This window comes from Bradyrhizobium sp. CCGUVB1N3 (assembly GCF_024199925.1).
GTDB lineage: Bacteria > Pseudomonadota > Alphaproteobacteria > Rhizobiales > Xanthobacteraceae > Bradyrhizobium.
Genome location: NZ_JANADR010000001.1, coordinates 2,098,228 through 2,150,366 on the forward strand (window position 1 = coordinate 2,098,228; position 52,139 = coordinate 2,150,366).

Annotated in this window: 67 protein-coding genes and 1 pseudogene (2 of these 68 only partly in view); 11 read left to right on the top strand and 57 right to left on the bottom strand. The window is 64.0% G+C overall.

The window, feature by feature from the left end:
• Positions 1–358, bottom strand: a pseudogene (locus NLM33_RS09970) (thiolase domain-containing protein) (it extends 799 nt beyond the left edge of the window).
• A gap of 236 nt (positions 359–594) precedes the next feature.
• On the opposite strand from NLM33_RS09970, the gene NLM33_RS09975 reads away from it, so the two are divergent.
• A complete protein-coding gene (locus tag NLM33_RS09975; protein ID WP_254095894.1) occupies positions 595–1,314 on the top strand; it encodes a lysozyme inhibitor LprI family protein in 720 nt (239 codons plus the stop codon).
• Positions 1,315–1,451: 137 nt separating this feature from the next.
• Here the strand turns inward: NLM33_RS09975 and NLM33_RS09980 are convergent, their stop codons facing one another.
• On the bottom strand, positions 1,452–4,943 hold the full coding sequence (locus tag NLM33_RS09980; RefSeq protein ID WP_254095895.1) for an indolepyruvate ferredoxin oxidoreductase family protein: 3,492 nt from the start codon (positions 4,941–4,943) through the stop codon (positions 1,452–1,454).
• A 265-nt stretch (positions 4,944–5,208) separates the two neighbouring features.
• On the opposite strand from NLM33_RS09980, the gene NLM33_RS09985 reads away from it, so the two are divergent.
• A complete protein-coding gene (locus NLM33_RS09985; RefSeq protein ID WP_254095896.1) occupies positions 5,209–6,426 on the top strand; it encodes a cytochrome c in 1,218 nt (405 codons plus the stop codon).
• A 162-nt stretch (positions 6,427–6,588) separates the two neighbouring features.
• On the opposite strand, the gene NLM33_RS09990 is transcribed toward NLM33_RS09985, so the two are convergent.
• Positions 6,589–7,230 (bottom strand): trimeric intracellular cation channel family protein, encoded by a 642-nt coding sequence (locus NLM33_RS09990; protein ID WP_254095897.1) that lies wholly within the window; start codon positions 7,228–7,230, stop codon positions 6,589–6,591.
• Between the two features lie 185 nt (positions 7,231–7,415).
• On the opposite strand from NLM33_RS09990, the gene NLM33_RS09995 reads away from it, so the two are divergent.
• Positions 7,416–7,814, top strand: coding sequence for a hypothetical protein (locus NLM33_RS09995; protein ID WP_027525994.1), 399 nt, complete (start codon positions 7,416–7,418; stop codon positions 7,812–7,814).
• Positions 7,815–7,870: 56 nt separating this feature from the next.
• Here NLM33_RS09995 and NLM33_RS10000 read toward each other — a convergent pair whose 3' ends face one another.
• From NLM33_RS10000 to NLM33_RS10010, 3 genes are all read right to left on the bottom strand, one after another.
• Complete coding sequence (locus tag NLM33_RS10000) at positions 7,871–8,680, bottom strand: oxaloacetate decarboxylase (protein ID WP_254095898.1); 810 nt, start codon at positions 8,678–8,680, stop codon at positions 7,871–7,873.
• A 74-nt stretch (positions 8,681–8,754) separates the two neighbouring features.
• Positions 8,755–9,105 carry an antibiotic biosynthesis monooxygenase gene (locus NLM33_RS10005; RefSeq protein ID WP_254095899.1) on the bottom strand — a complete coding sequence of 117 codons (351 nt, stop codon included), beginning with the start codon at positions 9,103–9,105 and terminating at the stop codon, positions 8,755–8,757.
• A gap of 27 nt (positions 9,106–9,132) precedes the next feature.
• On the bottom strand, positions 9,133–9,441 hold the full coding sequence (locus NLM33_RS10010; RefSeq protein WP_254095900.1) for an NIPSNAP family protein: 309 nt from the start codon (positions 9,439–9,441) through the stop codon (positions 9,133–9,135).
• Between the two features lie 272 nt (positions 9,442–9,713).
• On the opposite strand from NLM33_RS10010, the gene NLM33_RS10015 reads away from it, so the two are divergent.
• Positions 9,714–10,412, top strand: coding sequence for a winged helix-turn-helix domain-containing protein (locus tag NLM33_RS10015; protein WP_254095901.1), 699 nt, complete (start codon positions 9,714–9,716; stop codon positions 10,410–10,412).
• Positions 10,413–10,676: 264 nt separating this feature from the next.
• On the top strand, positions 10,677–10,919 hold the full coding sequence (locus NLM33_RS10020; RefSeq protein WP_027525999.1) for a GCG_CRPN prefix-to-repeats domain-containing protein: 243 nt from the start codon (positions 10,677–10,679) through the stop codon (positions 10,917–10,919).
• A 139-nt stretch (positions 10,920–11,058) separates the two neighbouring features.
• Here the strand turns inward: NLM33_RS10020 and NLM33_RS10025 are convergent, their stop codons facing one another.
• Complete coding sequence (locus NLM33_RS10025; protein ID WP_254095902.1) at positions 11,059–11,391, bottom strand: twin-arginine translocation signal domain-containing protein; 333 nt, start codon at positions 11,389–11,391, stop codon at positions 11,059–11,061.
• A gap of 238 nt (positions 11,392–11,629) precedes the next feature.
• Between NLM33_RS10025 and NLM33_RS10030 the strand changes: the two genes are divergently transcribed.
• Complete coding sequence (locus NLM33_RS10030; protein WP_254095903.1) at positions 11,630–12,091, top strand: glyoxalase/bleomycin resistance/extradiol dioxygenase family protein; 462 nt, start codon at positions 11,630–11,632, stop codon at positions 12,089–12,091.
• Between the two features lie 211 nt (positions 12,092–12,302).
• Here the strand turns inward: NLM33_RS10030 and NLM33_RS10035 are convergent, their stop codons facing one another.
• From NLM33_RS10035 to NLM33_RS10065, 7 genes are all read right to left on the bottom strand, one after another.
• Positions 12,303–12,518 (bottom strand): dodecin family protein, encoded by a 216-nt coding sequence (locus tag NLM33_RS10035; protein ID WP_254095904.1) that lies wholly within the window; start codon positions 12,516–12,518, stop codon positions 12,303–12,305.
• 168 nt (positions 12,519–12,686) lie between these two features.
• Positions 12,687–13,013, bottom strand: a complete 327-nt coding sequence (locus NLM33_RS10040) for a GcrA family cell cycle regulator (protein WP_254095905.1) — start codon at positions 13,011–13,013, stop codon at positions 12,687–12,689.
• Positions 13,014–13,046: 33 nt separating this feature from the next.
• A complete protein-coding gene (locus tag NLM33_RS10045) occupies positions 13,047–13,235 on the bottom strand; it encodes a hypothetical protein (RefSeq protein ID WP_254095906.1) in 189 nt (62 codons plus the stop codon).
• A gap of 115 nt (positions 13,236–13,350) precedes the next feature.
• The gene (locus NLM33_RS10050) at positions 13,351–13,836 is read right to left on the bottom strand and encodes an adenosine-specific kinase (protein ID WP_254095907.1); all 486 of its coding nucleotides are present in this window, start codon (positions 13,834–13,836) and stop codon (positions 13,351–13,353) included.
• Between the two features lie 107 nt (positions 13,837–13,943).
• Entirely contained in the window at positions 13,944–14,390 is a 447-nt protein-coding gene (locus NLM33_RS10055; RefSeq protein ID WP_254095908.1) for a DUF2214 family protein, read from the bottom strand.
• A 154-nt stretch (positions 14,391–14,544) separates the two neighbouring features.
• Entirely contained in the window at positions 14,545–14,889 is a 345-nt protein-coding gene (locus NLM33_RS10060) for a hypothetical protein (protein ID WP_254095909.1), read from the bottom strand.
• A 125-nt stretch (positions 14,890–15,014) separates the two neighbouring features.
• The gene (locus NLM33_RS10065) at positions 15,015–16,547 is read right to left on the bottom strand and encodes an acyl-CoA carboxylase subunit beta (RefSeq protein ID WP_254095910.1); all 1,533 of its coding nucleotides are present in this window, start codon (positions 16,545–16,547) and stop codon (positions 15,015–15,017) included.
• Positions 16,548–16,693: 146 nt separating this feature from the next.
• Here NLM33_RS10065 and NLM33_RS10070 point away from each other — a divergent pair, with 146 nt between their 5' ends.
• From NLM33_RS10070 to NLM33_RS10080, 3 genes are all read left to right on the top strand, one after another.
• Entirely contained in the window at positions 16,694–17,098 is a 405-nt protein-coding gene (locus NLM33_RS10070; RefSeq protein WP_254095911.1) for a DUF4260 domain-containing protein, read from the top strand.
• A gap of 196 nt (positions 17,099–17,294) precedes the next feature.
• The gene (locus NLM33_RS10075) at positions 17,295–17,885 is read left to right on the top strand and encodes a hypothetical protein (RefSeq protein WP_254095912.1); all 591 of its coding nucleotides are present in this window, start codon (positions 17,295–17,297) and stop codon (positions 17,883–17,885) included.
• 344 nt (positions 17,886–18,229) lie between these two features.
• A complete protein-coding gene (locus NLM33_RS10080; protein ID WP_254095913.1) occupies positions 18,230–19,201 on the top strand; it encodes an IS110 family transposase in 972 nt (323 codons plus the stop codon).
• 222 nt (positions 19,202–19,423) lie between these two features.
• Here the strand turns inward: NLM33_RS10080 and NLM33_RS10085 are convergent, their stop codons facing one another.
• The 5 genes from NLM33_RS10085 to NLM33_RS10105 form a co-directional block, all read right to left on the bottom strand.
• The gene (locus NLM33_RS10085; RefSeq protein WP_254095914.1) at positions 19,424–20,080 is read right to left on the bottom strand and encodes a carboxymuconolactone decarboxylase family protein; all 657 of its coding nucleotides are present in this window, start codon (positions 20,078–20,080) and stop codon (positions 19,424–19,426) included.
• Positions 20,081–20,159: 79 nt separating this feature from the next.
• Positions 20,160–20,972 (bottom strand): class D beta-lactamase, encoded by an 813-nt coding sequence (blaOXA, locus tag NLM33_RS10090; RefSeq protein ID WP_254095915.1) that lies wholly within the window; start codon positions 20,970–20,972, stop codon positions 20,160–20,162.
• A 77-nt stretch (positions 20,973–21,049) separates the two neighbouring features.
• Positions 21,050–21,313 (bottom strand): EscU/YscU/HrcU family type III secretion system export apparatus switch protein, encoded by a 264-nt coding sequence (locus NLM33_RS10095; RefSeq protein ID WP_254095916.1) that lies wholly within the window; start codon positions 21,311–21,313, stop codon positions 21,050–21,052.
• A complete protein-coding gene (locus tag NLM33_RS10100; protein ID WP_254095917.1) occupies positions 21,310–22,947 on the bottom strand; it encodes a flagellar hook-length control protein FliK in 1,638 nt (545 codons plus the stop codon). The genes NLM33_RS10095 and NLM33_RS10100 overlap by 4 nt, the downstream gene beginning before the upstream one ends.
• A gap of 55 nt (positions 22,948–23,002) precedes the next feature.
• Positions 23,003–23,797: an ATP12 family chaperone protein gene (locus tag NLM33_RS10105; protein ID WP_254095918.1), complete on the bottom strand. Its 795-nt coding sequence runs from the start codon at positions 23,795–23,797 to the stop codon at positions 23,003–23,005.
• 74 nt (positions 23,798–23,871) lie between these two features.
• Here NLM33_RS10105 and NLM33_RS10110 point away from each other — a divergent pair, with 74 nt between their 5' ends.
• Entirely contained in the window at positions 23,872–24,318 is a 447-nt protein-coding gene (locus NLM33_RS10110) for a hypothetical protein (protein WP_254095919.1), read from the top strand.
• A 172-nt stretch (positions 24,319–24,490) separates the two neighbouring features.
• On the opposite strand, the gene NLM33_RS10115 is transcribed toward NLM33_RS10110, so the two are convergent.
• The 6 genes from NLM33_RS10115 to NLM33_RS10140 all read right to left on the bottom strand — a co-directional run bounded on the left by NLM33_RS10115 (position 24,491) and on the right by NLM33_RS10140 (position 29,452).
• Positions 24,491–24,802, bottom strand: a complete 312-nt coding sequence (locus NLM33_RS10115) for a hypothetical protein (protein WP_254095920.1) — start codon at positions 24,800–24,802, stop codon at positions 24,491–24,493.
• Positions 24,803–24,833: 31 nt separating this feature from the next.
• On the bottom strand, positions 24,834–26,033 hold the full coding sequence (locus NLM33_RS10120) for an RluA family pseudouridine synthase (protein ID WP_254095921.1): 1,200 nt from the start codon (positions 26,031–26,033) through the stop codon (positions 24,834–24,836).
• Positions 26,030–26,347: a HigA family addiction module antitoxin gene (locus tag NLM33_RS10125; RefSeq protein WP_254105720.1), complete on the bottom strand. Its 318-nt coding sequence runs from the start codon at positions 26,345–26,347 to the stop codon at positions 26,030–26,032. Before NLM33_RS10125 ends, NLM33_RS10120 begins: the two co-directional genes overlap by 4 nt.
• Before the next feature lie 11 nt (positions 26,348–26,358).
• Entirely contained in the window at positions 26,359–26,643 is a 285-nt protein-coding gene (locus NLM33_RS10130) for a type II toxin-antitoxin system RelE/ParE family toxin (RefSeq protein ID WP_254095922.1), read from the bottom strand.
• A gap of 71 nt (positions 26,644–26,714) precedes the next feature.
• Positions 26,715–28,049, bottom strand: a complete 1,335-nt coding sequence (locus NLM33_RS10135) for a replication-associated recombination protein A (protein WP_254095923.1) — start codon at positions 28,047–28,049, stop codon at positions 26,715–26,717.
• Complete coding sequence (locus NLM33_RS10140; RefSeq protein WP_254095924.1) at positions 28,046–29,452, bottom strand: DegQ family serine endoprotease; 1,407 nt, start codon at positions 29,450–29,452, stop codon at positions 28,046–28,048. Before NLM33_RS10140 ends, NLM33_RS10135 begins: the two co-directional genes overlap by 4 nt.
• Before the next feature lie 318 nt (positions 29,453–29,770).
• Here NLM33_RS10140 and NLM33_RS10145 point away from each other — a divergent pair, with 318 nt between their 5' ends.
• A complete protein-coding gene (locus NLM33_RS10145; RefSeq protein WP_254095925.1) occupies positions 29,771–31,384 on the top strand; it encodes an OprO/OprP family phosphate-selective porin in 1,614 nt (537 codons plus the stop codon).
• A 414-nt stretch (positions 31,385–31,798) separates the two neighbouring features.
• On the opposite strand, the gene NLM33_RS10150 is transcribed toward NLM33_RS10145, so the two are convergent.
• The 32 genes from NLM33_RS10150 to fusA all read right to left on the bottom strand — a co-directional run.
• On the bottom strand, positions 31,799–32,305 hold the full coding sequence (locus tag NLM33_RS10150; protein ID WP_254095926.1) for a hypothetical protein: 507 nt from the start codon (positions 32,303–32,305) through the stop codon (positions 31,799–31,801).
• A gap of 62 nt (positions 32,306–32,367) precedes the next feature.
• Positions 32,368–32,664 carry a DUF1330 domain-containing protein gene (locus NLM33_RS10155; protein ID WP_254095927.1) on the bottom strand — a complete coding sequence of 99 codons (297 nt, stop codon included), beginning with the start codon at positions 32,662–32,664 and terminating at the stop codon, positions 32,368–32,370.
• A gap of 258 nt (positions 32,665–32,922) precedes the next feature.
• A complete protein-coding gene (rplQ, locus tag NLM33_RS10160; protein ID WP_254095928.1) occupies positions 32,923–33,339 on the bottom strand; it encodes a 50S ribosomal protein L17 in 417 nt (138 codons plus the stop codon).
• Between the two features lie 162 nt (positions 33,340–33,501).
• A complete protein-coding gene (locus tag NLM33_RS10165) occupies positions 33,502–34,533 on the bottom strand; it encodes a DNA-directed RNA polymerase subunit alpha (RefSeq protein ID WP_254095929.1) in 1,032 nt (343 codons plus the stop codon).
• Between the two features lie 114 nt (positions 34,534–34,647).
• Positions 34,648–35,037 (bottom strand): 30S ribosomal protein S11, encoded by a 390-nt coding sequence (gene rpsK / locus NLM33_RS10170; RefSeq protein ID WP_007603045.1) that lies wholly within the window; start codon positions 35,035–35,037, stop codon positions 34,648–34,650.
• 123 nt (positions 35,038–35,160) lie between these two features.
• The gene (rpsM, locus tag NLM33_RS10175) at positions 35,161–35,529 is read right to left on the bottom strand and encodes a 30S ribosomal protein S13 (RefSeq protein WP_254095930.1); all 369 of its coding nucleotides are present in this window, start codon (positions 35,527–35,529) and stop codon (positions 35,161–35,163) included.
• A gap of 187 nt (positions 35,530–35,716) precedes the next feature.
• On the bottom strand, positions 35,717–36,565 hold the full coding sequence (locus tag NLM33_RS10180) for an adenylate kinase (RefSeq protein WP_254095931.1): 849 nt from the start codon (positions 36,563–36,565) through the stop codon (positions 35,717–35,719).
• The gene (locus tag NLM33_RS10185) at positions 36,562–37,767 is read right to left on the bottom strand and encodes a preprotein translocase subunit SecY (RefSeq protein ID WP_256570523.1); all 1,206 of its coding nucleotides are present in this window, start codon (positions 37,765–37,767) and stop codon (positions 36,562–36,564) included. Before NLM33_RS10185 ends, NLM33_RS10180 begins: the two co-directional genes overlap by 4 nt.
• A complete protein-coding gene (secY, locus tag NLM33_RS10190; RefSeq protein ID WP_027520945.1) occupies positions 37,764–39,095 on the bottom strand; it encodes a preprotein translocase subunit SecY in 1,332 nt (443 codons plus the stop codon). Before secY ends, NLM33_RS10185 begins: the two co-directional genes overlap by 4 nt.
• A gap of 149 nt (positions 39,096–39,244) precedes the next feature.
• The gene (rplO, locus tag NLM33_RS10195) at positions 39,245–39,730 is read right to left on the bottom strand and encodes a 50S ribosomal protein L15 (protein ID WP_254095933.1); all 486 of its coding nucleotides are present in this window, start codon (positions 39,728–39,730) and stop codon (positions 39,245–39,247) included.
• A gap of 75 nt (positions 39,731–39,805) precedes the next feature.
• Positions 39,806–40,000, bottom strand: coding sequence for a 50S ribosomal protein L30 (rpmD, locus tag NLM33_RS10200; RefSeq protein ID WP_027520947.1), 195 nt, complete (start codon positions 39,998–40,000; stop codon positions 39,806–39,808).
• Between the two features lie 24 nt (positions 40,001–40,024).
• Positions 40,025–40,600, bottom strand: a complete 576-nt coding sequence (gene rpsE / locus NLM33_RS10205; RefSeq protein WP_027520948.1) for a 30S ribosomal protein S5 — start codon at positions 40,598–40,600, stop codon at positions 40,025–40,027.
• Positions 40,601–40,647: 47 nt separating this feature from the next.
• On the bottom strand, positions 40,648–41,010 hold the full coding sequence (gene rplR / locus NLM33_RS10210) for a 50S ribosomal protein L18 (RefSeq protein ID WP_007603036.1): 363 nt from the start codon (positions 41,008–41,010) through the stop codon (positions 40,648–40,650).
• A gap of 11 nt (positions 41,011–41,021) precedes the next feature.
• Positions 41,022–41,555: a 50S ribosomal protein L6 gene (gene rplF, locus NLM33_RS10215; RefSeq protein WP_254095934.1), complete on the bottom strand. Its 534-nt coding sequence runs from the start codon at positions 41,553–41,555 to the stop codon at positions 41,022–41,024.
• A gap of 16 nt (positions 41,556–41,571) precedes the next feature.
• Positions 41,572–41,970, bottom strand: a complete 399-nt coding sequence (gene rpsH / locus NLM33_RS10220) for a 30S ribosomal protein S8 (protein WP_254095935.1) — start codon at positions 41,968–41,970, stop codon at positions 41,572–41,574.
• Between the two features lie 14 nt (positions 41,971–41,984).
• Positions 41,985–42,290 (bottom strand): 30S ribosomal protein S14, encoded by a 306-nt coding sequence (gene rpsN, locus NLM33_RS10225; protein ID WP_246916892.1) that lies wholly within the window; start codon positions 42,288–42,290, stop codon positions 41,985–41,987.
• Positions 42,291–42,336: 46 nt separating this feature from the next.
• The gene (gene rplE, locus NLM33_RS10230) at positions 42,337–42,894 is read right to left on the bottom strand and encodes a 50S ribosomal protein L5 (RefSeq protein ID WP_128958540.1); all 558 of its coding nucleotides are present in this window, start codon (positions 42,892–42,894) and stop codon (positions 42,337–42,339) included.
• Positions 42,887–43,201, bottom strand: coding sequence for a 50S ribosomal protein L24 (gene rplX, locus NLM33_RS10235; protein WP_254095936.1), 315 nt, complete (start codon positions 43,199–43,201; stop codon positions 42,887–42,889). The genes rplE and rplX overlap by 8 nt, the downstream gene beginning before the upstream one ends.
• Positions 43,201–43,569 carry a 50S ribosomal protein L14 gene (rplN, locus tag NLM33_RS10240; RefSeq protein ID WP_027520955.1) on the bottom strand — a complete coding sequence of 123 codons (369 nt, stop codon included), beginning with the start codon at positions 43,567–43,569 and terminating at the stop codon, positions 43,201–43,203. Before rplN ends, rplX begins: the two co-directional genes overlap by 1 nt.
• An 86-nt stretch (positions 43,570–43,655) precedes the next feature.
• On the bottom strand, positions 43,656–43,904 hold the full coding sequence (rpsQ, locus tag NLM33_RS10245) for a 30S ribosomal protein S17 (RefSeq protein ID WP_145660379.1): 249 nt from the start codon (positions 43,902–43,904) through the stop codon (positions 43,656–43,658).
• A 13-nt stretch (positions 43,905–43,917) separates the two neighbouring features.
• Complete coding sequence (rpmC, locus tag NLM33_RS10250) at positions 43,918–44,124, bottom strand: 50S ribosomal protein L29 (protein ID WP_106952852.1); 207 nt, start codon at positions 44,122–44,124, stop codon at positions 43,918–43,920.
• A 5-nt stretch (positions 44,125–44,129) separates the two neighbouring features.
• Positions 44,130–44,543, bottom strand: a complete 414-nt coding sequence (gene rplP, locus NLM33_RS10255; RefSeq protein WP_008136349.1) for a 50S ribosomal protein L16 — start codon at positions 44,541–44,543, stop codon at positions 44,130–44,132.
• 30 nt (positions 44,544–44,573) lie between these two features.
• Complete coding sequence (gene rpsC, locus NLM33_RS10260) at positions 44,574–45,290, bottom strand: 30S ribosomal protein S3 (RefSeq protein WP_254095937.1); 717 nt, start codon at positions 45,288–45,290, stop codon at positions 44,574–44,576.
• A gap of 17 nt (positions 45,291–45,307) precedes the next feature.
• The gene (rplV, locus tag NLM33_RS10265) at positions 45,308–45,694 is read right to left on the bottom strand and encodes a 50S ribosomal protein L22 (protein WP_008549264.1); all 387 of its coding nucleotides are present in this window, start codon (positions 45,692–45,694) and stop codon (positions 45,308–45,310) included.
• A 10-nt stretch (positions 45,695–45,704) separates the two neighbouring features.
• Positions 45,705–45,983 carry a 30S ribosomal protein S19 gene (gene rpsS, locus NLM33_RS10270; protein WP_008136357.1) on the bottom strand — a complete coding sequence of 93 codons (279 nt, stop codon included), beginning with the start codon at positions 45,981–45,983 and terminating at the stop codon, positions 45,705–45,707.
• A 12-nt stretch (positions 45,984–45,995) separates the two neighbouring features.
• Positions 45,996–46,829, bottom strand: coding sequence for a 50S ribosomal protein L2 (gene rplB, locus NLM33_RS10275; RefSeq protein WP_027520961.1), 834 nt, complete (start codon positions 46,827–46,829; stop codon positions 45,996–45,998).
• A 12-nt stretch (positions 46,830–46,841) separates the two neighbouring features.
• A complete protein-coding gene (locus NLM33_RS10280; protein ID WP_254095938.1) occupies positions 46,842–47,144 on the bottom strand; it encodes a 50S ribosomal protein L23 in 303 nt (100 codons plus the stop codon).
• The gene (gene rplD / locus NLM33_RS10285; protein WP_254095939.1) at positions 47,141–47,761 is read right to left on the bottom strand and encodes a 50S ribosomal protein L4; all 621 of its coding nucleotides are present in this window, start codon (positions 47,759–47,761) and stop codon (positions 47,141–47,143) included. Before rplD ends, NLM33_RS10280 begins: the two co-directional genes overlap by 4 nt.
• 1 nt (position 47,762) lies before the next feature.
• A complete protein-coding gene (rplC, locus tag NLM33_RS10290) occupies positions 47,763–48,479 on the bottom strand; it encodes a 50S ribosomal protein L3 (protein ID WP_254095940.1) in 717 nt (238 codons plus the stop codon).
• A 52-nt stretch (positions 48,480–48,531) separates the two neighbouring features.
• Positions 48,532–48,840, bottom strand: a complete 309-nt coding sequence (rpsJ, locus tag NLM33_RS10295) for a 30S ribosomal protein S10 (RefSeq protein ID WP_002712302.1) — start codon at positions 48,838–48,840, stop codon at positions 48,532–48,534.
• A gap of 84 nt (positions 48,841–48,924) precedes the next feature.
• Positions 48,925–50,115, bottom strand: coding sequence for an elongation factor Tu (gene tuf / locus NLM33_RS10300; protein ID WP_254095941.1), 1,191 nt, complete (start codon positions 50,113–50,115; stop codon positions 48,925–48,927).
• Between the two features lie 40 nt (positions 50,116–50,155).
• A protein-coding gene (gene fusA / locus NLM33_RS10305) for an elongation factor G (protein ID WP_254095942.1) crosses the window boundary here: on the bottom strand, positions 50,156–52,139 show its 3' portion. The gene runs 89 nt beyond the window's last position; 1,984 of the gene's 2,073 nt are visible here — the last part of the coding sequence; its start codon lies beyond the right edge, outside the window — the gene reads right to left on this strand; it ends in the stop codon at positions 50,156–50,158.

The following is a 52,139-nucleotide window of genomic DNA, read 5'->3' on the forward strand; positions in this document are numbered from 1 at the left end:
GCATCACCCCCGTGCGTGGCTTGCCCGCGAGCGTGATCAGCGCGATCGAGCATTTTCCCGCGGCGATCGCTTCTGCCGCATGGCCGAGATGGATGATGTAGGAACAGCCGCCAGTCTCGGTGGAATCGACGTGGCGCAGCTTCTTGGTGTTCAGGCCGAGATAATCGACCATCGGCCAGGCGCCGCCCGGCGCATCGCCCGCGCAGAAATAGCCGTCGACGTCGTCCTTGCTGAGCCCGGCATCCTCGATTGCGCCCTTGGCGACCTCGGCGTGGAGCTGCGCGGTTGATTTGTCCGGCGCATGCCGGGTCGGGTGCTCAAAAATCCCGGCAATGTAGGCCTTGCCCTTGATGGTCAAAACTCTGGTCTCCGCTGGCGTTTCTTCTTGCTCCGTTTTTCTGACGCGCTGCGGCGGCCTTGGCAAGCGCGGAAATATTCCGCCGCGCGAGAGGGTAGCGGGTTGGCGCAAGCGCACACTCTCGTGTCCCGGACGCGCTGCAACGCGCCAGCGTTGCTGCGTAGAGCCGGGACCCACGCCGCTGCGCAGATCATTGCAATATGGGCCCCGGCTCTGCAGCGCACCGCTTCTGGACGATGCTTCGCATCGCCAGGGAAGCGCTGCGCTGCGTCCGGGGCACGAGAGTTTCGATCGGGCAAAACCGTAAAGGTGATTTGCCCGACGACACAAGCGATTTCTCTTTTATCGAACTCAAACCCATTTTGTCGAAATCAACCCCATGCAAAGTAGCGGTGGTGTGTGTTGCCCGTTGGGCGGCACAACGAATAGTACCCTTCCCGGTTGAACCAGCTCGCGCGCGGCGGCCACAAATGGCACCGGCCGGGCGCCATCACCGCGCGAGGGAGACTGCACTGACCAAGACTTCGATCGGCGTGTCCTGCGTCGGCCTGATCCTGCTGTTGGCCTCACCTGGCCAGGCGATCGCCGAGGACGTTCGCGTGAAGGCCTGCTTCGATCGCGGGTCGAACGCCGAGCAGCGCGAGTGTCTGCACGATCTCTATCGCGCAGCGCAAGCCGAACTCGAAAAGACCTATCGTCAAAGAATCGACCAAGCGACCGCTCTTGAAGCAGACGCGCGAGCAAGAGGCACGTGGCCTCCTCCCCTTCAAGGCCCGAGCTGGGCGGAACGGATTGCCTCGAGCCAGAAGGCTTGGGACGGCTACCGCGAGGCCGAGTGCTGGGGCGTGATCGGGCAGCCCGGCGGCTCGGGACGACTGGGCTGGGCGTATGGATGTCTTGCCGAGAAGACGTTCGAACGGATCGACGAGCTGAAGGTGCCGTTCGATCAGCGGTAGCGAAAAGCAGGATTCCGTAGGGTGGGCGAAGGCGGAAGCGTGCCCACCTCTTCTGCCGAGGTGTTGGAGAGATGCTGGGCACGGCGCTTTGCGCCTTTGCCCACCCTACGGCAGATGCGTTTTGGGGTGCGACCGCCCTACTCCGCCGCGATCTGCCTTGGTGCCGGTGGCGGGCTCGCAAGATCAGCGGCGAGCTGGGCGTAGCGGGCTTTGGCGGCCTGCACTGCCTTGTCCTTCACGGGGCCGTAGCCGCGGATGCGGTCGGGGAGCGACAACAGCTCCACTGCGGTGTCGTGCGTGACGGGCGACAACAGGCCGAGCACGGTGGCGACGTCCTTCTCGTAGCCGCGGATCAGGTCGCGCTCGAGCTTGCGGTCGGCCGAGTAGCCAAAAATGTCCAGCGGGGTACCGCGCAGGAAGCGGAATTTGGCCAGCCAGCGGAACACGCCGAGCATCCACGGGCCGAAGGCGCGCTTCTTCGGGCGGCCCTGTGCATCGACGCCTTTCGCCAGAATGGGCGGGGCAAGATTGAAGCTGAACTTGAAGTCGCCTTCGAACTGGTCGCGAAGCTGCTGCTCGAACTGGCCGTCAGTGAAGAGCCGCGCGACCTCGTATTCGTCCTTGTAGGCGAGCAGCTTGGCGTAGTTGATCGCCACCGCGCGCGGCAGCGCATCACTATGGCCGCCCTTCACCGCGGCGTCGCGGACCTGGTCGACCAGCTTGCGATAGCGCTTTGCGAGGCGGCCGTTCTGGTAGGCGGTAAGATGCTTGGCGCGATGCTCGATGATCTCGTCCAGCGTCATCGCCTCCAGACTCTTCGGCGCGACCACCTCGTCCTGCCCCTTCAGCATGTCGGCGAGCCGCTTCGGGTCCGCGACCGCAAGCCGGCCGAGGCGGAAGGCTTCCTTGTTCATCTTGATCGCGACGCCGTTGACCTCGATCGCCTGCTCGATCGCCTCGGCGCCGACCGGCAGCAGCCCCTTCTGATAGGCGTAGCCCATCATCATCATGTTGGTGGCGATGGCATCGCCAAGAAGCTGTTCCGCGGGCTTGGTGAAGTCGAAGAAAGTGGAGTCCTTGTGCAGCGCCGTCTCCAGCACCGCGTTCAGCTTGCGGGTCTGGAAGTTGAAGTCGCGGTTGAGGATGAAGTCGGCGGTGGGAATGACGTGGCTGTTGATGATGCCGCGGGTGCGGCTGGAGTCACAGAGCGAGATCGTGTCCTTGGCGACCGCGACGACCTCGTCGGCTGCGAGCACGAGATCGGCCGTGCCGGTGACGATGCGCGAGCACGTCACCTCGGCCGGATGATCCGACAGGCGGACGTGGCTCAGCACCGCCCCGCCCTTTTGCGCGAGGCCGGACATGTCGAGGATCATCGAGGCCTTGCCCTCGATATGGGCGGCCATGCCGAGCAGCGCGCCGATGGTCAGGACACCAGTGCCGCCAACGCCGCCGACGGCGATGTTGTAGGGCTTGTCCAGGGCCGGGCGCGAGGTGGGCTCCGGCAGCTCACCGATATCAGCAAGCTCCGCCGGTGCGCGATGGCGCGGCGCGCCGCCGTCGATGGTGACGAAGGACGGGCAGAAGCCTTTGAGGCAGGAATAGTCCTTGTTGCAGGAGGACTGGTTGATGGTGCGCTTGCGGCCGAACTCGGTTTCCAGCGGCTCGACCGAGATGCAGTTCGACTGCACCGAGCAGTCGCCGCAGCCCTCGCAGACCGCCGGGTTGATCATCACGCGGCGTGGCGGATCCTCCATCAGGCCACGCTTGCGGCGGCGGCGCTTTTCGGCGGCGCAGGTCTGGACGAAGACGATCGCGGATGTGCCCTTGTATTCCCGGCACATCTTCATGACGTTCTCGAGCTCGTCGCGATGATACTTCTTCACGCCGGGCGCGATGGTGTTGGCCGGATAGGCGTCGGGATTTTCGGAGACCAGGTAGATCTCGCTGATGCCCTCGGCGTGAAGCTGGGCCATGATCTTCTGCGGCGAGAGATCGCCGTCATGGCGCTGGCCACCGGTCATGGCGACGGCGTCGTTGTAGAGAATCTTGTAGGTGATGTTGGCCTTGGAGGCGATCGCCTGGCGGATGGCGAGAATTCCCGAGTGGAAATAGGTGCCGTCGCCGAGGTTCGCAAAAATGTGGTTCTCGTTGGTGAAGGGCGCGATGCCGACCCACGGCACGCCCTCGCCGCCCATATGCGTGAACGTCTCGGTCGAGCGGTCCATCCACAGCGCCATGAAATGGCAGCCGATGCCGGCAAGCGCGCGGCTGCCTTCGGGGACCTTCGTGGATGTGTTGTGGGGACAGCCGGAGCAGAAATAAGGGGTTCGGGAAACGGGCGCGGTGGCCTGCATCTGGGTCGCCTGGCGGCCGTTGAACCAGTCGGCCTTGGCGCGGAGCATTTCCGCAATCTCAGGGTTGAGATTAAGTCGAAGGAGCCGTTCGGTGATCGAGCTTGCAAGCGAGGCGACACTGAGCTCGGCGGCGAAGGTGAGGAAGCGCTTGTCGTGGTCGTCCATCTTGCCGACGATGCGTGGGCGGACGTCGTCGCGCCAATTGAACAGCTCCTGCTTGACCTGGTTCTCGACGATCTCGCGGCGTTCCTCGACGATGAAGATTTCCTCGAGACCGACGGCAAACTGCCTTACGCCCTCCGGCTCCAGCGGCCAGGGCATGCCGATCTTGTAGAGGCGAAGGCCGATCTTGGCGGCGACCTCCTCGGTGACCCCTAACTCGCGCAGCGCCTGGCGCACGTCCTCGTAGCTCTTGCCCGACGCCATGATGCCGTAGCGGGCGTTCGGGCTATCCATCGTGACGCGGTTGACCTTGTTGGCGCGCGCAAAGGCGATCGCCGCATAGCCCTTGTAGTCCTGGAGGCGCCGGTCCTGCTCGAAGCGATCGTCGGGCCAGCGCAGATTGAGGCCTCCGGGCGGCAGCTCGAAGTCTGAGGGAATGATGAAGGGCTTCATCTCGTCGGTGAGATCGATCTCGGCGGTGGTCTCCACCGTCTCGGTGATCACCTTCATGCCGACCCAGCAGCCCGAGTAGCGCGACATCGCGATACCCAGGAGGCCCATCTCGATCATCTCGTGGATGCTGGAGGGATAGAGATACGGCATCAGCGCCGAGATGAAGGCATGGTCGGACTGATGCGGAACGGTCGACGACTTTGCGCCGTGGTCGTCGCCGGCAAGGCACAGCACGCCGCCGTTCTTGGCGGAGCCAGCGGCATTGCCGTGGCGGAAGACGTCGCCGCAGCGGTCGACGCCGGGGCCCTTGCCGTACCAGATGCCGACCACGCCATCGTACTTGGCGCCGGGCGAGAGATTGAGCTGCTGTGAGCCCCAGATCGCGGTGGCGGCGAGATCCTCGTTCACGCCGGGCTGGAACTTGATGTTGTACTGCTCGAGATGCTTGCGGGCGGCGAAGAGCTGCTGGTCATAGCCGCCAAGCGGCGAGCCGCGATAGCCGGAGATGAAGCCGGCGGTGTTCAGCCCTGCGGCGCGGTCGCTCCGGATCTGGGCCATGGGCAGGCGGACCAGCGCCTGGATTCCCGTGGTGAAGACGTGTCCGGTGGACTGGGTGTATTTCTGATCGAGACTGATCGGACCCTGGTTGATGCCCATTTTTGTCCTCTTCGCCCTCTTAAGTCGTTGGCGTGCCCGTTGTTTTTAGCTAGGGCGCCCCGGGTGCCCGCGCCACTCTATGTCGGAATTTTAAGCCTCCGCATCACAAATCTGGACCAAAGCGGGCTACTCTCGAAAATCGCAATTTCGTGGCGGCAAGTCCGCCCGCCTTTTCAATTTGTGTCAGCATACCCTGGGCGTCGCGAAACGACGTAACGCGTCTATAATGCGTCCCATGGCGGTTGGTCGCAGGGGGAGGCCGGGAATGCGGACGATTCTGGCGTCTCTGGTATCAGGGCTTACGTTGTGCAGTGCAGTCGCAGCGACCGCCAGCGAGCCGTCGCCGGAGGCGATCGCCCACGGCAAGGCGCTGGTGGAAGCCGGCGACTGTGCGAGCTGCCACACCGCCGATCCCGCAAAACCGTTCGCGGGCGGCAAGCGCATCGATACACCCTTTGGCGGGATCTATGCGCCGAACCTGACGCCGGATCGCGACACCGGAATCGGCGCCTGGACGGATGCCGAGTTCACCCGCGCGCTGCGCTTCGGCATCGCGCCGGATGGCTCCTATTATTATCCGGCGTTCCCCTACCCCTACTTCACCAAGATGACCAAGGACGACACGCTGTCGATCCGCGCATATCTTTCGACGCAGGCGCCCGTTGCGAACCGCGTCAAGCCGCCGGAGTTGCGCTGGCCGTTTGGCTATCGATCCCTGATGCGCGCCTGGAACTGGCTGTTCTTCAAGCCCGGCCTGTTCGAGCCCGACCAGTTCAAGACCGCGGCCTGGAATCGCGGCGGCTATCTCGTCACCGGGCTCGGCCATTGCGGCGCCTGCCACACGCCGAAGAACTATTTCGGCGCCGACAAGCGCGAGCTGGCGTTTTCGGGCAACGAGGTGGGTGGCTGGTTCGCACCAAGGCTCGATAGTGCCGCGCGGAGCGGGTTGAAGTCGTGGAGCGTCGACGAGATCGCCGAATATCTCCAAAGCGGACGCAACGCCAAGAGCCATGCCGACGGGCTGATGGCCGAGGTCATCGTCAACTCGACCTCGAAGATGAGCGATGCCGACGTGCGCGCCATGGCGATCTATCTGAAGGGGTTGCCGCCGGGACCGAGCGAGCCCGCGGCGACGCCACCATTGGAGAGCGAGATGAAGGTGGGACAAGCGGTCTATGCGAAGTTCTGCATCGCCTGCCATGAAACCGACGGCTCCGGCGCGCCGCGCATCTACCCGCCGCTGCCGGGCAATGCGCTGCTGCAATCCGAAAATCCGTCCTCCACGCTCCGCGTCATCCTCGACGGTGCCCATACCGTGACGACGCCGCGCGCACCCAACACCGGCGAGATGCCCGCCTATGCCAGGCAATTGTCGGACGAACAGATCGCAGCAGTGACGAACTATATCCGCAACTCCTGGGGCAATGCGGCGCCGCTGGTCACGGCGGCTCAGGTCGGGAAGGCACGGAGCCAGGGGCCGTAGTCAGCTCCCTCTCCCCGTTCTTACGGGGAGAGGGTTGGGGTGAGGGGCTGCTTCCGCAAAAACGGTGAGAGTTGGACGCGCGGAGAGTGCCCCTCACCCGGATTGCATCTGGCGATGCAATCCGACCTCTCCCCGCAAGCGGGGCGAGGTAAGAAAGAGCAGCTACTTCTCATCTCCCGTGAAGACGAACTTCGGCATCTCCCATTTGTAGTGGACCGCGAGCAGGCGGAAGCTGATGCCGAGCACGAAGGTGAGAATGGTCCAGAGCTCGTCGTTGATCTTCAGCCCGAACGCGGTGGCATAGAACAGGCCCGTCACCACCGAGACGCTGGCGTAGAGCTCCGAGCGAAACAGCAGCGGCACGTCGTTGCAGAGGACATCGCGGAGCACGCCGCCGGCGCAGCCCGTCACCATGCCGGAAACGATCACGATCGGCAGCGAGGCATCCATTTGCCAGGCGACGTCGCAGCCCGCCATGGTGAAGACCACAAGGCCGATCGCGTCGAACACGATGAAGGCCAGCTTGAGCCGATGCACGAGGCGCGCGATCAGGATCGTGATGAAGGCCGCTCCGCCGCTCAGCGCGAGATAGACGGGGTTTTGCACCCAGGCGAGCGGATAATGGCCGAGGAAGAGATCGCGCAGCGTGCCGCCGCCGAGCGCGGTGATGCAGCCGAGGAAGCAGACGCCGAGCCAGTCCATGCTGCGCCGGCCCGCGGCCAGCGCCGCCGTCATCCCCTGCGCCGCGACCGCGACCAGGGAAAGTAAATGCAGCACGCTGTCGCTCGGTGGCAGGCTCCACATCGCTCGTCATCCCATCTCAAGGTGGAACTTTACGTCACCGGTTCCAGGATGAACAAGGTTCATCCGGAATCAACAGGTTCCCGATTCCCGCGCGCGCGGCAACATGCGACGAAAGCATGAGATCCTCCGGAACTGAACTTCGCATCCCCGGGTTGTCTTGCCAGTCCATTCGAGGAGATCAAGCGATGGCCGACGACCGTTTTCCGAATGACCCCTATCGCCCCATCGGCGAGGATGAGTATCTCCGCGCGGCGCGGCGGGATGCCGACCTTCAGGCAGATCCCGAGCTCGGCGAAGGCCCCGCCTCCAGCGGCAAGATCGCGCTGTTTGCGGTCGCGATCGCGCTGGTGCTCGGCGCAGTGTTCTACGGCTTGAACAACACCAGCGTGAACCAGGCCTCGACCGAGCCGCCGGCGAAGACCGCGCAGACGGCACCGGCAAATCCGGCCGCGCCTCCCGGCATGCGCGACGTGACGCCGAAGGGCAACGCTTCGCCGGGCGTGACCACCGGCGCCGCGCCGAGCCAGCCGGCTTCGCCAGCCCCGTCTCCGAACGCGCCGTCTGACGCCGGCAAGGCGCAGTAACGCTCCTGAAAAACGAAAGCGGCGGGACGATAACGTCCCGCCGCTTTTGTCATGCGTCAGCCGAACATCTTGTTGAGCTCGCCGCCGGGATAGCCGCTCCCGAGTTCGGCAAACGTGCCCTTCTCCGCCATCTCCTTCGCCGCGCGCATGAAACCGCCCCAGGCGACGCGGGCGAGCGAGCCGCCGACGCTGATCCTGCGCACGCCGAGATCGGCGGCCTCCTGCAGCGACAGGCCGGAGGCGCCGATCAGGAGATTGAACGGCCTTGGATGCACCGCCTTCACGACGGCAGCGATGTCTTCGCGCGTCTTCAGGCCCGGCGCATAGAGACAATCGGCACCGGCGTCGGCGTAGGCTGTGAGCCGGTCGATGACGAGCTTGAGGTCGCTCACGCCCCACAGATAGGCCTCGCAGCGACCAACCAGCAGCGTGCCGCTGTCACCGACCGCCTTGCGCGCGGCCTTGATGCGCTCGACCGCAAGCGCGCGATCGTACAGCGGCTTGTCCTTGTCGCCGGTGGAATCCTCGATCGAAAGCCCGGCAACGCCGGTCCGCACACCGCGTTCGACATTTTCCGCGACCTTGTCCGGCTCGACCGCGAAGCCGCCCTCGAAATCCGCGTTCACGGGAATGTCGACCGCCGAGCACAATGCTGCCAGATGCTGACAGACATCTTCCACGGTGACGCGGTTGTCGGCGCGCCCGATGGTCCAGGCAAAGCCGGCGCTCGAGGAGGCGATCGCCTTGAAGCCGAGATGCTGCAAGGCCTTGGCACTGCCGACATCGAACGGATTGGGCAGGATGAAGCAGCCGCTCTCGTGCATCTTCCGGAATGTCGCGCGCTTGTCCGCAGTCGTGACGTGCATGTTTCTCTCCCTTGTTGGCCGCGCAGACATAGGCACGCGCCCGGTACAGCGCCAGTGCGCGCCCGGGGCATACGCTAGTGCGCGTCGTGCACGGCGCGGCTGTCCCTCGGCGCCTCATCGCGATTCTGCATGCCGTAATCTCGGATGACGCTGGCAATCCGCAGGCGATAATCGGCAAAGAAGTTTCCGCGGCCTTTGGCCTGCGCGCGGCGATGCTCCATGGTCTTGCGCCAGGCCTCCACGGCCGCCTCGTCACGCCAGAACGAGACCGACAGGATCTTGCCCTTTTCGGTCAGGCTTTCGAAGCGCTCGACCGAGACGAAGCCGTCAATGGTCTGGAGGATCGGCTTCAGATCGGCCGCGAGATCGAAATAGTGCTGCCGGTGCTCCGGCTTCGGCCAGACCTCGAAGATCACGGCGATCATGGGCGCCTCCCTTGTTTTGGTTTGCGCCTACAATACCACCTTGCGCAAGAACGTCCGCTCCTCCGCGAGGATAAACCTGTTCTCCTCGGCAAAATGGAAGTTCGCCATCCCCTCGGCGTCCTGGCGCAGCCGCGCGCGATAGGCCTCGTAGGCCGCCAGGCTTTCGAAGGCGATCAGCGCAAAGGCGATGTTGTTGGTTCCCTCATGCGGCATGAAGTAGCCGATCAGATCGCCACCGCATTTCGGGATGATGGTGAGCCAGCGCTTCGAATACTCCTCGAACTGCGCACGCTTGAAGGGATCGAGCTGATAGCGGATGAAGACGGTGATGGACATGAATTGCTCCTGAAGTTCCCACATCGTCATTGCGAGCGAAGCGAAGCGACGAAGCAATCCAGACTGCCCATCCCTCATCCTGAGGAGCTTGCGCAGCAAGCGTCTCGATGGATGAAGGCCCCACCGGTGGCCTCGCCGTTCGAGACGCGCGCAAAAGGGCGCGCTCCTCAGGGTGAGGATCGACGTTCGTGGATTGCTGCGCTCGCAATGACGCGTTTGTGGCGGCACCGTACGCCCTTGCCCGACCGCAATGCTTCGGCTATCATCGAAGCATGAAAGCAGGACCGGACATCGCCATGGTCGCCTCGCTCGTCGGCGACCCGGCCCGCGCCAATATGCTGACAGCGCTGATGAACGGCCGCGCGCTCACTGCAAGCGAGCTTGCGCAGGAGGCCGGGATCACGCCGCAGACCGCGAGCTCGCATCTTTCAAAGCTCGAGGCCGGCGGGCTGATCGAGCCGGAGAAGCAGGGCCGGCACCGCTACTACCGCCTCACCGACCCCGATGTCGCCGGCGTGCTTGAAGGGCTTGCGGGACTTGCCGCCCGCGCCGGCCATATGCGCGTACGCACCGGGCCAAAGGATCCGGCGCTGCGGCGGGCGCGGATCTGCTACGACCATCTCGCCGGCGATCTCGGCGTGCAGATGCTCGACTCCTTACGCGAGCGGCGCCTGGTGAGGCAAAAGAAGCAGGACATCGAGCTCACGGCCGAGGGCGAACGCTTTCTCGCAAGACATTTGCAGATCTCGCCAGACATGCTCGCCCATCCGCGGCGGCCGGTCTGCAAGGCGTGCCTGGACTGGAGCGAGCGGCGACATCATCTCGCCGGCACGCTGGGCGCGGCCATGATGAAGCGCTTCACCGAATTGAAATGGGCGGCGCGCGATACGACCCCCGGCAGCCGCGTGGTGAATTTCACCCGCACCGGCGAGAAGCAGTTTGCCGCGCTGTTCGGCAACGGGCACGAGTAGGCCACCTACTCATAGACCGTGCCGCGCACATAGGTCGCCGCCCGCTCGACGAGCTCATCGAGCGAGCTACCGGCACTGTCGAGCACAACCCTCCTTGTCGCTTTAAGCAGCATGAACGGGGGCATTCATGCCGCATTCAGGTCACGATTGCCATTTTGGATCGCACCGCTTCGGCATGTCGCCAAAATTTAACATGCCGAGTCGTACCTTTTAATTCATTGTGCGCCGCAAGCGCGTGACCCAAGGACCAGAGAGGGAGCCCAGATGAAATATCTTTTTGCCGCCGTCTTGCTCGCCGGCGCCGTTGCAGGTTTCAGCGAAGCAGCCAGCGCCGCCGGCGGTTGCGGGCCCGGCTGGTATCGCGGCCCCTACGGCGGCTGCCGCCCGATGGGCGGTGCGGTTGTGGTGGCGCCGGCGCCGGTCGTGGTCGCCCCGGTCGTCGTCGCCCGCCCGCGCGTCTGTCCGTGGGGCTTCCGCTGGTGGGCCGGCCGCTGCCGCCCGGTCTGATTTTATCTTGCATTGCAAAATGGCCGCGGCACCTGCCACGGCCATTTTCTTTTTGAACGCCTGCCAATATCGCAGGCATGAAAAAGGGGATCGCCACCGCGATCCCCTTTCTGATTCGACTGGCGGCTTGCTGCACGCCCTACCAGTGACGCCAGTGGCGGCGGTGCCAGCGATGCCGCCAGCCCCTGTGACGATGATGCCAACCCCAGTGACGGCGGCGCCAGCCCCAATGGCGGTGATGATGCCAGCCCCAGTGATGGCCGCCGCCGTGCCAACGCACCTGCTCAGGCTTGAGCTGGCCGACCTCCTCGCTGCTGGTGACTGCAGGATGGACCTCGGGATTGCCGCGCGGCAGGTTGGCCGGGCCTTCGATGGGCTGTGGTGCCAGCGGCGCGGCCTGCGCGGCCGCCGTCAATGCAGCGGCACCGGCCGCTACACCGAATGCGAGCTTCAGAAAATCCCGGCGTTCCATGATGTCGTCCTCTTCAATCAGCGTTGAATGATGCGGAGGAAGTTTCGCGCCGAGGAAATGAACTCAGGCTGAACCTTGCATTCAGGTAGATCGCCCGAAGCTGACACGCCCGCGCACGGCCGGGATGGCACAACGGCCGTCATACTTTCCTCAAAGAAGGGATCGAACATTCCGAACAAGAACGGGGTGCGTGGGGCCGTCCTGCATGGATCAATCCAGCAGATCAGAGGAGACAGCCATGGCAACACAGGTGAAGCCGGTTCCCGAAGGATACCACACCGTCACGCCCTATCTCGTCGTCGACGGCGCGGAGAAGATCATCCGCTTCATGAAGGACGCCTTCGGCGCCCAGCCCTTGTTCGAGCCGATGATGCGGCCCGACGGCAAGGTCATGCATGCGGAGTTCAAAATAGGAAGTTCCATTGTGATGATTGCCGACGCCTCGGAGCAAGCACAGGCAACGTCCACGATGCTGTATCTCTACGTGCCCAACGTCGATGCGGTCTATCAGAAGGCCATCAAGGCTGGCGGCACGTCATTGACGGAGCCAACGGACCAATTCTATGGCGACCGCAGCGGCGGCGTAAAGGATCCGGCCGGCAACCGCTGGCACATCGGCACCCACATCGAGGACGTATCGCCGGCTGAGCTGAAGAAGCGCGCGGCTGAAGTCATGAAACGGCAGAACAAGGCGGCGTAAGTACCGCCGGCTTCGTAGGGCGGATTAGCGAAGCGTAGTCCGCCAGTGTGCCTGCGATAAAAGGGGCGGGTTACGCTTCACTAACCCGCCCTATGCACTCCAATGGCCTTGAACAGAGTGCCGCGCAGGTGAACAGAGTGTGCCGCGCAGGTGCTTTCGTACGCGCAAGGTCTCCCTCACCCCTGTCAGGCAGGGCGAGGCTTGCTTGAGCTCAGCTGCCCTCGAACTTGAACGACACGTTGAGTTTGGCGCGATAGGCTTCTACTTTTCCCTTCGCGTCCAGCTGCATATCGAGTTTGACGACCTCAGCGACACGAAGCTCCCGTAGAGATTTTGCCGCTTGCTCGACCGCATTGCTGGCGGCCTTTTCCCAGGAGTCGGAGCTGGTACCGATCAGTTCTATGACCTTGTAGATGCTCTCAGGCATGTCGTTCTCCCGTTCGGTATGAAGCAGGAAGCAGGTGCTCCCTGCCGCGTTCGAACCTAGCACGGTATCGGCGCTCGGAGGACGCGCATGTCGCAGGGCTGACAGGCCCAGGCCGCTTGGCGGTGTTGTTGGTGTCCGCTATCGAGGTCGCGCCGCAGCGGCGGGCCGCTAGCCCGTATTCCTCACCGCTTCCGCCAGCATGGCGTAAAGCTGGCGCTTGCTGAATTCCTTGGGCTGCTTGTCTGTTATCTTCCGCGACACCTTCTTGGCTGCCGGCTGGACACAGGCAACCAACAACGCCGGCTCCTGCTTCCGGACCGACCTTATCTGGGGTTTTGCTGTCGGCGGCTTGTGGCCACGCTTCAGGCCCAAGCGAGTTAGCCTGCCGCAGACCGCGTTACGGCTACACCCGAGACGGCGCGCGATCTGCGCGGCACTCTGTCCTTGGACCCAGAGCTTTTTGAGCAGCGCTACGTCTTTCGCATCCCAACTCATGGGAGACAGTGTACGCCACTGCCATCAACTTTTCTAGTCTTCGTCCGGCTCGCGTACCTCCGCCGGTTCGTCGTCGTCCTCCTCCTCTTCTCCCTCCTCGTCCTCGTCATCATCCTCTTCATCGTCATCAGGATCGCGGGGCGGCATCGTGCTGCTCGTGATCACAACGCTATTCCAATCCATCAAGCCGGTGGAAAATTCTTCGGGGATGTCTTGCTTCATGTTGTTGCTCCTCGGGTCTGGAGCTGAGAGCGCCGGTGGTTAACGTGCCGCGCCTCACGCTTGTGGGTTCGACGATATGTCGATGCAAACCCGTCATTTCGGCTGCATCCAGCCACTACAGCTTGTAGCCGATCTTTCGCAGCAGGTCTTTCCGCCACGCAATGTCCGCGTCGGTTTCGACACCCAGCGGTGAGGCGCCATCCACGACGCCGAGCACGCCGCGGCCCAGCTCCGTTTGCGCAACGATCACCTCGGTCGGGTTGGCCGTTGCGCAGTAGATACGGCAGACCTCCGGCACAGCACGCACCGCAGCCAGCACGTTAACGGGAAAGAACCCGTCGCCCAGGAAGATCAGGAAAGTGTGGCCGGCGCCGATGGTCAACGCGTTGTTGCGCGCCAGGGCGAGTGAGGCTTCGTCATTACCCGACCAACGCACCAGCCGCTTGCCGGAGGCCTCGCAAAAGGCCAGCCCGAAGCGGATACCCGGGACGGCGCCCACCAGCGCTTCGTGGAGGTCTTCCACGGTCTTGATGAAATGCGACTGGCCGAAGATGAAGTTGGCGGCGTCCGGCTTGATGATGGGCACCACGGTGAGTTCCATGGCTGCGCTCCTTCAAGGTAGACACGCAAATCATGGTAGGCCAACGGAAGGCGATTGCAAGCGGCCAGAGGCGGATGGCGGGTTACGGCTCCGCCACCCCCCATGCGCTAGACCCACCCTCCTCGCGCCATGATGGCCGCGCAGAGCACGATGATGACGATGGCGGCAAGCTCGCCATGGATGATCGACGTCACCAGCCTCTTCCGCTTCGCATCGATCACCGGCACCTGCCCCGCCTTCAGCGCCGCATTCCACGACAGAAATTCGCGCGTCGGAATGATCGACAACAGCCCGATGATGATGAACAGCGCGAATTTGGTCAGGAAGGCATGACTGTGAAAATAGTAATCCCAGCCCTTCTCAAAGAAGAATACGCGGAGCAGTCCGACAATGAACAGCCCGCCTGCCGCAATGCCGAGCACGAGATCGGTGACCTGGAGCCGCCGCGCGATGGCAGCCGTGATCTCCTGCCGGATCAGCGTGAACTCGATCGCGACGGCCGAGACCAGCGTGAAGGCGCAGAGGTGATGGAGGAAGGCGAAAAGCGTGGACATGGTTGGATTTCCCCGGAGAGATGTCGACCTCGTCGACCGCAATGTTGGGCCGTGACGTACCACGGGTTGGGCGCAGCCGTAACCCGCCGCACGGAAAAGACGGCGGGTTACGCCGACGCTAACCCGCCCTACGCACCGTGCACGTGGCAGCGCCTCACATCAGCTTCATCGGCGCATCATGCACCACATGGAGATCGATCCGGCCGATCAACTCCGCCCGTAGCGCCTCGGCGGCTCCGATGGCGTCATCTGTCTGGCGTAACGTGCTGATATTCGATCCGAGCGACACGATCCCGCCCAAGACCAAGGCGATCGATCCGAGTGCAACCTGCCCCGATCCGATCAGACCAAGGATCGTAATGAGCAACAATGCGGCGCCGCCCGCGATCGCTATCTTCGAAGCCAGAATGAATTTCCGGCATCGCTCCGCGATCTCGGCCAGCACCTCGATCCGGGCTTCGATCTGTGAAATCTCGTCGGTTGGATCGTCTTCGGTCATTGGATTCGAGATCGCGCCCGTCGTGCGTAGGGTGGGTTAGCGTAGCGTAACCCACCGAAGCCTTGACGCGTTGTTGGATTGGCCGGTGGGTTACGGCTTCGCCTAACCCACCCTACGCATTCCGCCTATAACGGCAAATTGTCGTGCTTCTTCGCCGGCATTTCGACCTTCTTGTCCCTGAGCATCGCCAGCGCCCGCGCGATCCGCCGCCGCGTCGAGTGCGGCATGATGACATCGTCGATATAGCCGCGCTCTGCTGCAATGAAGGGCGACAGGAAGCGGTCCTCGTATTCCTTGGTGCGGGCGGCGATCTTGTCGGGGTCGCCGATGTCGCTGCGGAAGATGATCTCGACCGCGCCCTTGGCGCCCATAACGGCGATCTGGGCGGTCGGCCAGGCGTAGTTCATGTCGGCGCCGATCTCCTTGGACGCCATGACGTCGAAGGCGCCGCCATAGGCTTTGCGGGTGATGATGGTCACCAGCGGCACCGTGCACTGCGAGTAGGCGAACAGCAGTTTTGCGCCGTGCTTGATCAGGCCGCCATATTCCTGCGCGGTGCCGGGCAAAAAGCCGGGCACGTCGACGAAGGTGACGATCGGGATGTTGAAGGCGTCGCAGAAGCGGACGAAGCGCGCCGCTTTCCGTGAGGCATCGCTGTCGAGCACACCGGCGAGCACCATCGGCTGGTTGGCGACGAAGCCGACGGTGCGGCCGGCGATGCGGCCGAAGCCGGTGATGATGTTCTTGGCAAAGGCTTCCGAGATCTCGAAGAAGTCGCCCTCGTCCACGACCTTCAGCACCAGCTCCTTCATGTCGTAGGGCTTGTTCGGATTGTCGGGGATCAGCGTGTCGAGCGACATGTCGATGCGCTCGATGGAATCGAAGCTCGGCCATTCCGGCACGCCGTCACTGTTGTTCGACGGCAGGAAGTCGATCAGGCGGCGCATCTGCAAGATCGCCTCGACGTCGTTCTCGAACGCGCCGTCGGAGATCGAGGAGCGCGTGGTGTGCACGGAGGCGCCGCCGAGCTCTTCCGCAGTGACCACCTCGTTGGTCACGGTCTTCACCACGTCTGGCCCGGTGACGAACATGTAGCTGGTGTTCTTCACCATGAAGATGAAGTCGGTCATCGCCGGCGAATAGACGTCGCCGCCGGCGCAGGGGCCCATGATGACGGAGATCTGCGGGATCACGCCGGAGGCGATGACGTTGCGGCGGAAGACGTAGGAATAGCCCGCGAGCGCCGCGACGCCCTCCTGGATGCGCGCCCCGCCGGCGTCATAGAGGCCGATGATGGGCGCCCTCGCCTTCATCGCCATGTCCTGAAGCTTTGTGATCTTCAGCGCATGCGTCTCCGACAGCGAACCGCCGAACACGGTGAAATCCTTGGCGAACACGAAGGTCTTGCGGCCGTTGACGGTGCCCCAACCGGTGACGACGCCATCGCCCGGCACCTTGTTCTTCTCCATGCCGAACTCGATGGAGCGGTGCTCGACGAACATGTCGAATTCCTCGAACGATCCCTTGTCGAGCAACAGCTCGATGCGCTCGCGCGCCGTCAGCTTGCCGCGGGCATGCTGCGCCTCGATGCGCTTCTCCCCGCCGCCGAGCTTGGCGCCGGCGCGACGTTCTTCAAGGGCGTCCAGGATATGTTTCATTTGCTCCCGCCAGTTCTTAAGATGCGATTGGCTGCGGGTTCTAACACGGCATTTTGCGGGCCGGAAAGCCGCTTTGCGCATGCCCGCCGCGCCCGGACGGGCTAAAAAGCCCAAGGAATTACAGGGGCCTGCCCCAGGAGACAGAGATGGACGATGCAGTCACAGCAACCGGCGAGGTGACCGGAGGCATCAAGGTTCTGCTCCGGCTGGAGGGGCTAACGCTGTTTGCCGGCATGGTGCTGCTCTATGCGGTCTGGGGCGGGTCGTGGCTGGTCTTCGCCCTGCTCTTCCTCGCGCCCGACCTGAGCTTCCTGGCATACCTTGCCGACAGCCGGTTTGGCGCGATCGTCTACAATGCCGCGCACAGCTACATGGTCCCGGTGGCGCTGCTCACAGCGGGTTTTGCACTGGAATGGCCGCTGCTGCTCTCCATCGCCATGATCTGGCTCGCCCATATCGGCATCGACCGGGCGCTGGGTTATGGGCTGAAATATCAGGCAGGCTTCGGCTTCACCCATCTGGGGCGGATCGGACGCATGGGGAAAGCGTGAATGGCTGGCCCGGGCCGCGCGTTTCCGCGCGATTTGGACCTCCGGGCGGATTGACCGATTCAGCCGATTCAGGCTTGTTTCTATTCTACGATCAGCGCCGATGGGTTCGCGTGAGCTTTCAGTCGGTACGGCGGCGGTCAATTGCGCTCTGCTGTTTTCTTCGGCTGTTCTTGGCCCCCGCTCCCAGGCATCACCGATGTCCGCCACGGTCGTATCCCTGCCGCCCCAAACCGGTGACGAAACGGTCGATTTCCTGCGGCGGATGGCCAGCATGGTCTCGGGCCGCAACGGCGAGATGCTGATGCGCGCCGCCGCCACGATCGAAGCGCTGTCACAGCGGGCAATGTCGGCCGAGCAGCTCTATCGCCGCCAGCTTGAAGCGAGCACGCGCAATGCCGAGCTGCGCGAGGTCGCCGAGGTCACCTCCGACGGCCTGTTGCGGGAGGTCGAGGCGCTGCGCGCGCAGCTTGCGGAGATCACCACGACCAATGCGAGTGAGCGTGCGCAATTCGAGGCGGAGCGCGCGCGGATGATAAAGCTGATGCAGAACGCCGAAGCCCATGTCGCAGATGTAACCGCCGAGCTCGACGCGCTCCGCAAGTCCGTCGATACCTTCAACGAGACCGCGGTCGCCGTGCCGATCGTGATGCTCCGCCTTGCCCGCTCTCAGTTCGACATCCTGTCGGACGGCTTTGCCAAGAACGGCGACGTGATCTCACGCGCCATCAGCGAGATCGGCGGCTGCGCGATCGACCAGGCGCTGGCGGCGAAGAAGACGGCTGAGTAGCGGCCTCTTCGCCTCTCCCCGCCTGCGGCTGCGAGGAGGCTCCTGTAGGCTGGGCAAAGCGAAGCGTGCCCACCATTCACGCCGCGATGACCGGATAGATGGTGGGCACGGCGCAAGAGCGCCTTTGCCCACCCTTGTATTAGCGCGCCGGATTACAATGGCCTGGTTCCGTGAGGAATGGCCCAGCCCGGGCGGCCACCCGAGCTGGGCCGCCGATCGATCGGATCGATGCCCACCGAAGCCTTGAGGGCTGCGTTTCGTAGCAAGATCGCGATCGGCACTTCATCGGGACCCGCATGGTTGAACGAACTTCAGGTTCGCATCACAAGGGAGGGTCGAGGAAGATGGCCAAGCGTATCACGATCTGTGCCGGGATCGATACCGGCAAGCGCAAACTTGACGTGGCAGTCGATGGCTGTTCGGAGCCGTTGCAGGTCGAGAACACACCGGAAGGCTACAAGGTGCTGGTGGAATGGTTGCAGCGCCGGAAGGTCAAACGGGTCGGGATCGAGGCGAGCGGGGGCTATGAGCGGGCGGTCGTCGCCGAGCTGCGACGCAAACGTTTTGTCGTCGTGGTCTTTCAGCCGGTCCAGGTGCGCGCCTTTGCCATGTTCCACCTGCAGCGGGCCAAGAATGACAAGATCGATGCAGCGCTGATTGCAGCCTGCACCGCCGCGGCCAAGAAGATCCACCCCGCTCCGGATCCTCGGCTGGGGCCCTTTGCCGAGCATCTGACAATGATCGAGCAGATCGGAGAGGATATTGCAAAGCTCAAAAACCGGTTGGAGAGCTGCCGCAACGCGCGTATCCAGAAGCTCTGGAAGGAGCAGATTGCTCTCTTGGCCAGGCACAAACGAGCCGAGTTCAAGGCTCTGGTGGCAGCGATCCGCAAGCATCGCGATCTCGCCGAACGGCTCGATCTGATCTACGGCGTCGCCGGCAGCGGCCTTCCGACTGCGGTTTCCATCCTGATCAGGATGCCCGAGATTGGCCAGGTCACGCGCGAGCAAGCCGCAGCCCTCGTCGGGCTTGCGCCTTACGACAACGACAGCGGCGATCACGTTGGCGTCCGTCACATCGAAGGCGGGCGCGAACGCTTGCGCCGGGCGCTCTACACCGCGGCTCTACCGGCATCATTCCGCTGGAATCCGCAGCTCATGGCCCTGTACAACCGGCTGATCGCCGCCGGCAAGGGCCACAAGCGCGCGCTCATCGCCTGTGCCAGGAAGCTGCTCGTCGTCATCAACGCCGTCGTCGCACGCGGAACGCCGTGGCTCGCCGAACCGCCCAAAATCGCGAGCGTGCCCGCCACCTGATCGCGTTTCTTTGTTCGGCCGAAGCACCGTTTCTTCGTCCCGACCTGCCCTCGCAAATGACGCCGCGCACAGCGGCCGTCAAGGCTGGCCGTCGTGCCGGCCTCGCCTCACATCCGCCGCTGCCAGGCCACGCCTTGACGGCCACGAGCACGGCGTCATCCTCCCGGCAATCGGACGTCGTCTTAATGGTTGCTACGGCACTACCCAACCCAGGCGCCGACGTTACGGCTCACCAACCTTGAACGGCTCTTCCTTGCCGGGCGGCACCGTCTCCTCCGCCATGGCAAGCAGCATCGCGACCATCACGTAGTTGCCGGCGACCGCGGTGAGATCGACGATCTGCTGATCGTTGAAGGCCTTCTTGGCCCGCGCATAGGTCTCGTCCGAGACCTTCTTCGTCGTGGTGAGCTCGGTGACGAAGTCGTAGACCACCGCCTCCTCCTCGCTCATCGTCACCGGCCGCTTGTTGGTCTTGAGCTCGGCGATGAGCGCGGGCGAAAGCCCCGCCTTGGCCGCGATCGGCGCGTGCGCGAACCATTCCACCTGCGAACGCCACTGCCGCGCGATGACGAGGATGGCGAACTCGTTCAGCCTGGCCGGGACCGAGGTCTCCCAGCGCAAATAGTAGAACAGGTCGAACAGGCGCTGGCCAAGCACGGGACTGCGGATTATCGGGTTGTAGGGACCGCCGATGCCCACGCTCGACACCTTCATGATCTGCTCGCCGAGCGGCCGCTGCTTCTCGTCGAGCTGATCCATGGTGAGCTGCGGGAAGCGCGGCTCCCTGCTGGTGGCGGGGGTTGCGAACATCGTAGCGGCGAACCAGCCGCCGGCTGCTGCGAGCGTCAGCGACGACAACCAGAGCGGCGTCGAATTCATGCAGTCCTCCCGGCCGGTTTTTGTTATGTGGCCGAAAGGATGCTAGTTGAGTGACGCGACAGACACCAGAGTTGCTACGTCAAATTGCGCCGATATCGGCAAGGCAGGCTTGCGTCAGCGTCATGCGGTCGGCGATGTGGCGGGGCTCGCGACAATCCATGTTGAGCGCGAACACGGTGCGCGCATCGTCCTTCTCGGCCCAGCCGACCATCCAGCCGAGCGAGCCCTGCTCCTTGCCCGTGAGGCCGGACTTGGCACGGATGATGGAGGAGCCGACTTTCGTCACCGGCAGGATATCGCAGACGAGGTCCTGGCTGCGTTTCGAGATCGGCAGCGCGCGGCGCCGCAGCCGGTCGACGAAGTCGATCTGGTCCATGGGATCGATGCGCAAATTGCCGGTCAGCCAGAACTGGTCGATGCCGCCACCGATGTCGCGATTGCCGTATTCGAAGAGGTCGACATAATTCTGCATCCGCTCCTGCCCGATGCGACGCGCGATCTCCTGATAGACCGGCACCGCGCTGACCGCGACGGCGCTGCGCAGCGTGTGATCCCTGTTCCAGGCCTCGATGTCGCGCTTCACGCCGTCCCAGGCGAAGACATCCTTGTCGGGGTCCTGCACCACGCCGGTTTCGAGTGCGATCAGCGAGTTCGGGATCTTGAAGGTCGAGGCCGGCAGCCGCGGCTCGGCAGAGCGTTCCTTGTCGCTCAGGATGATCATGTAGTCGTCGACCTTGTAGCCGACGAAGGTGCCGGCCGTGCCCGCATCCGCAAAGCGCCTGGCGAGGCTGTCGCGGACTTCGCTGAGCGGCGGCGCGACATTGGCGAGCGCGCGCGATGGCAGGATGGCGCTAGCTGCGAGAAGGCCGAGGGTGGAGCGACGGTTCAGCAAAGGCGATATCCGGTCAATGATCTCAGCGACAGTGCAGCCGATTTCGTGGTGAAACGATGACAGCGTTTTGGCGCGGTCTAACGCACCCGGCCTGACAGCCGCAGCACGAACACGAGCACCTCGGCGACGGCCTTGTAGAGGTCCGGCGGTATCTCGTCGCCGAGCTCGACCTTGGACAACGCACCGGCCAGCACCTCGTTCTCCTCGATCGGGATGTCGTGGGACTTTGCCAGTTCCACGATCTTAGCGCCGATCGTGCCCTTGCCCTTGGCGACGACCCGCGGCGCACCGCTGCCCTTCTCGTAGTGCAGGGCAATGGCGAGCTTGCTCTCCTCGCTCATGTCGCGCGATCCAGAAAATGCCCGGCGCGGGCCGGTTGCGGCTGCGGCGGCGTGCCGTCGCGGATCACGATATCACCGGGCTTGAGATCGGCTTTGGCCAGCGCCTGGCTGAGCTCGCCGGCGCCGTCGCGCAATTGCTGCGCGGTGGCAGGGCGTTCCGCCCACATCCGCACAAAGGTCTTGTCGCCATTGAGCGTGATCAGCGCATGCACGGGACCGGCCGGCTCGACGTTGAGCGAGAAGCGCGCACGCCAGGCTTTTTTTGCTGGATCGTTCTCGCTGCCGCCACCGTCACGCGAGATCTCGAACTGCGCCATCGCGGTGCCTTGCGGCGTCGCGAAGGGAATTTCGAACGCCCATTGCGGCACGGACGGATCGACGCGATGGCCGCTGGCATCGACGCGGTCCGGGAGCGAAGCGACCTGCAACAGCGTCTGCCGCGCGATCGCGGCTTCGGTGTCGTCGAGCAGCCGGTGCACAGTCTGGCTCAGCGGTGCATCCGATGCGAGCGAGGCCGTTGCGATCGTCTGCGGCGACGGCAGCGCACCGCGGAATGGCGGCGGCGCGGTGGCGGCGCGCAGCGTGACGTCGAAGCTGTGCGCGTCCTGCGCCGCCGCTTTGGGCACGGCGAAAGCGGCGCCCATCGCGTGCGGCAAGTCCTGCACGGCTTCCTGAAGCAGGCTCAGCGCGACGCCGGCGGACACGGCGCGCGGCAGCGCGCCTTCGGTCACCGCCTCGGCGAGCGCGGCGGCTGCGATGTTGGCGCCGCGCGGCGCTTGCAGCGTCTGGCCCGGGCTGGCTTCAGGTGATAGCGGCAGCGCCTGGAGCGCTTCGCCTGCGATGTGCTCGAACGATGTCACGGCCTGCGCGACGGCTGCGGATGCGGCACGAAACGCGGTTGCCGGTGCCGCCACTTGCGGCACGGAGGTTTCAAGCGCGCCCGATGTTGCCGCCAACGTCTGGCGCAACACCAGCAGCGCCGCCTTCAGATCAGGAACGCTGCCGCTTGTAGGCATTGTGCCCGACGCCAGCGAGGCCTCGAGGAACAGCCCGGATTTCTGGAACGCGGACTCGATGTCTCCACCGTCGAGCTGCGGACTGAGCGGTGTCTGCTGCGCCAGCACGTCCAGCACGGCCTGCTTCAGCCCGGCCGGCAGATCGCTGCCGGTGACGACCGAGGCGAGATTGGCAAACAGCGGCGCCTGGCTGCCCTGCCTGGTCACGGCCTCAGTGGAGGCCACGGAGACGGCGATCTGCTCGAGCGGCGTCAGGAGATTACGCCCAGCGGTCGCGGCCGGCACAAGCGTGGGAGCGTCGGTGAGCGCGACCGCACCTGGCGTCAGCGTGACCTGATCGGTCGCCGCCCCGCCTGCCCCGTTGACGATCGCGAGCCGCACGGTGCCATCGTTCTGCGACACCGCAAGCTGGAGGTTCTGGCCCGGCGACAGCGCCACCTCCGACATCACGTCGATCGAGAGGTTGGCGATCGCGATGCGCACGAGATTGTCGGCCGTCACGCTGACGACCTTGGCGTCGACGACGGAGCCCGCCTGGAGCACGAGCTCGGGCGTCGCCGCATCGGCCACGGAGGTGGCGGCGCTGACGGGAACGATCGAGCTTATCGGCGTCGGCATGTTTTCAGGGCCCGCGGAACGCGATCGACCCTAGCCGTCCGTCGTAAACCTCTCGTTAAGAACCTTGGGTCGGAAGCCCGTTCACGGCCTCGAGGACGGTCACCGCTGCGGCAAAATCCTTCAGCCGGGCGGCGCGGCGGCCGGCCGCCTCCTCATCCACGCCCCACTGATCGGCGTTCCAGTCCTCGTCGACATGGGCGGCGGCCCAGACCTGGTCGGCGTCGCGCGCCCGATGGGCCAGTGCGAGGGCCAGCAGCGCCGAGCCCGTCAGCGTCGTGATCACGTGCAGTGCCGCCACCGCCCAGGGATCGCTCGGCAGCGCCGCCCGCGCGACCGCGATCGCCTGCTCCGGCTGGGTGACATGCATGATGCCCTCGGACAGGATGAAATGCGCGCCAAGCGTCTCGGCCGCCCAGAACAGCACGGGGTCCCAATGCGCGGCCTCGCGCGCCACCAGGCCCTCGGGATGGCCGGCGCGGTAGAACAACAGGTCGGACTGGAAGTATTTTGCGAGGTTGTCGCGCACGAGATCGACGCGGTCGACCACGCCCTCGACGACGCTGTTGGCGAGCCGGGTCAGCGGCATGGTCATGGGATCGATCGTCTCCGCCTGGCCGGCCCATTCCGCGGCGACCGCGTCGGCAAGCAGCTTTGCTGGGATGACGACCTGGCGGCCGGAGGGCGTCTTAATCGGCTTGCCGTCGAGCGTGATGGCAAAGCCGCCCTCGGCCTCCGCAGCGCCCGCCACCGCATAGAAGCGCTTGCGCAGGGGCGCACGGGAGGCAGCCCGCGCCGCCTCCTGTGGATCGAGCCGGGACTGGCCCGCAACCTCGTCAAACAATTCGCGCATTCGGTTTTCGACCCTGATCCCTGGATGCTAGGCTTCTAAAGTAAGTCCGGCGGCCGATAAAGCGAGCGGCAGGCATGAGGGAAATCGCGGGCATTTTGACCCTGTTCGCCGGGTTCTGGCCGGCCATCGCCGAGGCTGGTTTCCGCTCGCCGGAATCGCTGGTGCGCAACGTCTATGGCTATTACGGGCGGGGTGCGCCGGAGCTCTCGAAAGGCCTGCCGCGGGATGCCGCGACCGCACGCCAGTTCTTCGATCCCAGCCTGCGCAAGGCCTGGAGCAGCCCGCGCAGCGAGCCCTACGATTTCCTGGTGCAGAGCCCGCGCTGGACGCTCGGCCCGGTGGCGATCTCGGTGCTTCGCAAGCAATATGACAAGACCTACGTCGCGGCGCTGTTCGACAATAACGGCCGCCGGGTGACGCTGAACTTCATCCTGGTCAACGGACCGGAAGGCTGGCTGATCACCGACGTCGAGAGCCCGCATGACAGTCTGCGGATGTTTCTGGAGCAGTTTCGGAACTGATAGCATCGCGAGTGACGCGGTCTACCTCGTAGTCGGTGTCGTCCTGGCGAAAGCCAGGACCCATACCGCGTGATCCATCGAAAGGACATCGCGGCCAGTACCGACCACCTCATTAGATCCTGGGGCAATGGGTCCTGGCTTTCGCCAGGACGACATTGAGGAAGCAACCAGGCTACCGGTTCGCGCACATGGCCGAATAGGTGCCGCGATCGGCGGGGCTCAGGCCTGCCCCGGCAGCGTCATCGAGGCATTTGCTGATGCGGTCGCTGAATGAGGGCCGTGGCGGCTGCCTGTAATCGTAGCTCGGCTTCGCATTGATCTGCGGGACTTTCGGTATCTCGATCTTCGGCGGCGGCGGCGGCGGGGGCGGCGGCGGCAACAGCGGCGAGGTGCCCGGCACCAGCGTCTGCGCGAAGCTGCCCTGCCCCGCCGCGAGCGCGGCCAGAACCACCAGGATGGATAGCGTGGCCTTCATGGAGGACATGTCGTGCGCCTCCGACAGTCTCACAACCCGATTACTCTTCCGGCGCGTTCTCGATCGGATCAAATCTTGTTGCGTCGAGGCCAAGCAGGTTCCAGGACTGCTGCATGTGCTGCGGCAGTGGGGCGCTGGCGTCGATCACCCCGCCGCGCGGGTGCGGGATCACGATGCGGCGCGCGAGCAGATGCAGCCGGTTTTGCAGGCCACCCGGCAATTCCCAGTTCTCGATGTTGAAATATTTGGGATCGCCGATGATGGGATGGCCGATATGGGCCATGTGGGCGCGGAGCTGGTGCGTACGCCCGGTCACCGGCTTCAGCGACACCCAGGTCAGCTTGTTGCCGGCGGTCTCGACCACCGCGTAGTAGGTCACCGCGTGGCTCGCGCCCTCATCGCCATGTTGGGCGATGCGCATGATGGTGTCGTCCTCGCTCTCCTCCTTGGCGAGGAAGGTCGAGATGCGGCCCTGCTTCGGCTTTGGCAGCCCCGGCACCAGCGCCCAATAGATCTTGCGCGCCGAGCGCGAGCGGAAGGCGCCGGTGAGATGGGTCGCGGCAAAGCGCGTCTTCGCGACCAACAGGCACCCCGACGTGTCCTTGTCGATGCGATGCACCAGGCGGGGCTTCTGCCCCTTGGCGTCGCGCATCACCTCCAGCATCTGGTCGATGTGCCGCGTGGTGCCGGAGCCGCCTTGAACGGCAAGCCCCGCCGGCTTGTTCAGCACGAGGACGTCGTCGTCCTCGTAGAGCGTCATCTCCTTGAGCGCCTGAAGCGTCTTTTGGGCGGCTTCGGAGAGCGCTCCGGGCAGTTTGGGCGCATCAAGCTTCAACGGCGGAATTCGGACGCTCTGCCCCTCCTCCAACCGGTCCTTGCTGTCGACGCGCTTGCCGTCGACGCGCAGCTCGCCTTTGCGCACGACGCGCTGAATGTGGGAGAACGACAGCCCCGGGAAACGCGCTTCCAGAAAGCGGTCGACGCGCATGTTGTTCTCGTCGGCCGTCACGGTGACCGTCTGCACCTTGGTCGGCAGCAGCGCCTCGACGGGCTTTGCGGTCGTCGGCTCAGGCACACGCCGCTCGGCGCGCTCGCTAGCGAAACGCGGCGGCTTCGAACCCGGCTTGCCGCCCGGCCTCGGCCCTGCCTTCTGCGCGCTACGCGCCTTGAACGGACGCGCCTCCTTGCGCTCGTCGCGCGAGCGGGGCTTCGGATTGGTTCTCTTGATGCGGCGGCTCATGCGGTCTTTCCAAGCTTTCGTACCGACTGCGCTCTGGCATGACGCGGCAATGAAGCAACCTGCGCCCCTACCTCTTTTTCCGCCAGCCGTAGCTCATATTGCTGCTGCAGGTTCATCCAGAATTGCGGGCTGGTGCCGAACCAGTGGCCCAACCGCAGCGCGGTATCGGCGGTGATGCCGCGCTGACCATTGATGATGCTCGTCACACGGTTCACCGGCACATCGATCTGGCGCGACAGCTCCGCAGCGGTGACGCCGATCTCCCGCAATTCTTCGGCGAGATGTTCGCCGGGATGAATGGGAGTACGGGGCATAAGGCCCTCCTTCAATGATAGTCCACGATCTCCACATCGACCGGACCCGGCGATCCCTCCGGCCAACTGAAGCAAATCCGCCATTGATCGTTGATCCGGATCGAAAACTGTCCGGCGCGATCGCCTTTCAGGGCTTCGAGCCGGTTGCCCGGCAATGCCGCCAAATCCGCCACGCTTGTTGCTGCGTCAAGGCGATCGAGACGTGTTTCGGCCTGCCGGGCAAATCCGGAAAATTCCCTGACGTGCTGGCCGGCGGCAAATCGCTCCGTGCGCTTGTCGCGGTAGCCGACGATCATGCATGAGGCGTAGCATGATTTACGAGTTACGTAAACAGTAAATATGGATACCGACGCAAGTTTTGAGAAGTCTATTTCCCGCCCCGCTCCTTCCGCAGCTTCGCCCAATAGTCCAGCCGCTTCCTGATCTCCCGCTCAAAGCCGCGCTCGGGCGGGTCGTAGAAGGTCTGGCGTCCCATGGCTTCCGGAAAGTAGTCCTGGCCGGAGAAGGCGTCGGGCGCGTCGTGGTCGTATTCGTAAGCTGCGCCATAGCCTTCCGACTTCATCAAACCGGTCGGGGCGTTGAGGATGTGCTTCGGCGGCAGCAGCGAGCCGGCCTGTTTTGCGGCCTGCATCGCCGCACCGAAGGCGGTGTAGACCGCGTTCGATTTCGGCGCGGTGGCGAGATAGACGACGGCCTGGGCGATCGCGAGCTCGCCCTCGGGATGGCCGAGAAAATCGAAGGCGTCCTTCGCTGCATTCGCAATGACGAGCGCCTGCGGATCGGCAAGGCCGATGTCCTCGACCGCCATCCGCACCACACGCCGCGCCAGGAACAGCGGGTCCTCGCCGGCGTCCAGCATGCGCGCCAGATAATAGAGCGCGGCATCGGGATCTGAGCCGCGCACGGATTTATGCAAGGCCGAGATCAAATTGTAGTGGCCGTCGGCGGACTTGTCGTAGATCGGCGCACGGCGCTGCAAAATGTCCTGCAATTGCGCGGCGGTGAAGATCTCGCCGGCCCGCGCCGAGCGCCAGACTTCCTCGACCAGCGTCAATGCGGCGCGACCATCGCCATCTGCCATGCGTGCGAGCGCAGAACGCGCCTCCGCATCCAGCGGCAGCTTCTTGCCCTCGACCGCCTCGGCATGCGCGAACAGTTTTTCAATCGCGGCGGCGTCGAGCGAATGGAACACCAGCACGCGTGCGCGCGAGAGCAACGCCGCGTTGAGCTCGAAGGACGGATTTTCGGTGGTGGCGCCGACCATCACCACCGTGCCGTCTTCCATCACCGGCAGGAAGGAATCCTGCTGCGCGCGGTTGAAGCGGTGCACCTCGTCGACGAACAGCAGCGTACCCTTGCCCATCTCGCGGCGGGCGCGCGCGGCATCGAAAGCCTTTTTCAGGTCGGCGACGCCGGAGAACACCGCGGAAATCTGCTCGAAATGCAGGTCGGTCGCATCCGCGAGCAGCCGCGCCACGGTGGTCTTGCCGGTGCCGGGCGGTCCCCAGAACACCAGCGAGCCGAGCGTGCGCGTCTCCAGCATACGCGTCAGCGCGCCGTCGGGGCCGAGAATGTGGTCCTGGCCGACAACCTCCGACAGCGCGCGCGGGCGCAGGCGGTCCGGCAGCGGATGCGGGGCATCGTGATCGAGCCCCGCCGCGGCAAAGAGCGTTGGCGTCTCCTGTGGTCGCTTCGCGCTCATCCGCCGAGTGTGACGTTGATCTGCTGGCCGCCGCGCACCAGCGTGATGCGCCAGAGCCGCGCGGAGGCGCCCGCCAGCTTCTCCAGATCGCTGGTCTGGCCGATCTTCTGGTTGTTGACCGAGAGGATGATGTCGCCCTTCTGGAAGCCGACGCCGGCGGCCGTGGTGCCGTCGCCGATGTCGGTGATCACGACGCCTTCGGTGTCGGCATCGAGATGCAATTCGTCGGCAACCGCCGGCGTGATGATCGAGACTTTAGCGCCCTGGAACGGCGAGCGCGCGGTGATCACGATCTCATTGCGGCCGGTGTCAGGAGCAGTCTCGAGCTGCACCGTGAGCTTGACCGGCTTGCCGGCGCGCTGCACGTCGAGCTGCGCGGTACCGCCGAGCGGACGGGTGGCGAGACGGTAGTCGAACGCATTGAGATCGTCGATCGCCTGCCCGTCGATCGCGACGATCAGATCGGAGGATTTCAGGCCGGCTTTCGCCGCAGGCCCGTTCGGCACGACGCTTGCGACCAGCGCGCCGGTCGGCGCGCGCAGGCCGAGACTCTCCGCGATGTCGGGCGTCACCGTCTGGAGCCGCGCACCGAGCCACGGCCGCTTCACCGCCTTGCCGCCGCTCTTGGCCGAGGCAACGACGACGCGCACCATGTTGGCAGGGATCGCAAAGCCGATGCCCTGCGAGCCGCCGGAGCGCGAATAAATCGCCGTGTTGATACCGGCGAGCTTGCCGTTCATGTCGACCAGCGCACCGCCGGAATTGCCGGGATTGATCGCCGCATCGGTCTGGATGAAGAACTGGTAGTCGGTGATGCCGACCTGCGTGCGCGCGAGTGCCGAGATGATGCCGTGGGTCACGGTCTGGCCGACGCCGAAGGGGTTGCCGATCGCCAGCACGACGTCGCCGACCATCAATTCATCCGAGTTGGTGAAGTCGAGGGTCGGGAATTTCTCCTTGGCGTCCTTCAGGCGCAGCACCGCCAGATCAGTGCGGGAATCCTTCAGCAGAATCTCGGCCTCGAACTCCCGCTTGTCCGAGAGCGACACCTTCACCTGGTCGGCGCCCTCGATGACGTGGACGTTGGTGACGACGAGGCCCGAGGGATCGACGATGACGCCGGAGCCGAGCGAGCGCTGCATCTGCTCGGGCTGCTGGCCCGGCACGCCGAAGAAGCGGCGGAAGATCGGGTCATCAAGCAGCGGATTGCGGTTCTGTACCACCTTGGCGGCATAGACGTTGACCACGGCCGGCTGCACCCGCTGCACGATCGGCGCATAGGACAGCTTGAGCTCCGCCGGAGACGACGGGACGCGACGGTCCTGCGCGACGGCGGGATCGAGACTACCCAGAAGGGTCACGCAGCTTGCGGCAATAACAGTGGCACGGATCAATCGAAACATTCCTACCTCTCGGAAAAGACGCCGGAATATAGGCATGTTCGATCGCCAATAGAAGGGCGGCAGCCGCCAATATTCGCCCTCTTTTCTCCCCGCCCCGGCGTGCAAGTTCTGCGCGAGGAACAGCCATTTTGCGGCTCGCGCGGGATTGGCATGACACCCATCATCCTCCAGAGTGGACGCAGGCACGATTCGGTTGCGGCGAATTTACATCAGTGGGAACCGGCAACCGTAACGCGTTTCGTCGCGGGGCAGCCATCATGCGCTCTTACGACTCTCCGTGGTGAAGTGGGGACGTTGATCAGCAAGGGAGTGGATGACGTGAGCAGGACAAGATTCACAAGCGTCGCGCTCGGCCTCGCCGGTGCGCTCGTGGCCTCGCAAGGCCATGCCCAATCGGCAAACAGCAGCGAACAGGAGATTGCGCTTCTGAAGCAGCAATTGAAGCTGCTCGAGCAGAAGCTCGACAAGCTGCAAAGTCAGACCGCCGCGAACACGGCGGCCACGGCGAAGGCCAAGGCCGAAGCGAAGGCCGAGGCCAAGGCAGAAGCGAGGTCGGAGGCGAAGGCCGCGGTCGCCAGCGCCAACGCCGCCATTCCGGTCAAGGGTCCGGTGGCCCCGTCCGGTGTCGTCGTGACCATGCCGAACAACCGGCCGACGATTTGCACCGCGGACGAACAGAACTGCGTCGCGATCACGAGCCGGGTGCACTGGGACGTCGGCGGGTACGACTACCGTCCCAACACCGCAGCGACGGTGCCGCAGAAGCTCGACAGCGGAGAAAATCTCCGACGCGCGCGCATCGGCGTCGTTGGCAAATTCTTCGGTGACTGGAATTATGCGCTCATCTACGACTTCGGCGGCACCTCCGACGGCTTCGGCGGCGCGGCGGCTGGATCACTTCCGGGGGGCGCCCTCTCCGGCGTCGAGAACGCCTATCTGAGCTACACGGGATTGAAGCCGTTCGGCGGCAAGATGGCGATCGAGGCCGGCATCATGGACCTGCCCTACACGCTCGATGAGGCCACCAGTTCCAATGACATCTTGTTCATGGAGCGCGCCTCGTCCGGCGTCATCGCAACCAACATCGCCGCCGGCGACTTCCGCTCCGCCGTCGGCGCGCGTTGGTGGAACGACGTGCTCTGGGCGGGAGCTTACGTCACCGGTCCGGCAACGGGCGCCATCCATTCGGCGTCCAGCGTCTCGCCGAACGGCACGACCGAACAATATGGCGCGGTCGCGCGTGTCGCTGGTCAGGTCGTCAGCGGAAGGGATTACTCGCTGCATCTCGGTGCCGACGCCGAATGGCTGATCCAGCCGTCGCGCAATCTGGTGACGAGCGCGCAGACGCTCACGCTCAGCGATCGTCCGGAGCTGCGCATCGATCCGACGGTGCTGGCGACGACCGGCGCGATCGCCAACGCTTCCGGCGCACAGGTCTACAGCGTCGAAGCGGCGGCGACCTATGGACCACTGATCCTCCAGGGCGAGTACTTCTGGTTCAATGTCGATCGCAGCGCGAATACCGGCTTGCCGCCCTTCGGTGCGCCGAGCCTGAGATTCCAGGGCGGCTATGCCCAGGCCGGCTACGTGCTGACCGGCGAAACCCATCCCTACAATCCGGCGAGCGCCTCATACGGCGGCATCAAGCCGGCGCATCCGTTCTCGCTCGACGGCGGCGGCTGGGGTGCGTGGGAGATCGCCGGCCGTTACTCGACGATCGACCTCAACAACCAGTTGGGCACGACGACCGGCATCGCCGGCGGACGGCAGAACGTCTATACGCTCGCGCTCAACTGGTACGTCAATGGCAACGTCCGCTTCATGCTCGACTACCTGCATGGCACCGTGTCCAGGCAGGCCTCGCCTGTGTCCACGGCGGATGTCGGCTCGAAGTTCGACGCGATCGCCATGCGCACGCAGGTCGCGTTCTGATTCTCGCTCGTCGTCCCGGGGCGCGCGCAAGCGCGAGCCCGGGACCCATAGCCACAGGATTGAGTTAGGCAAAGACTCGCTAACTCAGATCTCGCGCCTCAACTTCTCCCTGTGGTTATGGGTCCCCGCCTGCGCGGGGACGACACCGAGTTTGCGAAGCCAGCTCGCGCCCCCTCACGCCGCGCGCTTCGGCTTCCTCACCACCGCCGGCGGCGGCGCGCAGGACAACGGCTCCTAGTGGCTCTCGCCCCAGGCTTTCAGGATATCGATCACCGGCCGCAGGCTCTCTTGGTAGTCACGGACTTTGCGGCTTTGTCGGGTGGGTTAGCGCAGCGTAACCCACCAACTACTCTCAACGTTGACGGAAAAGAGGTGGGTTACGCTGCGCTCACCCACCCTGCGATCTCTACGCCTCTACTTCGCCTGGGCGGCCGTCTGGAGCGCCTTCCAGTCGAATTTCTCGGCAAGCGCCAGCCCTTCCTCCTCGGTGAGGCCGTCATAGGAAAGGTTGAACAGCGCGTCCTTGCCCAGCGCCACGATGAGCGTGCCTGATTTCTGCGGGTTGTTGTAGTTCTTGAGCACCTGCATGCCATGCATGGTCGCAGACATGACGTGGCCGTCCGGAGTTTGAATGTTCATTCCGCTCTGGATCGGCGCCAAGGCTCCAGTGGCGGTCTGCCCGACCATGACCGCGGCTTGCAGACGCGCCGAGCCGCGCGTGTATTCGCGCGTCGCCGTGGTCATGCTCGTATCGGACATCTGCATCGACATGCCGCCCGGCTTCTTGCCTTCCCATCCGGCAAGATCAACCAGGAGTGGCAGCAGCCGCTGAAATGGCTGGTCGGCGTGTGACGGCGAAAGCGGCCATAAGATCGCCAGTGCAACGAAGAAACAAAAAACCTTGAATCGCGACTGAAGCATTCTCTTCTCCCGGTTGGGCTAACCGGACGAGCATAGCAACCCTTCGTTGCGCCAGAAAGACCTCACACAGGCAGCACGCCCTCGACAAACATCAGCCGCCGCTCCAGTGCGATCCTCCGCAGCTTCAGCGCCTCGGCATATTCGGCCGAGGCGTACCATTCGCGCAGGCGCGCCATCGAGGGAAACTCGACGATGATGATCGTCTTCGGCGGAGGTCCGCCCTCCACGACCTCGGCGGCGGCGCCCCGCGCGAGGTAGCGGCCGCCATATTGCGCGATCGTCTTCGCGGCAAGCGTGCGATAGGCCTCCATGGCCGCCGCATCGCGGACCTCGACCTCGGAGATGACATAGGCCGGCATGCGCGCACCCTCATGCGATGACGTTGACGATGGAGATATCGGCTGCGATCGATGGCACCGCAATTGGCGCTCACTCACGCGTGAGGGAGACATGCCCCACGTAGCTTCGTAGGGTGGGCAAAGGCGCTCTTGCGCCGTGCCCACCACTTCTCGTGCGGCGAGTAAAGTGGTGGGCACGCTTCGCTTTGCCCACCCTACGATTCAAAACAAAAACGGCGCCCGAAGGCGCCGCTTTCTCAAATCTCAATGCCAGCCGGCTTACGCCGCTTCGGCTTCCTTCGCCTGGGACGGACCGGAGTCCTGGCCCTTGGCGTCGACGTCGCGATCGACGAACTCGATCACGGCCATCGCGGCGTTGTCGCCGTAGCGGAAGCCGGCCTTGATGATGCGGGTGTAGCCGCCCTGGCGGTCCTTGTAGCGGGTCGCCAACACGTCGAACAGCTTCTTGACCTGGTCCTTGTCGCGCATCTCGGAGATCGCCTGGCGGCGCATGGCCAGCCCGCCCTTCTTGCCGAGGGTGACGAGCTTCTCGACGATCGGGCGCAATTCCTTCGCCTTCGGCAGCGTGGTGACGATCTGCTCGTGCTTGATCAGCGCCGCACACATGTTGGCGAACATCGCGCGGCGATGCTCCGCAGTGCGGTTGAGCTTCCGATGAACCTTGCCGTGACGCATGTAATTATTCCTTAGTTTGAAACTGCCGCGACGGTTCGTCGGACATGTTGCTCAGGTGGGCTGCCTGCGTTCGCCCGATCGTCATTCCGGACGTCGCGAAGCGGCGATCCGGAATCTCGAGATTCCGGGTTCGGTCCTGCGGACCGCCCCGGAATGACGAAATTAGTAGTGATCCTCGAAGCGCTTGGCGAGCTCGTCGATGTTCTCCGGCGGCCAGCCCGGCACTTCCATGCCGAGGTGCAGACCCATCTGGGCCAGCACTTCCTTGATCTCGTTCAGCGACTTGCGGCCGAAGTTCGGGGTGCGAAGCATTTCCGCTTCGCTCTTCTGCACGAGGTCGCCGATGTAGACGATGTTGTCGTTCTTCAGGCAGTTGGCCGAACGCACCGACAGCTCGAGCTCGTCCACCTTCTTGAGGAAGGCCGGGTTGAAGGCGAGGTCCGGGATGATCTCCTGGGCAACTTCCTTGCGCGGCTCTTCGAAGTTGACGAACACGTTGAGCTGATCCTGGAGGATACGCGCAGCATAGGCCACGGAGTCATCCGGCGTGATCGCGCCATTGGTCTCGATCGTCATGGTCAGCTTGTCGTAGTCGAGGATCTGGCCCTCGCGGGTGTTCTCGACCTTGTAGGAGACCTTGCGGACCGGCGAGTAGAGGCTGTCGACCGGGATCAGGCCGATCGGCGCGTCCTCGGGGCGGTTGCGCTCGGCGGGCACGTAACCCTTGCCGGTTGCGACCGTGAACTCCATGCGGATCTCGGCACCCTCGTCGAGCGTGCAGATCTGCAGGTCCGGATTGAGCACGACGACGTCGCCGACGGTCTGGATGTCGCCGGCGGTGACGACACCAGGGCCCTGCTTCTTCACGACCATGCGCTTGGGGCCTTCGCCCTGCATCTTGATCGAGATGTCCTTGATGTTCAGCACGATGTCGGTGACGTCCTCACGGACGCCCGCGATCGAGGAGAACTCGTGCAGCACGCCGTCGATGTGCACCGACTGCACGGCCGCGCCCTGGAGCGAGGACAGCAGGATGCGGCGCAGGGCGTTGCCGAGCGTCTGGCCGAAACCGCGCTCGAGCGGTTCGGCAACGATGGTCGCAAAACGGGCCGGGTCGCTGCCGGGGGACACCTGGAGCTTGTTCGGCCGAATCAGTTCTTGCCAATTTTTCTGGATCGTCACTGTTTCACCCATACAGGCCAGTCAGTCTGCCATTGCGGACACTGGCGTTGGAGAAAGGCCGCAAGTCGCGCTTGCGGCTTCGCAAAGCAAAGTCATCGCGGACGATGATGGCGTCCGCGACTCGTATCAAACGCGCCGACGCTTGCGCGGGCGGCAACCATTGTGCGGGATCGTGGTCACGTCGCGGATCGAGGTGACGGTGAAGCCCGCAGCCTGCAACGCGCGGAGCGCCGACTCGCGGCCCGAACCGGGACCGGCGACCTCGACTTCCAGCGTGCGCATGCCGTGCTCCTGCGCCTTCTTGGAAACGTCCTCCGCAGCGACCTGCGCTGCATACGGGGTCGACTTGCGCGATCCCTTGAAACCCATGGTGCCCGCCGACGACCAGGCGATCGTGTTGCCCTGCGCATCGGTGATGGTGATCGTCGTGTTGTTGAACGACGAGTTCACGTGCGCAACGCCGGAGGCGATGTTCTTGCGCTCACGACGGCGAACGCGGGTGGCTTCCTTGCCCATAGAGTACCTTTCCTGAAGATCTCAAACGCCGCCGTAATGCCAGCGGCTACACCTGTGGAACGAAAAGCGTGTGGCGAGCGGGTTATCCCCTCTTCGCCACACGCCGCGATTGAATTCGAAAGCTTACTTCTTCTTGCCGGCGATCGCCTTGGCCGGCCCCTTACGCGTGCGCGCATTGGTGTGGGTGCGCTGACCGCGCACCGGCAGACCGCGACGATGACGCAGGCCGCGATAGCAGCCGAGGTCCATCAGACGCTTGATGTTGATGCCGACCTCGCGACGCAGATCGCCCTCGACGAGATAGTCGCGGTCGATCACTTCGCGGATCTGGAGCACTTCCTGGTCGCTCAGCTGATTGACGCGACGATCCTCGGGGATCTTCACCTTCTCCATGATCTCACCGGCGACCTTCGCGCCGATGCCATGGATGTACTGCAGCGCGATCAGCACGCGCTTGTTGGTGGGAATGTTTACGCCGGCAATACGGGCCACGGCCTTCTCTCCTGTTGCCGATCCCTCGTCAGGAATCGGGCTTTAAGTGCTTGCTTTCTCGGGCAGGTGTTCACAAACGCGAACACGACGCCCACCCCCGGTCTTCCTGGGGCCCGGCATCGTCTGAAACTATCCGACTTGGATGCGGGGCTTATTAAGGGATTCCAGGGGGTTTCGTCAACCGCTGCTAGCGCTTAGCTCGCTTTTTCGTGACCTTTTTTGAGGCCTTCTTCGGACCCTTTTTGGCGGTCTTTTTGGCCGCTTTCTTGGCAGCTTTCTTGGTAGCTTTCTTAGTAGCCTTCTTGGCTACCTTCTTTGGTGCTTTGGCGGCCTTCTTGACCGCTTTGGCGGCCTTTTTCGCGGGCTTTTTGGCCGATTTGGCCTTGTTGGCACCCGTCTTGGCGGGAGCCGGGTTGGCTGCCGTCCTGGCGTGGGTTTTGGGCTCGACCGCCCCCAGCGCCAAGAGAAGGCGGTGGATGGCGCGGGTGACCTCCTCGATGGTCATCATGCCATCGATGGTCGAGAGCTTGCGCCGCTCGGAGTAATAGTGAATCAGCGGTTCCGTCTGGCTGCGGTAGCTGGCGAGCCGCTTGGACAGGACCTCCGGAGTGTCGTCGACCCGGACCTCCTCGCCGCGTTCCCGCATCTGGGCGACGCGGGTCTCGACGCGATCGAGCAGCGCGCTCTCGTTGACCCTGAGCTCGATCACCCCATCGAGCTTGAGGTGCCTTTGCTTCAGCAGCTCGTCCAGCGCCTCGGCCTGCGGCACGGTGCGCGGGAAGCCATCGAGGATGAAACCCTTCTTGGCATCGGGCAGCTCGATCCGGTCGGCGATGATTCCGACCACGACATCGTCGGGCACGAGGCCGCCGCTCGCCATGATCTCCTTCGCCTTCAGCCCGACCGGCGTTCCCGCCGCAACCGCAGCGCGAAGCATCTCACCGGTGGAAAGCTGCACGATGCCATAGCGCTCGACCAGCCGTAGCGCCTGGGTCCCCTTGCCCGACCCCGGCGGTCCCAGAAGGATAATTCTCATTGGCGTTCGCCCCCCGGATCGGTGAGCGATAGGTCGCGCACCTGTGATTGAAGATCGAGAATAGTGCAAACCACAACCAGCGCCGCACCACCACCCATATTATACGGCAGCGCATGGCCAGAGGCCACGAAGGCCTCCGGAATCAGCTGCAGCACAGTCAGGTAGACGGCTCCGACCACCGTCGTCAACGACACCACGCGATCGAGGTAATCCGCTGTGGGCTCGCCCGGCGCAACGCCGGGAATGACGCCGCCATGCTTGGCCAACGAATCGGCGGCGTGCTCGGGATCGACGACGTAGGCTGTGTAGAAGAGCGCGAGCACGAATACGGCGATCGAGATCAGGATCATGTGGGCGGGCCGGCCCAGCTGAAGATGTACATAGGCGGCCGCGACCCAGGGCGTACTGGCGCCGAAGACGAAACTCGCAAATGCCAGCGGCAGATAGAAGATCCAGGGCGCTACAGTGACGGGTATCAGGTAGCCGGCGTTGTTGATCTTGATCGGCAGGACCGCCGCGCGCGGGGACAGCACACGCTTCCCTACGCGGCGTTCGGAAAATTCGACTCGGACATTTCGCCGCGCGCCTTCGACAAAGACAATCAAGACAACCACCACGACCCAGAAGATCATGTGAGCCAGGACGAGATTGCCGGAGACCGCGCCACGCTGCACCAAGTCTACGATGCCGGCGACGTCGTTCGGGAGATCGACGAGAATGCCGACGCTCAGAATCAGCGCGAGACCGTTACCGACTCCATGGCTCGTGATCTGCTCGCTGAGCCAAATCAGCAGGACCACACCACCGACCATCGAGGCGGTAGCCGAAACCGCGAACCAGCCGTCGGCGCCGGCGGCGATTTCCGGAATCCTCTGAATCGCGGAGGCGATGCCGTAGGCCTGGAACGTGGCGAATGCCAAGGTGAGAATCAGCGTGTGGCGGGCGATTCTACGCCGGCCGTGCTCGCCCGACCGTTCGAGCGAGCTGAGACCTCGCCACACCACCGACAACAATCGAATGACGATCGCCGCGCTCAGATAGGGAATGAGACCGAGAGCGAAGATCGACAGACGGGCCACTGCGCCCGGTGGCAGCGAACCGCTCGACGTCCACATGCCCGTGACAGGCACGCGGGTACCGAGAAGGAAAAGGAGCAGCGCGCCAATCGTGAGTGCGATCCGGCGCGCAAGCTCCTGTGTCATCTACGGCGGCCCCTCAGCTTCGACTTCCTGATCAGCCCTTCATACTGGTGGGCGAGCAGATAACCCTGAACCTGCGCCACCGTGTCCATGGTGACACTGACCACGATCAACAGCGACGTGCCACCAAAGTAGAAGGGCACCGAGGCGTAGGAAATCAGGATTTCCGGGATCAAGCAGACAATCGCGAGGTAAATCGCGCCGATCACGGTGATGCGCGACAGCACATAGTCGATGTATTCGGCGGTGCGCTCGCCGGGACGGATGCCCGGGATGAAGCCGCCGTGCTTCTTCAAATTGTCCGCGGTCTCGGTCGGGTTGAACACGATCGCGGTATAGAAGAACGCGAAGAACACGATCAGTGCCAGATACATGATCAGGAACAGCGGCCGGCCGTGGCCGAGCTGCGTCGTGAGCCACTGGAACCATTCCGGCCCCTTGCCCGCGTTGAAGTTCGCGACCGTCGTCGGCAACAGGAGCAGCGAAGATGCGAAGATCGGCGGGATGACGCCCGAGGTGTTGAGCTTGAGCGGCAGATGCGAGGACTGTCCCTCGAACATCTTGTTGCCAACCTGGCGCTTCGGATACTGGATCAGGAGGCGGCGTTGCGCGCGCTCCATGAACACGATGAAGGCGATCACCGCGACCGCCATGATGATGACGATCAGGATCAGGCCGGTCGACATCGCGCCCTGACGGCCAAGCTCGAGCATGTTGGCGAGCGCCGAGGGCAGCTCGGCGACGATGCCGGAGAGAATGATCAGCGAGATACCGTTGCCGATGCCGCGCGAGGTCACCTGCTCGCCCAGCCACATCAGGAACATGGTGCCGCCGGTGAGCGTGATGGCGGTCGAGAGACGGAAGAACAGGCCCGGATCGCTGACGACGTTGCCGGCGCCTTCGAGGCCGACCGCAATGCCGTAGGACTGGAAGGCGGCCAGGATGACCGTGAGGTAGCGGGTGTACTGGTTCAGCGTCTTGCGGCCCGCCTCGCCTTCCTTCTTCAGCGCCTCGAGCTGCGGCGAGACGGTGGTGAGGAGCTGGATGATGATCGAGGCCGAGATATACGGCATGATGTTCAACGCGAAGATCGCCATGCGGTGGATGCCGCCGCCGGCGAACATGTTGAACATGCCGAGGATGCCGCCCGCCTGCGAACGGAACACCTGCTCCCAGATGTTGGGATCGATGCCGGGCAGCGGAATGTAGGTGCCGAGCCGATAAACGAGCAGCGCACCCAGGGTGAACCAGATGCGCTTCTTCAGTTCGTCGGCCTTGGCAAGCGCGCCGAAATTGAGATTGGCTGCCAGTTGTTCCGCTGCTGAGACCATGTTGGGCTTTCTCCCGCCGCCTACTGCGCCGTCATGCCCGCGGCCGGGCTACTTGGGCGGACGCCGGACATTATCTGGTGCACGGCTTCGATAAGTCCATCGTCCCGCATGCGTAAAGGCCCGCGTGCCGCGGGCCAATGACGCAGATGTTACGCCGCCTCGCCTTCTTCGGTGGCGGGCGCGAGGATCTTCACCGAGCCGCCGGCCTTCTCGACGGCCGCGATTGCGGACTTCGTAGCGCCGTGCACTTCGATGTTGAGCTTGGCCTTGAGCTCGCCGCGGCCGAGCAGCCGGACGCCGGCCTTGGCGCGGCGCAGCACGCCGGCCTTCACGAGCGCTTCGGCGTTCACGACGCTGCCGGTATCGAGCTTCTTGGCATCGACGGCGTCCTGGAGCCGGTCGAGATTGATCTCGGCGAACTCGACGCGGAAGATGTTGTTGAAGCCGCGCTTGGGCAGACGGCGATGCATCGGCATCTGGCCGCCTTCAAAACCCTTGATGCGCACGCCCGAACGCGCGGTCTGGCCCTTGCCGCCGCGGCCGGACTGCTTGCCCTTGCCCGAACCGATGCCGCGGCCGACGCGCATGCGCTTCTTGCGCGAGCCGGGGTTGTCGGCGATATCGCTGAGCTTCATCGCCCTTCTCCTTGTTTCTTGCGCATGATCTTGCCCGAAGACCGGTACCGGCTTTTCGGGATCATGCGCCCTTGCTTACTTCCCGTCGACGATGCGGACGAGATGGTGAACCTTCTCGATCATGCCGCGAACCGCCGGGGTGTCCGGCAGTTCGGCGACGCGGCCGATCTTGTTGAGCTTGAGCCCGATCAGCGTCGAGCGCTGCGAGTGATGGCGGCGGATCGCGCTGCCGATCTGCTCGATCTTGATCGTCTTGGCGGCCTTGGCCATTTTTTGAACTCCGAAAAGCTTCCGTTAGTCGGCAGCCGCCTCGGCATCGCCGCCGATGCGGCGGGACTGCAGGGTGGACACCTTGATGTTGCGGCGGGCTGCGACCGAACGCGGCGAATCCTGGTGCTTAAGCGCATCGAAGGTCGCGCGCACCATGTTGTAGGGGTTCGACGAGCCGATCGACTTCGCCACCACGTCCTGGACGCCGAGCGTCTCGAACACGGCGCGCATCGGACCGCCGGCGATGATGCCGGTACCAGCCGGAGCGGCACGCAGATAGACACGGCCCGCGCCGTGACGGCCGGCGATGTCGTGGTGAAGCGTGCGGCCCTCGCGCAATGACACGCGGGTCAGGTTGCGCTTGGCGGATTCGGTTGCCTTGCGGATCGCCTCAGGCACTTCGCGCGCCTTGCCGTGGCCGAAACCGGCGCGGCCCTTCTGGTCGCCGATCACGACCAGCGCTGCGAAACCGAAGCGCTTGCCGCCCTTGACGACCTTGGCGACGCGGTTGATGTGGACGAGCTTGTCGACGAACTCGCTGTCGCGCTCCTCGCGCTCCTTGCGTTCACGTCCGCCGCGGTGTTCGCGTTCACCTGCCATGGTTTTTCCAATCCTTCAGAGGCTTACGCCTCAATCCTCAAATTCCGTTAGAAGCTCAGCCCGCTCTCACGCGCCGCGTCGGCAAGAGCCTTGACGCGCCCGTGATAGAGGTAGCTGCCGCGATCGAACACGACTTCCTTGACGCCCTTCTCCGCCGCGCGCTCGGCGAGCAACTTGCCGACCGCCTTCGCAGCATCGATGTCGGCGCCGGTCTTGCCGCCGTCGCGCATCGACTTCTCGAGCGAGGAGGCAGAGGCCAGCGTCTCGCCCTTCAGGTCGTCGATGACCTGGGCGTAGATGTGCTTGGACGAGCGGAACACCGACAGGCGCGGACGGCCGCCACCCGAGCGGCGCAGCTTCAGCCGCACACTCCGCTTGCGCCGGGCATTCGTAACCTTGGCTTTCGACATGACCGGCTCCGTTACTTCTTCTTGCCTTCCTTGCGGAAGATGAATTCGCCAACATACTTCACGCCCTTGCCCTTGTAGGGCTCCGGCGGGCGATAGGCGCGGATTTCGGCCGCGACCTGGCCGACGCGCTGGATGTCGCTGCCCGTCACCGTGATCTCGGTCGGCTTCGGCACGGTGATCGTGATCCCTTCCGGGATCGCGTAGACCACGTCGTGGCTGTAGCCGAGCGCGAGCTGCAGGTTCTTGCCCTGCATCGCGGCGCGGTAACCGACGCCGGTGATTTCGAGCTTCTTCTCGAAGCCCTTGGTGACGCCTTCGACCAGATTCGCGACCTGGGCGCGAGCGGTGCCGTAAAGCGCCCGCGCGCGGTTGGTCTCGGCCCGCGGCTTGACCTTGACCTGGCCGTTCTCGAGCTTCACCTCGACGTCGTCATGGACGACGAACTGAAGCTGGCCCTTCGGCCCCTTCATCTTGACGGTCTGACCGTCGACGGTCGCGGTAACGCCCGACGGCACGGCCACAGGTCTTTTGCCAACACGTGACATGGATCAAAAATCCTTCTCAGAACACCGTGAAGAGGACTTCACCGCCCACATTCGCGTCGCGCGCGCTGTGGTCGGCCATGATCCCCTTCGGCGTCGACAACACCGAAATGCCGAGCCCGTTGTTGACCCGCGGCAGAGCCTTCACCGAGGCGTAGACACGACGCCCGGGCTTGGAGACCCGCTCGATCTCGCGGATGACGGGCTCGCCGTCGAAATACTTCAGCTCGATCTCGATCTCGCTGCGGCCCGAGGAATGCTCGACCGTGGCGTAGCCGCGGATGTAGCCCTCGCTCTTCAGCACCTCGAGCACATTCTCGCGCATCTTCGAGCCAGGCGTGGAGACCTTGCTCTTGGAGCGCATCTGCGCATTGCGGATGCGGGTGATCAGATCGCTGATTGGGTCGTGCGTAGACATCTAAACGACCCTCCTTACCAGCTCGACTTCACGAGGCCCGGGACCATGCCCTTGGAGCCAAGTTCACGCAGCGCGATACGGGACAGCTTGTTCTTGCGGTAGTTCGAGCGCGGGCGGCCCGACAGTTCGCAACGCAGGCGGATGCGGGTCGCCGACGAGTTGCGCGGCATTTCCGCCAGCTTCAACGTCGCAGCGAAGCGCTCCTCCATCGGGAGCTTCTTGTCGGCGATGATCGCCTTCAACCGCTCGCGCTTGGGGGCGGCGTTCTTCACCATCCGCTTGCGCCGGTTGTTCTTCTCGATTGAACTCTTCTTTGCCATGCTTGGCTCCTGGGTATCCGCGTTTGAGAGGCTTTAGGTCAGCGTCTCACTGCCGGAACGGGAAATTGAAAGCGGTCAACAAGGCCCTCGCCTCTTCGTCGGTCTTGGCCGTGGTGCAGACGGTGATGTCCATACCGCGGGCTTCCGTGACCTTGTCGAAGTCGATCTCGGGGAAAATGATGTGCTCCTTGATGCCGAGCGAGTAGTTGCCGCGGCCATCGAAGCTCTTCGGGTTCAGGCCGCGGAAGTCGCGGACGCGCGGCAGCGCGACCGTCACCAGGCGATCGATGAACTCGTACATGCGGGCCTTGCGCAGCGTGACCTTGCAGCCGATCGGCTGGTTCTCACGCAGCTTGAAGGTCGCGATCGCGATACGCGAATAGGTCACGATCGCCTTCTGGCCGGCGATCTGGGTCAATTCGGCGGCGGCGGTCTCGGCCTTCTTGCGGTCGTTGACGGAATCGCCAACGCCCATGTTCAGCACGACCTTGTCCAGACGCGGAACCTGCATGACGTTCTCGTAACCGAACTTCTCGGTCATCGCCGTGCGGATCTTCGCGTCGTATTCCGCGCGCAAGCGCGGCGTGTAAGCAGTCTCAGCCATCGATCTCAGCTCCCGAGCTCTTGGCGATGCGAACCTTCTTGCCGTCCGCCTGAATCTTGAATCCGACGCGCGTCGGCTTTCCGTCCTTGCCGAGATACGCGATATTGGACAGTTGGATCGGCGCCTCTTTCGAAATGATGCCGCCCTCCTGGTTCTGGGTCTGCTTCTGGTGGCGCTTCACCATGTTGATGCCACGCACCAGAGCCGTGCCGGCGTCCGGACGCACCTCGAACACCTCGCCGGTGCGGCCCTTGTCGCGGCCGGTCAGCACGACGACCTTGTCGCCCTTGCGGATCTTCGCAGCCATCACAACACCTCCGGCGCGAGCGAAATGATCTTCATGTGGTTCTTGGCGCGCAGCTCGCGCGGCACGGGCCCGAAGATACGGGTGCCGACCGGCTCGGCCTGATTGTTGATCAGGACGGCGGCGTTGCGGTCGAAGCGGATGACCGACCCGTCGGGGCGGCGGATGTCCTTGCGGACCCGCACCACGACGGCCTTCATCACGTCACCCTTCTTCACCTTGCCACGCGGAATCGCTTCCTTGATCGACACCACGATGATGTCGCCGATGGTGGCGTAGCGGCGCTTGGAGCCTCCGAGCACCTTGATACACATGACACGGCGTGCGCCAGAATTGTCGGCCACGTCGAGGTTGGTCTGCATCTGAATCATTGATGCACCTCGTCCTCTTTCTCTTTTGCGCCAGCCTGGCCAGCGCTCAACATTTCCCTGAAGTCAGTCGGCTAAGTGCCGGCAGCTCAGGCGCTTTTCTTGTGTTCGCCCCGGATCACGACCCAGCGCTTCAACTTCGAAATCGGCTTCGATTCCTCGATCCACACCATATCGCCCGGCTTGAACTCGTTGCTCTCGTCGTGCGCGTGATAGTTCTTCGAACGGCGGATCGTCTTCTTGTAGATCGGGTGCGTGAAGCGGCGATCGACGCGCACAACGACCGTCTTGGCTGTCTTGTCGCTGACGACCACGCCCTGCAAAGTACGTTTCGGCATCTTCGTAAGCCTCTTACTTCTTCTTCGCGCGCTTTTGCGCGGCGACGGTCTTGATCCGGGCGATGTCACGGCGAGCCTCGCGCAGGCGCGAGGTGTTCTCGAGCTGCCCGGTGGCACGCTGGAAGCGCAGGTTAAAGCGCTCCTTCTTCAGGTTCAGGACGGCATCATCCTGCTGGTCGGGGCTCATCGCACGGATGTCTTCGATCTTCATCTGGGCCATGGCCATTACTCCGCAATTCGCTCGACGAAGCGCGTCTTGATCGGCAGCTTGGCGGCTGCCAGGGTCAGCGCTTCACGCGCAGTCTGGGTGTTGACGCCGTCGATCTCGAACAGCACCCGGCCCGGCTTGACGCGCGCCACCCACAGTTCCGGCGAACCCTTGCCGGAGCCCATGCGGACTTCGGCCGGCTTCTTCGACACCGGAACGTCGGGGAATACGCGGATCCAGACGCGGCCGGCGCGCTTCATGTGGCGGGTCAGCGCGCGGCGGGCGGCCTCGATCTGACGCGCGGTGACGCGCTCAGGCTCGGTCGCTTTCAGGCCGAACTGGCCGAACGCCAACGTCGCGCCTGAAGACGCAACGCCGTGGATGCGGCCCTTATGCGCCTTCCGGAACTTCGTTTTCTTAGGTTGCATCATGGCTTTAAGCCCTCAAATTCCTGTGCTGGCTCAGGCCGCAGCGTCGCGACGCTGCCGGCCGCCACCGCTGCCACTACCCTCGCCTTCGGCCATTCTCTTGTCCTGGGCCATCGGATCGTGCTCGAGGATCTCGCCCTTGAAGATCCAGACCTTGACACCGCAGGTGCCGAAGGTCGTGAACGCGGTCGCGACGCCGTAGTCGATGTCGGCGCGCAGCGTGTGCAGCGGCACGCGACCTTCGCGGTACCACTCCATGCGCGCGATTTCCGCACCGCCCAGGCGACCCGAGCAGTTGATGCGGATGCCTTCCGCGCCGAGACGCATCGCCGACTGCACGGCGCGCTTCATGGCGCGGCGGAACGCAACGCGGCGCTCGAGCTGCTGAGCGATCGATTCGGCGACCAGCGTCGCATCGAGCTCCGGCTTGCGGATCTCGACGATGTTGATCACGACGTCCGACGAGGTGATGTCGGCCACCTTCTTGCGGAGCCTGTCGATGTCGGCGCCCTTCTTGCCGATCACCACGCCCGGACGGGCCGAGTGGATGGTGACGCGGCACTTCTTGTGCGGACGCTCGATCACGATGCGGGCGACCGCCGCCTGCTTGAGCTCCTTGTGCAGGATCTCGCGGATCTTGACGTCCTCGTGCAGCAGCTTGCCGTATTCCTGCTTGCCGGCGAACCAGCGGGAATCCCAGGTCCGGTTGATGCCGAGACGCAGACCGATCGGATTGATCTTTTGACCCATCGTTTTCTCCTGCGTCCTTAAGCGGCCGCTTCGGCTTCGACCTGACGAACGATGATCGTCAGCTGCGAAAATGGTTTGTAGACACGGCCCGAGCGACCACGGCCGCGGGCAGCAAAGCGCTTCATCACGAGCCCGTTGCCGACGAAGGCCTGCGCCACGACGAGATCGTCGACGTCGAGGTCGTGATTGTTCTCGGCGTTGGCGATAGCCGATTCCAGGCACTTTTTCACGTCCACCGCGATCCGCTTGCGCGAAAACTGCAAATCGGCGAGCGCAGCAGACGCCTTGCGGCCACGAATGAGCTGGGCCACCAGGTTGAGCTTCTGCGGGCTCACCCGCAGCATCCGGGCGACCGCCTTGGCCTCGTTGTCGGCGAGGCTCCGTTCGCGCTTAGGTTTGCTCATGACTTAATCCTCAAGCCTTCTTGGCTTTCTTGTCGCCGGAGTGGCCATGGAAGGTCCGGGTCGGCGAGAACTCGCCGAACTTGTGACCGACCATTTCCTCGTTGACCGCCACCGGCACGTGCTTCTGACCGTTGTAGACGCCGAAGGTCAGACCGACGAACTGCGGCAGGATGGTCGAGCGACGGCTCCAGATCTTGATGACGTCGTGACGGCCGGACGCGCGCGCGGCATCTGCCTTCTTGAGCAGAGAACCCTCGACGAACGGGCCTTTCCAGACTGAACGAACCATGTCCGGCGTTCCTTACTTCTTCCGCTTGTGGCGGCTTAGGAGAATGAATTTGTTGGTCGACTTGTTGGTGCGGGTCTTCTTGCCCTTGGTCGGCTTGCCCCACGGGGTGACCGGGTGGCGACCGCCCGAGGTACGACCTTCACCACCGCCGTGCGGATGGTCGATCGGGTTCATGGCAACACCGCGGTTGTGCGGGCGACGGCCCATCCAGCGCTTGCGACCGGCCTTGCCGATCGAGGTGTTCATGTGATCCGGGTTCGACACCGCACCGATGGTGCCACGGCAACGACCGTGCACCAGGCGCTGCTCGCCCGAGTTCAGGCGGATGATCACGTAATCCTGGTCGCGACCGACGAGCTGGGCGTAGGTGCCGGCCGAACGCGCGAGCTGGCCACCCTTGCCGATCTTGGTCTCGATGTTGTGGATGATCGTGCCGACCGGCATGTTGCCGAGCGGCATGACGTTGCCCGGCTTCACGTCGACATAGTTGCCGGCGATGATGGTGTCACCCACGGCCAGGCGCTGCGGCGCCAGGATGTAGGCCTGCTCGCCGTCCTGGTACTTGATCAGAGCGATGAAGCCGGTGCGGTTCGGATCGTATTCCAGCCGCTCAACGGTCGCGGGAACGTCGATCTTCTCGCGCTTGAAGTCGACGGTACGCAGCGTCTGCTTGTGACCGCCGCCGCGGAAGCGCACGGTGATGCGTCCGGTGTTGTTGCGGCCGCCCGAGGACTTCTTGCCTTCGGTGAGCGCCTTGACCGGCTTGCCCTTGTACAGGGCTGAACGATCGACCATCACCAGCTGGCGCTGGCCCGGCGTCGTGGGATTGAATGTCTTCAGTGCCATCGTCGTAGGACCTTACAGACCGGTGGTCACGTCGATCCGATGGCCCTCTTCGAGGGTCACGATCGCGCGCTTGGTGTTCGACTGCGAGCCGAGATTGCCGCGGAAGGCCTTGGTCTTGCCCTTGCGGACCAGCGTGTTGACGCTCTTGACCTTGACGTCGAACAGCTTCTCGATCGCTTCCTTGATCTGCGGCTTGGTCGCCTTCGCGGCCACCTTGAACAGAACCTTGTTGTGCTCCGAAGCGATCGTCGCCTTCTCGGTCACGACCGGCGACAGGATCACGTCGTAGTGGCGAGCCTCGATGTTCTTCGTCATTTGAAGCGCGCCTCCAGCGCATCGATGGCGGCCTTGGTCAGAACGAGCTTCTGACGGCGCAGGATGTCGTAGACGTTGATGCCCTGGATCGGCAGCACGTCCATGTTCGGGATGTTGCGGGCCGCCGCGGCGAAGCCCTGATTGAGCTCGGCGCCGTCGATGATCAGCGCGTTGGTCAGGCCCAGCCCCGAGAAGTGGCCGAGCAGCGCCTTGGTCTTGGCGGCCTCGAGCGCGGCCTTCTCGATCACGACGAGATCACCGTCCTTGGCCTTGGCCGACAGCGCATGCTTCAGCGCGAGCGCGCGGACCTTCTTCGGCAGATCGGAGGCGTGCGAGCGCACCACCGGACCGAAGGCACGGCCGCCGCCGCGGAACTGCGGCACGCGGGCCGAGCCGTGACGAGCACCGCCGGTGCCCTTCTGCTTGTACATCTTCTTGCCGGTGCGCCAGATCTCGGCGCGGCCCTTGGCCTTGTGGGTGCCGGCCTGACGCTTGTCGAGCTGCCACTTCACGCAGCGCGCGATGATGTCCTCGCGCGGCTCGAGGCCGAAAATGGTGTCGGAGAGCTGGACGGAGCCGGCTTCCTTGCCCTCAAGGGTCGTGACTTTCAGTTCCATCTCACGCACCCTCCTGCTGGGCCGCAGCCTCGGCCTCGCCGCCGGCAACCTTGAACTTGCCGGGCTTCGGAGCTTCCTTCGGCAGCGGCTTCTTGACGGCGTCGCGCACGCGGATCCAGCCGCCCTTGGAGCCGGGAACGGCGCCTTCGACGAGGATCAGGCCGCGCTCGACATCGGTCTGGACGACGCGAAGGTTGAGCGTGGTGATGCGGTCGACACCCATGTGGCCGGGCATCTTCTTGTTCTTCCAGGTCTTGCCGGGATCCTGACGGCCGCCGGTCGAACCGATCGAGCGGTGCGAGATCGACACACCGTGCGTGGCGCGCAGACCGCCGAAGTTCCAGCGCTTCATACCGCCGGCAAAGCCCTTACCGACCGAGGTGCCGGTGACGTCGACGAACTGGCCGACGACGAAGTGATCGGCCAGGATCTCGGCGCCGACCGGGATCATGGCATCCGCAGTGACGCGGAACTCCTCGACCTGCCGCTTCGGCTCGACCTTGGCGACCGCGAACTGGCCGCGCTCAGCCTTGGGCATGTACACGGTCTTGCGGCTGCCAGAACCAAGCTGGAGCGCGACATAACCGTTCTTCTCTTCGGTGCGGTGGCCTACGACCTGGCAATTGCCGAGCTTCAGCACGGTCACGGGGATATGTTCACCGGTCTCCGTGAAGACCCGCGTCATCCCGACCTTTTGTGCGATCACTCCGGAGCGCATCGGCTTGCTTCCTGTTCTTTCTGTCCGCTTTCGCGAACGGGATCCAAAAATCTTAGAGCTTGATCTCGACGTCGACACCGGCGGCCAGGTCGAGCTTCATCAAAGCATCGACGGTCTGCGGGGTCGGATCGACGATGTCGAGCAGACGCTTGTGGGTGCGCATCTCGAACTGTTCGCGGCTCTTCTTGTCGACGTGCGGCGAACGGTTGACGGTGAACTTCTCGATGCGGGTCGGCAGCGGAATGGGTCCGCGAACCTGCGCGCCGGTGCGCTTCGCCGTATTCACGATCTCACGGGTCGACGTATCGAGGATACGATGGTCGAACGCCTTGAGACGGATGCGAATATTTTGGCCGTTCATTGCCGTGGTCTTTCTTCAATCAGAGTGGCGAATAGCGAATAGCGAATGCTGCCATCCGCTACTCGCCAATCTCTAGTCTCGTAATTACTCGATGATCGAGGCGACGACGCCGGCGCCGACGGTACGGCCGCCTTCGCGGATCGCGAAGCGGAGCTTCTCTTCCATCGCGATCGGCACGATCAGGTGCACTTCCATCGCGATGTTGTCGCCCGGCATCACCATCTCGGTGCCTTCCGGCAGGTGCACGACACCGGTCACGTCGGTGGTGCGGAAGTAGAACTGCGGACGGTAGTTGGTGAAGAACGGGGTGTGGCGGCCGCCCTCGTCCTTGGTGAGGATGTAGGCCTCAGCCTTGAACTTGGTGTGCGGCTTGACCGAACCGGGCTTGCAGAGCACCTGGCCGCGCTCGACGTCCTCGCGCTTGGTGCCGCGGAGCAGCGCGCCGATGTTGTCGCCGGCCTGGCCCTGATCGAGCAGCTTGCGGAACATTTCGACGCCGGTGACCGTGGTCTTCTGGGTCGCACGCAGACCGACGATTTCGATTTCCTCGCCGACCTTGACGATGCCGCGCTCGACACGGCCGGTCACGACGGTGCCGCGGCCGGAGATCGAGAACACGTCTTCAACCGGCATCAGGAACGGCTGGTCGATCGGACGCTCCGGCTGCGGGATGTACTCGTCGACGTTGCGCATCAGCTCGAGGATTGCGTCATGGCCGAGCTTCTTGTCGGAGTCTTCGAGAGCGGCGAGCGCCGAACCCTTGATGATCGGGATCTTGTCGCCGGGGAATTCGTACTTCGAGAGCAACTCGCGGACTTCGAGCTCGACGAGCTCGAGCAGCTCCGGATCGTCGACCATGTCGCACTTGTTGAGGAACACGACGAGCGCGGGAACGCCGACCTGGCGGGCGAGCAGGATGTGCTCGCGGGTCTGCGGCATCGGGCCGTCAGCGGCCGACACGACCAGGATCGCGCCGTCCATCTGGGCAGCGCCGGTGATCATGTTCTTCACGTAGTCGGCGTGGCCGGGGCAGTCGACGTGCGCGTAGTGGCGGTTCTTGGTCTCGTACTCGACGTGCGCGGTCGAGATGGTGATGCCGCGCGCCTTCTCTTCCGGCGCCTTGTCGATCTGGTCGTACGCCGTGAACGTCGCACCACCGGTTTCAGCGAGGATCTTGGTGATCGCCGCGGTCAGCGACGTCTTGCCATGGTCGACGTGACCGATGGTGCCGATGTTGCAGTGGGGCTTGTTACGTTCAAACTTTGCTTTGGCCATTTGACTCTCCGTTCAATCGTCAGCTCGAGACCGACGACAATCAGGCAAACTTCTTCTGGACTTCTGCCGACACGTTAGCCGGCGCTTCTGCGTAGTGGTCGAACTGCATGGTGAAGGTCGCGCGCCCCTGGCTCATCGAGCGCAGGTTATTCACGTAACCGAACATGTTCATGAGCGGCACCATCGCGTTGATGACGTTGGCGTTGCCGCGCATGTCTTGACCCTGGATCTGACCGCGCCGGGAGTTCAGGTCGCCGATGACCGAGCCGGTGTAGTCTTCCGGGGTCACCACTTCGACCTTCATGATCGGCTCGAGCAGGACGGACTTGCCCTTCTGCAAGGCCTCGCGGAATGCAGCACGCGAAGCGATTTCGAAGGCGAGCGCCGACGAGTCGACGTCGTGATACTTGCCGTCGACGAGCTGCACCTTGACGTCGACAACGGGGAAGCCCGCGACGACACCAGAGCTCATCACGCTGTTGAGGCCCTTTTCGACGCCGGGGACGTATTCCTTCGGAACTGCACCGCCGACGATCTTGGACTCGAACTCGTAGCCCTTGCCGGGCTCGTTCGGCTCGACCACGATCGACACTTCCGCGAACTGACCGGTACCGCCGGTCTGCTTCTTGTGGGTGTACTTGACCTCGGCCTTCTTGGTGACGCGCTCACGGAACGCAACCTGCGGCGCACCGATGTTGGCGTCGACCTTGTAGGTACGCTTGAGGATGTCGACCTTGATGTCGAGATGGAGTTCGCCCATGCCCTTGAGGATGGTCTGGCCGGACTCCTGGTCGGTCGACACGCGGAAGGACGGATCCTCCGCAGCGAGCTTGGCCAGCGCCACGCCCAGCTTTTCCTGGTCGGCCTTCGACTTCGGCTCGATCGCGATCTCGATGACCGGCTCGGGGAATTCCATCTTCTCCAGGATCACCTGCTTGTCGGGATCGCACAGCGTGTCACCGGTGCGCGCTTCCTTCAGGCCTGCCAGCGCGACGATGTCGCCGGCATAGGCTTCCTTGATGTCTTCGCGGTTGTTCGCATGCATCAGCAGCATGCGCCCGATGCGCTCCTTCTTCTCGCGCGTCGAGTTCACGACGCCGGTGCCGCTCTGCAGGATGCCCGAGTAGATGCGGCAGAAGGTGATGGTGCCGACGAACGGGTCGTCCATGATCTTGAACGCGAGCAGCGCGAGCGGCTCCTTGTCGTCAGCCTTGCGCACGACTTCGTTGCCACGGTCGTCCGTGCCCTTGATCGCGGGCACGTCAATCGGCGACGGCAGATAGTCGACGACGGCGTCGAGCAGCGGCTGCACGCCCTTGTTCTTGAAGGCCGAGCCGCACAGCACGGGATAGAACGCGCCAGTCAAGACCGCCTTGCGGATCAGCCGCTTCAGCGTCGCCTCGTCCGGCTCGTTGCCGTCGAGGAAGGCGGCCAATGCGTCGTCGTCGAGCTCGACGGCGGCTTCCACCATCTTCTCGCGGTATTCCTTGGCCTGGTCGACGAGATCTTCCGGAATGTCGACATAGTCGAACTTCGCGCCGAGTGATTCATCGTTCCAGACGATGCCCTTCATCTTCACGAGGTCGACGAGGCCCTTGAAGTTGTTCTCGGCGCCGATCGGAAGCTGGATCGCGATCGGCTTGGCGCCGAGGCGGTCGACGATGTCGGACAGGCACTTGAAGAAGTCAGCGCCGGTCTTGTCCATCTTGTTGGCGAAGACGATGCGCGGAACCTTGTACTTGTCGCCCTGACGCCAGACCGTCTCGGTCTGGGGCTCGACGCCCTGGTTCGAGTCGAGCACGCAGACGGCGCCGTCGAGCACGCGGAGCGAACGCTCGACCTCGATGGTGAAGTCGACGTGGCCGGGCGTGTCGATGATGTTCAGGCGCTTGCCGGCCCAGAACGCGGTGGTCGCAGCCGAGGTGATCGTGATGCCACGCTCCTGCTCCTGCTCCATCCAGTCCATCGTCGCGGCACCTTCGTGCACTTCGCCGATCTTGTGGCTCTTGCCGGTGTAATAGAGG

What these genes read in the sequence shown, in the direction of transcription:
- rpsN (WP_246916892.1), bottom strand. Translation starts at nt 42,290, where the DNA reads ATGGCAAAGAAGAGTTCAATCGAGAAGAACAACCGGCGCAAGCGGATG.
- rplX (WP_254095936.1), bottom strand. Translation starts at nt 43,201, where the DNA reads ATGGCTGCGAAGATCCGCAAGGGCGACAAGGTCGTCGTGCTGACCGGC.
- NLM33_RS10045 (WP_254095906.1), bottom strand. Translation starts at nt 13,235, where the DNA reads ATGAAGCAAGACATCCCCGAAGAATTTTCCACCGGCTTGATGGATTGG.
- rpsH (WP_254095935.1), bottom strand. Translation starts at nt 41,970, where the DNA reads ATGTCTACGCACGACCCAATCAGCGATCTGATCACCCGCATCCGCAAT.
- NLM33_RS10100 (WP_254095917.1), bottom strand. Translation starts at nt 22,947, where the DNA reads ATGCCGACGCCGATAAGCTCGATCGTTCCCGTCAGCGCCGCCACCTCC.
- NLM33_RS10135 (WP_254095923.1), bottom strand. Translation starts at nt 28,049, where the DNA reads ATGAGCGCGAAGCGACCACAGGAGACGCCAACGCTCTTTGCCGCGGCG.
- rplB (WP_027520961.1), bottom strand. Translation starts at nt 46,829, where the DNA reads ATGGCACTGAAGACATTCAATCCCACGACGCCGGGCCAGCGCCAGCTG.
- NLM33_RS09990 (WP_254095897.1), bottom strand. Translation starts at nt 7,230, where the DNA reads ATGTGGAGCCTGCCACCGAGCGACAGCGTGCTGCATTTACTTTCCCTG.
- NLM33_RS10115 (WP_254095920.1), bottom strand. Translation starts at nt 24,802, where the DNA reads ATGTCCTCCATGAAGGCCACGCTATCCATCCTGGTGGTTCTGGCCGCG.
- NLM33_RS10055 (WP_254095908.1), bottom strand. Translation starts at nt 14,390, where the DNA reads ATGTCCACGCTTTTCGCCTTCCTCCATCACCTCTGCGCCTTCACGCTG.
- NLM33_RS09995 (WP_027525994.1), top strand. Translation starts at nt 7,416, where the DNA reads ATGGCCGACGACCGTTTTCCGAATGACCCCTATCGCCCCATCGGCGAG.
- rplC (WP_254095940.1), bottom strand. Translation starts at nt 48,479, where the DNA reads ATGCGCTCCGGAGTGATCGCACAAAAGGTCGGGATGACGCGGGTCTTC.
- NLM33_RS09980 (WP_254095895.1), bottom strand. Translation starts at nt 4,943, where the DNA reads ATGGGCATCAACCAGGGTCCGATCAGTCTCGATCAGAAATACACCCAG.
- rpsS (WP_008136357.1), bottom strand. Translation starts at nt 45,983, where the DNA reads ATGGTTCGTTCAGTCTGGAAAGGCCCGTTCGTCGAGGGTTCTCTGCTC.
- NLM33_RS10140 (WP_254095924.1), bottom strand. Translation starts at nt 29,452, where the DNA reads ATGTTTCGATTGATCCGTGCCACTGTTATTGCCGCAAGCTGCGTGACC.
- NLM33_RS10155 (WP_254095927.1), bottom strand. Translation starts at nt 32,664, where the DNA reads ATGCCGGCCTATGTCATCTCCGAGGTCGAGGTCCGCGATGCGGCGGCC.
- NLM33_RS10075 (WP_254095912.1), top strand. Translation starts at nt 17,295, where the DNA reads ATGTCCGCCACGGTCGTATCCCTGCCGCCCCAAACCGGTGACGAAACG.
- NLM33_RS10130 (WP_254095922.1), bottom strand. Translation starts at nt 26,643, where the DNA reads ATGATCGTCGGCTACCGCGACAAGCGCACGGAGCGATTTGCCGCCGGC.
- NLM33_RS10180 (WP_254095931.1), bottom strand. Translation starts at nt 36,565, where the DNA reads ATGAGAATTATCCTTCTGGGACCGCCGGGGTCGGGCAAGGGGACCCAG.
- NLM33_RS10070 (WP_254095911.1), top strand. Translation starts at nt 16,694, where the DNA reads ATGGACGATGCAGTCACAGCAACCGGCGAGGTGACCGGAGGCATCAAG.
- rplR (WP_007603036.1), bottom strand. Translation starts at nt 41,010, where the DNA reads ATGTCGAAAGCCAAGGTTACGAATGCCCGGCGCAAGCGGAGTGTGCGG.
- NLM33_RS10080 (WP_254095913.1), top strand. Translation starts at nt 18,230, where the DNA reads ATGGCCAAGCGTATCACGATCTGTGCCGGGATCGATACCGGCAAGCGC.
- rplD (WP_254095939.1), bottom strand. Translation starts at nt 47,761, where the DNA reads ATGGAACTGAAAGTCACGACCCTTGAGGGCAAGGAAGCCGGCTCCGTC.
- NLM33_RS10085 (WP_254095914.1), bottom strand. Translation starts at nt 20,080, where the DNA reads ATGAATTCGACGCCGCTCTGGTTGTCGTCGCTGACGCTCGCAGCAGCC.
- rplP (WP_008136349.1), bottom strand. Translation starts at nt 44,543, where the DNA reads ATGATGCAACCTAAGAAAACGAAGTTCCGGAAGGCGCATAAGGGCCGC.
- rpmC (WP_106952852.1), bottom strand. Translation starts at nt 44,124, where the DNA reads ATGGCCCAGATGAAGATCGAAGACATCCGTGCGATGAGCCCCGACCAG.
- tuf (WP_254095941.1), bottom strand. Translation starts at nt 50,115, where the DNA reads ATGGCCAAAGCAAAGTTTGAACGTAACAAGCCCCACTGCAACATCGGC.
- NLM33_RS09975 (WP_254095894.1), top strand. Translation starts at nt 595, where the DNA reads ATGCTTCGCATCGCCAGGGAAGCGCTGCGCTGCGTCCGGGGCACGAGA.
- NLM33_RS10030 (WP_254095903.1), top strand. Translation starts at nt 11,630, where the DNA reads ATGGCAACACAGGTGAAGCCGGTTCCCGAAGGATACCACACCGTCACG.
- rpmD (WP_027520947.1), bottom strand. Translation starts at nt 40,000, where the DNA reads ATGGCCAAGGCCGCCAAGACGATCAAGATCGAGCAGATCGGCAGCGCG.
- NLM33_RS10020 (WP_027525999.1), top strand. Translation starts at nt 10,677, where the DNA reads ATGAAATATCTTTTTGCCGCCGTCTTGCTCGCCGGCGCCGTTGCAGGT.
- NLM33_RS10025 (WP_254095902.1), bottom strand. Translation starts at nt 11,391, where the DNA reads ATGGAACGCCGGGATTTTCTGAAGCTCGCATTCGGTGTAGCGGCCGGT.
- NLM33_RS10050 (WP_254095907.1), bottom strand. Translation starts at nt 13,836, where the DNA reads ATGGAACTCACCGTGGTGCCCATCATCAAGCCGGACGCCGCCAACTTC.
- rplQ (WP_254095928.1), bottom strand. Translation starts at nt 33,339, where the DNA reads ATGCGTCACGGCAAGGTTCATCGGAAGCTCAACCGCACTGCGGAGCAT.
- NLM33_RS10065 (WP_254095910.1), bottom strand. Translation starts at nt 16,547, where the DNA reads ATGAAACATATCCTGGACGCCCTTGAAGAACGTCGCGCCGGCGCCAAG.
- rplO (WP_254095933.1), bottom strand. Translation starts at nt 39,730, where the DNA reads ATGAAGCTCAGCGATATCGCCGACAACCCCGGCTCGCGCAAGAAGCGC.
- NLM33_RS10095 (WP_254095916.1), bottom strand. Translation starts at nt 21,313, where the DNA reads ATGAGCGAGGAGAGCAAGCTCGCCATTGCCCTGCACTACGAGAAGGGC.
- NLM33_RS10120 (WP_254095921.1), bottom strand. Translation starts at nt 26,033, where the DNA reads ATGAGCCGCCGCATCAAGAGAACCAATCCGAAGCCCCGCTCGCGCGAC.
- NLM33_RS10015 (WP_254095901.1), top strand. Translation starts at nt 9,714, where the DNA reads ATGAAAGCAGGACCGGACATCGCCATGGTCGCCTCGCTCGTCGGCGAC.
- NLM33_RS10105 (WP_254095918.1), bottom strand. Translation starts at nt 23,797, where the DNA reads ATGCGCGAATTGTTTGACGAGGTTGCGGGCCAGTCCCGGCTCGATCCA.
- rpsC (WP_254095937.1), bottom strand. Translation starts at nt 45,290, where the DNA reads ATGGGTCAAAAGATCAATCCGATCGGTCTGCGTCTCGGCATCAACCGG.
- NLM33_RS10125 (WP_254105720.1), bottom strand. Translation starts at nt 26,347, where the DNA reads ATGCCCCGTACTCCCATTCATCCCGGCGAACATCTCGCCGAAGAATTG.
- NLM33_RS10110 (WP_254095919.1), top strand. Translation starts at nt 23,872, where the DNA reads ATGAGGGAAATCGCGGGCATTTTGACCCTGTTCGCCGGGTTCTGGCCG.
- NLM33_RS09985 (WP_254095896.1), top strand. Translation starts at nt 5,209, where the DNA reads ATGCGGACGATTCTGGCGTCTCTGGTATCAGGGCTTACGTTGTGCAGT.
- rpsQ (WP_145660379.1), bottom strand. Translation starts at nt 43,904, where the DNA reads ATGCCGAAACGTACTTTGCAGGGCGTGGTCGTCAGCGACAAGACAGCC.
- NLM33_RS10040 (WP_254095905.1), bottom strand. Translation starts at nt 13,013, where the DNA reads ATGAGTTGGGATGCGAAAGACGTAGCGCTGCTCAAAAAGCTCTGGGTC.
- rplE (WP_128958540.1), bottom strand. Translation starts at nt 42,894, where the DNA reads ATGGCTGAGACTGCTTACACGCCGCGCTTGCGCGCGGAATACGACGCG.
- NLM33_RS10005 (WP_254095899.1), bottom strand. Translation starts at nt 9,105, where the DNA reads ATGATCGCCGTGATCTTCGAGGTCTGGCCGAAGCCGGAGCACCGGCAG.
- NLM33_RS10280 (WP_254095938.1), bottom strand. Translation starts at nt 47,144, where the DNA reads ATGACGAAGAACATCGAGGCTCGCCACTACGACGTGATCCTGTCGCCG.
- NLM33_RS10185 (WP_256570523.1), bottom strand. Translation starts at nt 37,767, where the DNA reads ATGACACAGGAGCTTGCGCGCCGGATCGCACTCACGATTGGCGCGCTG.
- rplV (WP_008549264.1), bottom strand. Translation starts at nt 45,694, where the DNA reads ATGAGCAAACCTAAGCGCGAACGGAGCCTCGCCGACAACGAGGCCAAG.
- NLM33_RS10035 (WP_254095904.1), bottom strand. Translation starts at nt 12,518, where the DNA reads ATGCCTGAGAGCATCTACAAGGTCATAGAACTGATCGGTACCAGCTCC.
- NLM33_RS10000 (WP_254095898.1), bottom strand. Translation starts at nt 8,680, where the DNA reads ATGCACGTCACGACTGCGGACAAGCGCGCGACATTCCGGAAGATGCAC.
- secY (WP_027520945.1), bottom strand. Translation starts at nt 39,095, where the DNA reads ATGGTCTCAGCAGCGGAACAACTGGCAGCCAATCTCAATTTCGGCGCG.
- NLM33_RS10150 (WP_254095926.1), bottom strand. Translation starts at nt 32,305, where the DNA reads ATGCTTCAGTCGCGATTCAAGGTTTTTTGTTTCTTCGTTGCACTGGCG.
- rplF (WP_254095934.1), bottom strand. Translation starts at nt 41,555, where the DNA reads ATGTCACGTGTTGGCAAAAGACCTGTGGCCGTGCCGTCGGGCGTTACC.
- NLM33_RS10010 (WP_254095900.1), bottom strand. Translation starts at nt 9,441, where the DNA reads ATGTCCATCACCGTCTTCATCCGCTATCAGCTCGATCCCTTCAAGCGT.
- rpsJ (WP_002712302.1), bottom strand. Translation starts at nt 48,840, where the DNA reads ATGAACGGCCAAAATATTCGCATCCGTCTCAAGGCGTTCGACCATCGT.
- rpsK (WP_007603045.1), bottom strand. Translation starts at nt 35,037, where the DNA reads ATGGGCAAGGAAGCCACCCGCGTTCGCCGTCGTGAGCGCAAGAACATC.
- rplN (WP_027520955.1), bottom strand. Translation starts at nt 43,569, where the DNA reads ATGATTCAGATGCAGACCAACCTCGACGTGGCCGACAATTCTGGCGCA.
- rpsE (WP_027520948.1), bottom strand. Translation starts at nt 40,600, where the DNA reads ATGGCAGGTGAACGCGAACACCGCGGCGGACGTGAACGCAAGGAGCGC.
- NLM33_RS10060 (WP_254095909.1), bottom strand. Translation starts at nt 14,889, where the DNA reads ATGACCGAAGACGATCCAACCGACGAGATTTCACAGATCGAAGCCCGG.
- NLM33_RS10165 (WP_254095929.1), bottom strand. Translation starts at nt 34,533, where the DNA reads ATGGGTGAAACAGTGACGATCCAGAAAAATTGGCAAGAACTGATTCGG.